General features: G+C 63.3%; 43 protein-coding genes, 1 tRNA gene and 1 pseudogene. 22 read left to right on the top strand and 23 right to left on the bottom strand.

The window, feature by feature from the left end; all coding sequences use genetic code 11:
- Nucleotides 1–1,112, top strand: a pseudogene (locus OIU19_RS02495) (hypothetical protein); the annotation flags it as partial.
- 479 nt (nt 1,113–1,591) lie between these two features.
- Here the strand turns inward: OIU19_RS02495 and OIU19_RS02490 are convergent.
- Nucleotides 1,592–3,265: an AMP-binding protein gene (locus OIU19_RS02490; RefSeq protein ID WP_264233111.1), complete on the bottom strand. Its 1,674-nt coding sequence runs from the start codon at nt 3,263–3,265 to the stop codon at nt 1,592–1,594.
- A 283-nt stretch (nt 3,266–3,548) separates the two neighbouring features.
- On the opposite strand from OIU19_RS02490, the gene OIU19_RS02485 reads away from it, so the two are divergent.
- The 4 genes from OIU19_RS02485 to OIU19_RS02470 are packed head-to-tail and all read left to right on the top strand — an operon-like array spanning nt 3,549 to nt 9,104.
- Nucleotides 3,549–4,712 carry an isovaleryl-CoA dehydrogenase gene (locus OIU19_RS02485; RefSeq protein WP_264233110.1) on the top strand — a complete coding sequence of 388 codons (1,164 nt, stop codon included), beginning with the start codon at nt 3,549–3,551 and terminating at the stop codon, nt 4,710–4,712.
- Nucleotides 4,713–4,731: 19 nt separating this feature from the next.
- Nucleotides 4,732–6,339, top strand: coding sequence for a carboxyl transferase domain-containing protein (locus tag OIU19_RS02480; protein ID WP_186554842.1), 1,608 nt, complete (start codon nt 4,732–4,734; stop codon nt 6,337–6,339).
- Between the two features lie 3 nt (nt 6,340–6,342).
- Nucleotides 6,343–7,155 carry a gamma-carboxygeranoyl-CoA hydratase gene (locus tag OIU19_RS02475; RefSeq protein WP_264233109.1) on the top strand — a complete coding sequence of 271 codons (813 nt, stop codon included), beginning with the start codon at nt 6,343–6,345 and terminating at the stop codon, nt 7,153–7,155.
- On the top strand, nt 7,152–9,104 hold the full coding sequence (locus tag OIU19_RS02470; RefSeq protein WP_264233108.1) for an acetyl/propionyl/methylcrotonyl-CoA carboxylase subunit alpha: 1,953 nt from the start codon (nt 7,152–7,154) through the stop codon (nt 9,102–9,104). Before OIU19_RS02475 ends, OIU19_RS02470 begins: the two co-directional genes overlap by 4 nt.
- A gap of 156 nt (nt 9,105–9,260) precedes the next feature.
- On the opposite strand, the gene OIU19_RS02465 is transcribed toward OIU19_RS02470, so the two are convergent.
- Nucleotides 9,261–9,914 (bottom strand): LexA family transcriptional regulator, encoded by a 654-nt coding sequence (locus OIU19_RS02465; RefSeq protein ID WP_264233107.1) that lies wholly within the window; start codon nt 9,912–9,914, stop codon nt 9,261–9,263.
- A 128-nt stretch (nt 9,915–10,042) separates the two neighbouring features.
- Between OIU19_RS02465 and OIU19_RS02460 the strand changes: the two genes are divergently transcribed.
- The 3 genes from OIU19_RS02460 (at nt 10,043) to OIU19_RS02450 (ending at nt 12,660) form a co-directional block, all read left to right on the top strand.
- Nucleotides 10,043–10,357, top strand: coding sequence for a DUF6124 family protein (locus OIU19_RS02460; RefSeq protein ID WP_264233106.1), 315 nt, complete (start codon nt 10,043–10,045; stop codon nt 10,355–10,357).
- 434 nt (nt 10,358–10,791) lie between these two features.
- The gene (locus OIU19_RS02455; protein WP_264233105.1) at nt 10,792–11,307 is read left to right on the top strand and encodes a DUF4880 domain-containing protein; all 516 of its coding nucleotides are present in this window, start codon (nt 10,792–10,794) and stop codon (nt 11,305–11,307) included.
- A gap of 204 nt (nt 11,308–11,511) precedes the next feature.
- The gene (locus OIU19_RS02450) at nt 11,512–12,660 is read left to right on the top strand and encodes a M14-type cytosolic carboxypeptidase (RefSeq protein WP_264233104.1); all 1,149 of its coding nucleotides are present in this window, start codon (nt 11,512–11,514) and stop codon (nt 12,658–12,660) included.
- An 86-nt stretch (nt 12,661–12,746) separates the two neighbouring features.
- Here the strand turns inward: OIU19_RS02450 and OIU19_RS02445 are convergent, their stop codons facing one another.
- The 7 genes from OIU19_RS02445 to OIU19_RS02415 all read right to left on the bottom strand — a co-directional run bounded on the left by OIU19_RS02445 (nt 12,747) and on the right by OIU19_RS02415 (nt 19,082).
- Nucleotides 12,747–13,718 (bottom strand): spore coat U domain-containing protein, encoded by a 972-nt coding sequence (locus tag OIU19_RS02445; RefSeq protein WP_264233103.1) that lies wholly within the window; start codon nt 13,716–13,718, stop codon nt 12,747–12,749.
- On the bottom strand, nt 13,715–16,006 hold the full coding sequence (locus tag OIU19_RS02440) for a fimbria/pilus outer membrane usher protein (RefSeq protein ID WP_264233113.1): 2,292 nt from the start codon (nt 16,004–16,006) through the stop codon (nt 13,715–13,717). Before OIU19_RS02440 ends, OIU19_RS02445 begins: the two co-directional genes overlap by 4 nt.
- A gap of 110 nt (nt 16,007–16,116) precedes the next feature.
- Nucleotides 16,117–16,893 (bottom strand): molecular chaperone, encoded by a 777-nt coding sequence (locus tag OIU19_RS02435; RefSeq protein WP_264233102.1) that lies wholly within the window; start codon nt 16,891–16,893, stop codon nt 16,117–16,119.
- 36 nt (nt 16,894–16,929) lie between these two features.
- Nucleotides 16,930–17,433 (bottom strand): spore coat U domain-containing protein, encoded by a 504-nt coding sequence (locus OIU19_RS02430; RefSeq protein ID WP_264233101.1) that lies wholly within the window; start codon nt 17,431–17,433, stop codon nt 16,930–16,932.
- A 3-nt stretch (nt 17,434–17,436) separates the two neighbouring features.
- A complete protein-coding gene (locus OIU19_RS02425; protein ID WP_264233100.1) occupies nt 17,437–17,970 on the bottom strand; it encodes a spore coat U domain-containing protein in 534 nt (177 codons plus the stop codon).
- Between the two features lie 17 nt (nt 17,971–17,987).
- Nucleotides 17,988–18,524, bottom strand: coding sequence for a spore coat U domain-containing protein (locus tag OIU19_RS02420; RefSeq protein WP_264233099.1), 537 nt, complete (start codon nt 18,522–18,524; stop codon nt 17,988–17,990).
- A 30-nt stretch (nt 18,525–18,554) separates the two neighbouring features.
- On the bottom strand, nt 18,555–19,082 hold the full coding sequence (locus tag OIU19_RS02415) for a spore coat U domain-containing protein (protein ID WP_264233098.1): 528 nt from the start codon (nt 19,080–19,082) through the stop codon (nt 18,555–18,557).
- A 333-nt stretch (nt 19,083–19,415) separates the two neighbouring features.
- On the opposite strand from OIU19_RS02415, the gene OIU19_RS02410 reads away from it, so the two are divergent.
- From OIU19_RS02410 to OIU19_RS02400, 3 genes are read left to right on the top strand one after another with little or no spacing between them, the layout of a single operon-like run.
- Nucleotides 19,416–21,659, top strand: coding sequence for an ATP-binding protein (locus tag OIU19_RS02410; protein WP_264233097.1), 2,244 nt, complete (start codon nt 19,416–19,418; stop codon nt 21,657–21,659).
- A gap of 15 nt (nt 21,660–21,674) precedes the next feature.
- A complete protein-coding gene (locus OIU19_RS02405; RefSeq protein WP_085674579.1) occupies nt 21,675–22,136 on the top strand; it encodes a response regulator in 462 nt (153 codons plus the stop codon).
- Between the two features lie 11 nt (nt 22,137–22,147).
- A complete protein-coding gene (locus tag OIU19_RS02400) occupies nt 22,148–24,532 on the top strand; it encodes a hybrid sensor histidine kinase/response regulator (protein WP_186554856.1) in 2,385 nt (794 codons plus the stop codon).
- 69 nt (nt 24,533–24,601) lie between these two features.
- On the opposite strand, the gene OIU19_RS02395 is transcribed toward OIU19_RS02400, so the two are convergent.
- A tRNA-Gln gene (locus OIU19_RS02395) sits at nt 24,602–24,676 on the bottom strand.
- 328 nt (nt 24,677–25,004) lie between these two features.
- Between OIU19_RS02395 and OIU19_RS02390 the strand changes: the two genes are divergently transcribed.
- Together OIU19_RS02390 and zapE are read left to right on the top strand one after the other, a co-directional pair.
- The gene (locus OIU19_RS02390) at nt 25,005–25,247 is read left to right on the top strand and encodes a DUF465 domain-containing protein (RefSeq protein ID WP_264233096.1); all 243 of its coding nucleotides are present in this window, start codon (nt 25,005–25,007) and stop codon (nt 25,245–25,247) included.
- 203 nt (nt 25,248–25,450) lie between these two features.
- Nucleotides 25,451–26,536, top strand: coding sequence for a cell division protein ZapE (gene zapE / locus OIU19_RS02385; RefSeq protein ID WP_264233095.1), 1,086 nt, complete (start codon nt 25,451–25,453; stop codon nt 26,534–26,536).
- Nucleotides 26,537–26,669: 133 nt separating this feature from the next.
- Here zapE and OIU19_RS02380 read toward each other — a convergent pair whose 3' ends face one another.
- Entirely contained in the window at nt 26,670–28,559 is a 1,890-nt protein-coding gene (locus OIU19_RS02380; RefSeq protein ID WP_264233094.1) for a propionyl-CoA synthetase, read from the bottom strand.
- Between the two features lie 184 nt (nt 28,560–28,743).
- Between OIU19_RS02380 and OIU19_RS02375 the strand changes: the two genes are divergently transcribed.
- Together OIU19_RS02375 and OIU19_RS02370 are read left to right on the top strand one after the other, a co-directional pair.
- Nucleotides 28,744–30,033 carry a leucine-rich repeat-containing protein kinase family protein gene (locus tag OIU19_RS02375; protein WP_264233093.1) on the top strand — a complete coding sequence of 430 codons (1,290 nt, stop codon included), beginning with the start codon at nt 28,744–28,746 and terminating at the stop codon, nt 30,031–30,033.
- Between the two features lie 66 nt (nt 30,034–30,099).
- Nucleotides 30,100–30,966 carry a LysR family transcriptional regulator gene (locus tag OIU19_RS02370; RefSeq protein ID WP_186554861.1) on the top strand — a complete coding sequence of 289 codons (867 nt, stop codon included), beginning with the start codon at nt 30,100–30,102 and terminating at the stop codon, nt 30,964–30,966.
- Here OIU19_RS02370 and OIU19_RS02365 read toward each other — a convergent pair.
- The 5 genes from OIU19_RS02365 to OIU19_RS02345 all read right to left on the bottom strand — a co-directional run bounded on the left by OIU19_RS02365 (nt 30,940) and on the right by OIU19_RS02345 (nt 35,048).
- Nucleotides 30,940–32,097: an HPP family protein gene (locus OIU19_RS02365; RefSeq protein ID WP_264233092.1), complete on the bottom strand. Its 1,158-nt coding sequence runs from the start codon at nt 32,095–32,097 to the stop codon at nt 30,940–30,942. The two genes, OIU19_RS02370 and OIU19_RS02365, sit on opposite strands and share 27 nt — an antisense overlap.
- Nucleotides 32,098–32,440: 343 nt before the next feature.
- Nucleotides 32,441–33,760: a sensor histidine kinase gene (locus OIU19_RS02360; RefSeq protein WP_264233091.1), complete on the bottom strand. Its 1,320-nt coding sequence runs from the start codon at nt 33,758–33,760 to the stop codon at nt 32,441–32,443.
- Nucleotides 33,757–34,425 (bottom strand): response regulator transcription factor, encoded by a 669-nt coding sequence (locus OIU19_RS02355; RefSeq protein WP_264233090.1) that lies wholly within the window; start codon nt 34,423–34,425, stop codon nt 33,757–33,759. The genes OIU19_RS02360 and OIU19_RS02355 overlap by 4 nt, the downstream gene beginning before the upstream one ends.
- Nucleotides 34,426–34,740 carry a PepSY domain-containing protein gene (locus tag OIU19_RS02350; RefSeq protein ID WP_186554865.1) on the bottom strand — a complete coding sequence of 105 codons (315 nt, stop codon included), beginning with the start codon at nt 34,738–34,740 and terminating at the stop codon, nt 34,426–34,428.
- Nucleotides 34,740–35,048, bottom strand: a complete 309-nt coding sequence (locus tag OIU19_RS02345) for a PepSY domain-containing protein (RefSeq protein WP_186554866.1) — start codon at nt 35,046–35,048, stop codon at nt 34,740–34,742. The genes OIU19_RS02350 and OIU19_RS02345 overlap by 1 nt, the downstream gene beginning before the upstream one ends.
- A 153-nt stretch (nt 35,049–35,201) precedes the next feature.
- On the opposite strand from OIU19_RS02345, the gene OIU19_RS02340 reads away from it, so the two are divergent.
- The gene (locus OIU19_RS02340) at nt 35,202–36,281 is read left to right on the top strand and encodes a patatin-like phospholipase family protein (RefSeq protein WP_264233089.1); all 1,080 of its coding nucleotides are present in this window, start codon (nt 35,202–35,204) and stop codon (nt 36,279–36,281) included.
- 52 nt (nt 36,282–36,333) lie between these two features.
- The gene (queD, locus tag OIU19_RS02335) at nt 36,334–36,690 is read left to right on the top strand and encodes a 6-carboxytetrahydropterin synthase QueD (protein ID WP_186554973.1); all 357 of its coding nucleotides are present in this window, start codon (nt 36,334–36,336) and stop codon (nt 36,688–36,690) included.
- A gap of 1 nt (nt 36,691) precedes the next feature.
- On the opposite strand, the gene OIU19_RS02330 is transcribed toward queD, so the two are convergent.
- A complete protein-coding gene (locus tag OIU19_RS02330; protein WP_186554974.1) occupies nt 36,692–37,177 on the bottom strand; it encodes a DUF1289 domain-containing protein in 486 nt (161 codons plus the stop codon).
- A gap of 407 nt (nt 37,178–37,584) precedes the next feature.
- On the opposite strand from OIU19_RS02330, the gene acnB reads away from it, so the two are divergent.
- Nucleotides 37,585–40,194, top strand: a complete 2,610-nt coding sequence (gene acnB, locus OIU19_RS02325) for a bifunctional aconitate hydratase 2/2-methylisocitrate dehydratase (protein ID WP_264233112.1) — start codon at nt 37,585–37,587, stop codon at nt 40,192–40,194.
- 191 nt (nt 40,195–40,385) lie between these two features.
- On the opposite strand, the gene prpD is transcribed toward acnB, so the two are convergent.
- The 6 genes from prpD to OIU19_RS02295 all read right to left on the bottom strand — a co-directional run bounded on the left by prpD (nt 40,386) and on the right by OIU19_RS02295 (nt 48,870).
- Complete coding sequence (prpD, locus tag OIU19_RS02320) at nt 40,386–41,870, bottom strand: 2-methylcitrate dehydratase (protein WP_264233088.1); 1,485 nt, start codon at nt 41,868–41,870, stop codon at nt 40,386–40,388.
- A gap of 69 nt (nt 41,871–41,939) precedes the next feature.
- Nucleotides 41,940–43,130, bottom strand: coding sequence for a 2-methylaconitate cis-trans isomerase PrpF (gene prpF, locus OIU19_RS02315; RefSeq protein WP_264233087.1), 1,191 nt, complete (start codon nt 43,128–43,130; stop codon nt 41,940–41,942).
- A gap of 122 nt (nt 43,131–43,252) precedes the next feature.
- Nucleotides 43,253–45,841, bottom strand: a complete 2,589-nt coding sequence (acnD, locus tag OIU19_RS02310) for a Fe/S-dependent 2-methylisocitrate dehydratase AcnD (RefSeq protein WP_264233086.1) — start codon at nt 45,839–45,841, stop codon at nt 43,253–43,255.
- A 158-nt stretch (nt 45,842–45,999) separates the two neighbouring features.
- On the bottom strand, nt 46,000–47,127 hold the full coding sequence (gene prpC / locus OIU19_RS02305) for a 2-methylcitrate synthase (RefSeq protein WP_264233085.1): 1,128 nt from the start codon (nt 47,125–47,127) through the stop codon (nt 46,000–46,002).
- 139 nt (nt 47,128–47,266) lie between these two features.
- Nucleotides 47,267–48,157, bottom strand: a complete 891-nt coding sequence (gene prpB, locus OIU19_RS02300) for a methylisocitrate lyase (protein ID WP_264233084.1) — start codon at nt 48,155–48,157, stop codon at nt 47,267–47,269.
- Complete coding sequence (locus OIU19_RS02295; RefSeq protein ID WP_186554979.1) at nt 48,154–48,870, bottom strand: GntR family transcriptional regulator; 717 nt, start codon at nt 48,868–48,870, stop codon at nt 48,154–48,156. Before OIU19_RS02295 ends, prpB begins: the two co-directional genes overlap by 4 nt.
- 286 nt (nt 48,871–49,156) lie before the next feature.
- Between OIU19_RS02295 and OIU19_RS02290 the strand changes: the two genes are divergently transcribed.
- The 4 genes from OIU19_RS02290 (at nt 49,157) to pabB (ending at nt 53,754) form a co-directional block, all read left to right on the top strand.
- Entirely contained in the window at nt 49,157–49,693 is a 537-nt protein-coding gene (locus tag OIU19_RS02290) for an ATP-dependent zinc protease (RefSeq protein WP_186554980.1), read from the top strand.
- Nucleotides 49,694–49,698: 5 nt separating this feature from the next.
- Complete coding sequence (locus OIU19_RS02285) at nt 49,699–51,234, top strand: inactive transglutaminase family protein (protein ID WP_186554981.1); 1,536 nt, start codon at nt 49,699–49,701, stop codon at nt 51,232–51,234.
- Nucleotides 51,234–52,214: an alpha-L-glutamate ligase-like protein gene (locus OIU19_RS02280; protein WP_264233083.1), complete on the top strand. Its 981-nt coding sequence runs from the start codon at nt 51,234–51,236 to the stop codon at nt 52,212–52,214. Before OIU19_RS02285 ends, OIU19_RS02280 begins: the two co-directional genes overlap by 1 nt.
- A 196-nt stretch (nt 52,215–52,410) precedes the next feature.
- Nucleotides 52,411–53,754 carry an aminodeoxychorismate synthase component I gene (pabB, locus tag OIU19_RS02275; RefSeq protein WP_264233082.1) on the top strand — a complete coding sequence of 448 codons (1,344 nt, stop codon included), beginning with the start codon at nt 52,411–52,413 and terminating at the stop codon, nt 53,752–53,754.
- Nucleotides 53,755–53,863: the final 109 nt, after the last annotated feature.

Raw genomic sequence — 53,863 nt, 5'->3', positions numbered from 1 at the left:
CCAAAGCGTCGAGCGCACAGGCACAAAGCGACGCCAGCGCCGACGTGTTCAAAGCCCCCGAAGCCGCCGCCGAGTTGAGCAAAGCCACTGCGGCACTCACCGAAGCCCAGACCGCAGCCGAAAAAGCCAAGGCCGCCGGGGAAAAAGCCGAACGGGCTGCAACGGTGGAGGATATGGATAACGCTGTCGACGAGGCTGAACGTGCCGCTCAGGAGGCTAAAGACGCCGCGGATAAAGCGGCAGCAGCCCGCAAGGCTGCCGAGGATTTGGCCACACAACACCGCACCCATGCCCTGGCCAAGGCCCGAAAATACGAGCAAGACGCCAACGCGTCGAGCGCAGAGGCACAAAGCGACGCCAGCGCCGACGTGCTCAAAGCCCCCGAAGCCGCCGCCGAGCTGAGCAAAGCCACTGCGGCACTCACCGAAGCCCAGACCGCATCCAAAAAAGCCAAAGCCGCCAGGGAAAAAGCCGAACAGGCTACAACGGTGGAGGATATAGATAACGCTGTGGCCGAGGCTGAGCGTGCGGCTCAGGAGGCTAAAGACGCCGCGGATAAAGCGGCAGCAGCCCGCAAGGCTGCCGAGGATTTGGCCACACAACGCCGCACCCATGCCCTGGCCAAGGCCCGAAAATACGAGCAAGACGCCAACGCGTCGAGCGCAGAGGCACAAAGCGACGCCAGCGCCGACGTGCTCAAAGCCCCCGAAGCCGCCGCCGAGCTGAGCAAAGCCACTGCGGCGGCCACTGAAGCCCAGACCGCAGCCGAAAAAGCCAAGGCCGCCAGGGAAAAAGCCGAACAGGCTACAACGGTGGAGGATATGGATAACGCTGCGGACGAGGCTGAACGTGCGGCTCAAGAGGCTAAAGACGCGGCGAATAAAGCGGCAGCAGCCCGGATCGCCGCTGAGGACATCACCACGACAAAGAAAGTTCTGGCCGATGCGCTAGCGCACCGGGACAAGTCCAATACCAGGATTTATTTCAGAGACGGTGGCTGGACAACCGGCCATATCAATAGCGTGAGCGAAACCAGTATAACTTTCTATGACTACGGAAATAACAAGGACAAAACAGTAGAACTAAAGGACATCAAGAAAATTGGCGCTTGATCACAGCCAGCCCAACAATATACATCAAGGCGAAAACACGCACGCCGCAGACGCCTCATGTGATTGCACCACGCCGAGGGCGCGAGCAAGCTCTGTATGTTTACCCACAACGAGGAAGCCACAATGAGTCATTCACCAAACATCACACTTGAGCAATTAATCGAACTGATACATAAACACATAACAAATCTCAGCGACATCAGCGAGACAACAAAGATCGAGGAGCTCACGGTAGATACAAATCACTTTGCCCGCACCCTTAACTCAGAATTCGACGTTACTCTAACCGCGGACGACTTCCGGCCCCTTGAGACCGTTGATGATTTGTTAAAAATGCTAAATCGCAATTGATACCCCGTGCACTAGTCGGCCTTCGCGCTGAGCGGTTTACACAGCTCGAAGCCGACAGTGCACGAGGCTTGGCGACCGTCGGACCAACTCGTAGTCGGCGCTCTAGGTAACAAAGGTGCTTCAAGTCGTCAAGTATTGCCGATTTCTGCAAGGCTGATTTCGCGCATGCGAAACTTCTGCACCTTGCCCGTCACCGTCATCGGAAACTCATCCACCAAGCGGTAATACCTGGGCACCTTGAAATGCGCCATGCGCGCCTTGCACCAGCTGTGTAGCTCCTCAACCGTCGCCGTGTGCCCCGGATGCAGCTTGATCCAGGCCACCACCTCTTCCCCATACTTGCTGCACGGAATGCCGATCACCTGGGCATCGGCCACCGCCGGGTGGGTGTAGAAGAACTCTTCCAGCTCGCGCGGATAAATGTTCTCCCCTCCCCTGATGATCATGTCCTTGTTGCGCCCAACAATGCGTACATAGCCCTGCTCGTCCATCACCGCCAGGTCGCCGCTGTGCATCCAGCGCGCCGGGTCGATGGCATCGGCGCTGGCTTGGGGGTTGTCCCAGTAGCCGAGCATCACGCTGTAGCCGCGGGTACACAGCTCGCCGATCTGGCCACGGGGGACGATGCAGCCGTGCTCATCGATCAGCTTGGTTTCCAGCTGTGGCTGGGTGCGGCCGACAGTGGCCACGCGCAGTTCCAGTTCGTCGTCCGGGCCGGTTTGCAGCGACACCGGGCTGGTCTCGGTCATGCCGTAGGCGATTTGCACCTGGGCCATGTGCATCTGCTCGATCACCCGGCGCATCACCTCGATCGGGCAGGTGGCGCCGGCCATGATGCCGCTGCGCAAGCTTGAGAGGTCCAGTTGCTGGCGTGACGGGTGGTCGAGCATGGCGATGAACATGGTCGGCACGCCATAGAGAATGCTGGCGCGTTCTTCGGCCACCGCGCGCAGGGTCAGCTCGGGGTCGAAGGCGTCGTTGGGGTAGATCATGGTGCTGCCATGGGTGATGCAACCCAGGTTGGCCATGACCATGCCGAAGCAGTGGTACAGCGGCACCGGGATCACCATGCGGTCGTGCTCGGTCAGGGCGAGGCTTTCGCCGACCATCCAGCCATTGTTGAGGATGTTGTAGTGGCTGAGTGTCGCCCCTTTAGGCGCACCGGTGGTGCCGGAGGTGTACTGGATGTTTACCGGCTGGTCGAACTGCAAGCTCTGCTGGCGGGCCGTGTAGGCCTCGAGCGACGTCTGCCCTGCCCGCTCGGCAAGCGCCTGCCAGGGCAGGAAACCTTGCGGCGGCTGGGCGGCCAGGCTGATCACTCCGCGCAGCTGGGGCAGGCTTTCGCTGGCCAGTTCGCCCACGGCTGCCGTGGCCAGCTCGGGTACCAGCGCTTGCACCATGGCATGGTAATCGGAGGTCTTGAAGGCATCGGCGCAGACCAGCCAGCGGCAGCCGGACTGGCGCAGCACATAGTCCAACTCAGCAACGCGATAAGCCGGGTTGATGTTGACCAGAATCGCGCCGACCTTGGCGCTGGCCAGCTGCAGGACGCACCACTGGGCGCAGTTGGGCGCCCAGATGCCGACCCGATCGCCTGTGTTCACGCCCAGCGCCATCAAGGCGCGGGCTTGCACATCGACCTGTTCGGCCAACTGCTGCCAGGTGTAACGCACGTTCTGGTGGCGCACCACCAGCGCTTCGCGGCCGGCATGACGGGCCACGGTGGCTGCGAAGGCCTGGCCGATGGTCTGCTCGAGCAAGGGCCGGTCCTGGCGGCCGCGGGTGTAGCTGGGTTGATTCATGACTGTCCCTTCTTGTGGTTGTTCTGGGCATGACTGAAGCAAGCGACGAATACTCTGGCGCAGATTTACGTTAACGTAAAGGTCACGAGCAGATTGACAGTGAAGTGAGCCATGTTTACGTTAACGTAAAGGTTACAAGCAACGTGGAAGCGGGCTTGACCCGCGACAGCGATCCAATGGCATCCAGGGCCATACTGATCCTGATAAACGCCATCGCGGGGTTAAGCCCGCTCCCACGCTCAAAGCTCACTCAGGCCTAGCCAAGAACAAGAAGGTGCCCCACATGCATTACCCCTCCCTGAACTTCGCCCTGGGCGAAACCGTCGACATGCTGCGCGAACAGGTGCAGGCCTTCGTCGCGGCCGAACTGGCTCCACGCGCAGCGCAGATCGACCAGGACAACCTGTTCCCCGCCGATATGTGGCGCAAATTCGGCGACATGGGCCTGCTCGGCGTCACCGTGCCGGAAGAATACGGCGGTGCCGGCCTGGGCTACCTGGCCCACGTGGTGGCCATGGAAGAGATCAGCCGCGGTTCGGCCTCGGTGGCGCTGTCGTACGGCGCGCACTCCAACCTGTGCGTCAACCAGATCAACCGCAACGGCAGCCACGAGCAGAAGCAAAAATACCTGCCCAAGCTGATCAGCGGCGAGCACATCGGCGCCTTGGCCATGAGCGAACCCAACGCAGGCTCCGACGTGGTATCGATGAAGCTGCGCGCCGAAAAGCGCGGCGATCACTACCTGCTCAACGGCAGCAAGACCTGGATCACCAACGGCCCCGACGCCAACACCTACGTGATCTACGCCAAGACCGACCTGGACAAGGGCGCCCACGGCATCAGCGCATTCATCGTCGAGCGCGACTGGAAAGGTTTTACCCGCAGCAACAAGTTCGACAAGCTCGGCATGCGCGGCTCGAACACCTGCGAGCTGTTCTTCGATGACGTCCAGGTGCCCGAAGAAAATATCCTCGGCCAGCTCAACGGCGGCGTGCGCGTGCTAATGAGCGGGCTGGACTACGAGCGCGTGGTGCTCTCCGGTGGCCCGACCGGGATCATGCAAGCGTGCATGGACCTGGTGGTGCCATACATCCACGACCGCAAGCAGTTCGGCCAGAGCATCGGCGAGTTCCAGCTGATCCAGGGCAAGATCGCCGACATGTACACCCAGCTCAATGCCAGCCGCGCCTACCTGTATGCCGTGGCCCAGGCCTGCGACCGTGGCGAGACCACCCGCAAGGACGCCGCTGGGGTCATCCTCTACACCGCCGAGCGCGCCACGCAAATGGCCCTGGAGGCGATTCAGATTCTGGGGGGCAACGGCTACATCAACGAGTTCCCGGCGGGGCGTCTGCTGCGCGATGCCAAGCTGTACGAAATCGGCGCCGGCACCAGCGAGATTCGCCGGATGCTGATCGGCCGCGAACTGTTCAACGAAACCCGCTGAGCATAAGGAACTGGCGCCCATGGCTATCCTGCATACCCAGATCAACCCGCGCTCGGCAGAGTTCGCCGCCAATGGCGCGGCCATGCTCGAACAGGTCCAGGCCCTGCGCGGCCTGCTCGCCCACATCGCGCAGGGCGGCGGGCCCAAGGCCCAGGAGCGGCACACCTCGCGCGGCAAATTGCTGCCACGTGAGCGTATCGACCGCTTGCTGGATGCCGGCTCGGCGTTTCTTGAGGTCGGCCAATTGGCCGCCCATGAGGTGTACGGCGAAGACGTCCCCGCTGCCGGGGTGATCGCCGGCATCGGCCGGGTCGAAGGTGTCGAGTGCATGATCGTGGCCAACGACGCCACGGTCAAAGGCGGCTCGTACTACCCGCTGACGGTGAAAAAACACCTGCGCGCACAGACCATCGCCCTGCAGAACCGCCTGCCGTGCATCTACCTGGTGGATTCGGGCGGGGCCAACCTGCCGCGCCAGGATGAAGTATTCCCAGACCGTGAGCATTTCGGGCGGATCTTCTTCAATCAGGCCAACATGAGCGCCCTGGGCATTCCGCAAATCGCCGTGGTGATGGGCTCGTGCACCGCTGGCGGCGCTTATGTGCCGGCGATGGCCGACGAGGCGATCATGGTCCGCCAGCAGGCGACCATCTTCCTCGCCGGCCCGCCCTTGGTGAAGGCCGCTACGGGTGAAGTGGTCAGCGCTGAAGACCTGGGCGGCGCCGACGTGCACTGCCGCACCAGCGGCGTGGCCGACCACTATGCCGACAACGATGAGCACGCCCTGGCCCTGGCCCGGCGCAGCGTGGCCAACCTCAACTGGCACAAGCTGGGCAAGCTGCAGCGCCAGGCGCCAGTGGCGCCGCTGTATGCTGCCGATGAGCTGTACGGCGTGGTGCCAGCCGATGCCAAGCAGCCGTTCGATGTGCGTGAGGTGATTGCGCGGCTGGTCGACGGCTCGGTGTTCGATGAGTTCAAGGCGCTGTTCGGCACCACCCTGGTGTGCGGTTTTGCCCACCTGCACGGCTACCCGGTGGCGATCCTGGCCAACAACGGCATCCTGTTTGCCGAAGCTGCGCAAAAAGGCGCGCACTTCATCGAGCTGGCCTGCCAGCGCGGCATCCCCCTGCTGTTCCTGCAGAACATCACCGGCTTCATGGTCGGCAAGAAATACGAAGAAGGCGGCATCGCCAAGCACGGCGCCAAGCTGGTCACCGCGGTGGCCTGCGCCCAGGTGCCGAAGTTCACCGTGATCATCGGCGGCAGCTTTGGCGCGGGTAACTACGGCATGTGCGGGCGGGCCTACGACCCACGCTTCTTGTGGATGTGGCCCAATGCGCGGATTGGCGTGATGGGCGCCGAACAGGCCGCTGGGGTGCTGGCGCAGGTCAAGCGTGAGCAGAGCGAGCGCAGTGGCCAGGCCTTCAGCGCCGACGATGAGGCCAAGCTCAAGCAGCCGATCCTCGATCAGTACGAGCGCCAGGGCCACCCCTACTACTCCAGCGCCCGGCTGTGGGACGACGGCGTCATCGACCCGGCGCAAACCCGCGACGTGCTCGGCCTGGCGTTGTCTGCCGCGCTGAACGCGCCCATCGAACAGAGCCGCTTCGGCATATTCCGGATGTGACCCATGAGCGATTTCAGCACCCTTGAACTGATCAAGGACCCGCGCGGCTTCGCCACCCTGTGGCTGAACCGCGCCGACAAGAACAACGCCTTCAACGCGCAGATGATCCGCGAGCTGATCGTCGCCATCGACCAGCTCGGCGCCGACGCCAGCCTGCGTTTCGTGCTGCTGCGCGGCCGTGGCCGGCACTTCAGTGCCGGCGCGGATCTGGCCTGGATGCAGCAATCGGCGCAGCTGGACTTCAACACCAACCTGGACGACGCCCATGAACTGGGCGAGCTGATGTACAACCTGCACAACCTCAAGCTGCCGACTTTGGCGGTGGTGCAAGGCGCGGCCTTCGGCGGCGCACTGGGGCTGATCAGCTGCTGCGACATGGCCATTGGTGCCGAGGATACCCAGTTTTGCCTGTCCGAGGTGCGCATCGGCCTGGCGCCAGCGGTGATCAGCCCGTTCGTGGTCAAGGCCATCGGCGAGCGCGCCGCACGCCGCTACGCGCTCACCGCCGAACGCTTCAGCGGCCTGCGCGCCCGCGAGCTGGGCCTGCTGGCCGAGGCCTACCCTGGCGCCGAGCTTGAGCAGCAGGTCGAGGCCTGGGTCGACAACCTGTTGCTCAACAGCCCCCAGGCCCTGCGCGTTAGCAAGGAGTTGCTGCGTGAAGTCGGTCATGGCGAGCTGACCCCGGCCGTGCGCCGCTACTGTGAAAACAGCATCGCCCGTATCCGCGTCAGCCCCGAAGGCCAGGAGGGCCTACGCGCCTTTTTGGAAAAACGCCGCCCTGCCTGGCAAGACTTTGATAAGGAACCACGCCCATGAGCCAACCCACGCTGACCACCCTGCTGGTCGCCAACCGCGGTGAGATCGCCTGCCGGGTGATGCGCACGGCCAAGGCCATGGGCCTGACCACGGTCGCCGTGCACAGCGCCATCGACCGCGAAGCCCGGCATGCGCGTGAAGCCGATATTCGTATCGACCTGGGCGGCGCCAAGGCTGCCGAGAGCTATCTGGACATCGACAAGTTGCTGGCCGCCGCCAAGGCCAGTGGCGCCCAGGCGATTCACCCAGGGTACGGTTTCTTGTCGGAAAACGCAGGTTTCGCCCGCGCCATTGAACAGGCCGGGCTGATCTTCCTCGGCCCACCGGCCAGCGCCATCGACGCGATGGGCAGCAAGTCGGCGGCCAAGGCACTGATGGAAAACGCAGGCGTACCGCTGGTGCCGGGTTATCACGGTGAAGCGCAAGACCTGGAAACCTTCCGCGCCGCCGCCGAACGTATCGGCTATCCGGTACTGCTCAAGGCCAGCGCTGGCGGCGGTGGCAAGGGCATGAAAGTGGTCGAGGAAGAAAGCCAGTTGGCTGACGCCCTGGCCTCGGCCCAGCGTGAGGCGCAGTCGTCGTTTGGCGATTCACGGATGCTGGTGGAAAAGTACGTGCTCAAGCCCCGCCACGTGGAGATCCAGGTATTCGCCGACCAGCATGGCAACTGCCTGTACCTCAATGAGCGCGACTGTTCGATTCAGCGTCGCCACCAGAAAGTGGTCGAGGAAGCGCCAGCCCCAGGGCTCTCGCCCGAGTTGCGCCAGGCCATGGGCGAGGCCGCAGTGCGTGCCGCCCAGGCGATTGGTTACGTCGGCGCAGGCACCGTGGAGTTTTTGCTCGATGCCCGCGGCGAGTTCTTCTTCATGGAAATGAACACGCGCTTGCAGGTCGAGCACCCGGTGACCGAGGCGATTACCGGCCTGGACCTGGTCGCCTGGCAGATTCGTGTGGCGCGTGGCGAGGCGCTGCCGATCAGCCAGGCGCAGGTGCCGCTGATCGGTCATGCGATCGAGGTGCGTCTGTATGCTGAAGACCCGGCCAATGAGTTCCTGCCGGCCACGGGTACCCTCAGCCTGTACCGCGAATCGGCGCCTGGTGAAGGCCGGCGAGTCGATAGCGGCGTCAGCGAGGGCGACAGTGTGTCGCCGTTCTACGACCCCATGCTGGGCAAGCTGATTGCCTGGGGTGAAGATCGCGAACAGGCGCGGCTGCGCTTGCTGGCGATGCTCGATGAGTTCGCCATTGGCGGGGTGAAAACCAACATTGCTTTCTTGCGCAGAATCCTCGCGCATCCGGCGTTTGCCGCGGCAGAGCTGGATACGGGTTTCATTGCGCGTCATCAAGAGGTGTTGCTGCCGACTGCCAGCGAGCTGCCCGCCGCGTTCTGGCAGGCTGCTGCCGAGGCCTGGTTGCAGAGCACGCCTGCGCGGCTGCGCGCTGATGATCCAGGCTCGCCGTGGGCTGGACGGGAGGGTTTGCGGTTAGGCTTGCCAGCGCGTAGCAGTGTGCACCTGGTCAGTGCTGGGCAAGATCAAGCCGTGGCGCTGGAGCGCAGTGCGCCGTCCACTTTGCATCTTGAAGGCGAGCAGCTGTGCGAGGACCGCGATGGCCAGCGCCGCCGGCATCTGGCCATTCGCCGGTCAGGCACGCTGTATCTGCGCTGGGAGGGCGACATGCATGCCATTACCGCGTTCGACCCGATTGCCGAAGCTGAAGCCAGCCACAGTCACCAGGGCGGGCTCAGTGCGCCAATGAACGGCAGCATCGTGCGGGTGCTGGTCGAGCCTGGGCAGCTGGTCGAGGCCGGCACCGCGCTGGTGGTGCTGGAGGCGATGAAGATGGAGCACAGCATTCGCGCGCCCCAGGGCGGGACGGTGCAAGCGCTGTTCTGTCAGGAGGGGGATATGGTCAGTGAAGGGGCGGTGTTGGTCGAGTTGGCTGACTGATCGGAGATTTTGGGGCCGCGCTGCGGCCCTTCGCGGCGGTTCGGCGCCCCGACAAGCCCGCTCCCACAGAGAGCGCGCTGCACTTAGTTTCAACACAGTACCTGTGGGAGCGGGCTTGCCCGCGAAGGGCTGCGAAGCAGCCCCAAAATCCCAAACCTAAAAAATCCCGTGAACCCGCACCACCACGCCTAGAAACTCACACCCAGGTTCGCACAACACCGTCGGATAGCGCGTATTCAGCGGCCTGAGCAAGCGTTCCCCGCCCTCCTCGATCAACTGGCGCAGCACTGCTGATTTGCCCGGCTGGCGCGCGATCACCAGCTTGCCCGGCTGCGCCTCAAGCCCGGTATCCACCAGTATCAGCATGCCCTCGGGTACGCTCTTGCCGCTGGCGGCGTTCATCGAGTCGTTTTCCACCGGCAGCCAGTAGGCATTCCCCGCAGGCATGTAATCGGTCTGCTCTTGCAGCTCGCTTGCCGTCGGCAGCCCATCCTGCAGATCCGCCCAACTCAACACCGGAAAGCGAAAACTGGCATAGCGCAGCGCTTGCGCCGACAGCGGCTGCTCGGCAGCGTAACTGCCCTGCGCCTCGCGCACCAGATCACGCTCGACCACCATCGCCTGCGCCTCCAGGTACACCAGGCCCAGCACTTCAAGTTTCTCGTTGATGGTCTGCAAGGTCGGCCGGCGGGAACCGCGCAGCCAATGACCAACGCCGCCTTGGGTCATCTGCAGGCGCTCGGCCAGTTTGATCTGGCTGAGGTTGTGTTCGCGCTTGTAGCGCGTGAGAAAATCGATCCAGTTTTCCATGACCGGAACAATACGGGCTGTATTAATCTCATCAATACACATTGTGAATTATCTTCAAGGAGCTAATTAGTACAAATTGACCTATGCTCGGCATTCACTGTCCTTGAAAGGAAATCGAAGGTATCCAAATGAATCCGCAGAAAAACCAAGATACAGATCTCGACAGCGAAGCCGCACGCCGCGCCCTCGACTATTACCTCAACCCCACGCCACCGCGGCCGAACCTGGACAACAAGCTGTGGGCCCTGCAGCCAGGGGTTTCCAGCACCGAAGCCCACGACCACGCGCTGGCCCTGCTGCGCTGCGCCGCAGCCACCGCCCACGAAACCGCCATTCACCAAGACGGCATGACCCGTGAGATCACGCTGGCGTTGATGCACATGGTGAACATGGCCAGGGCCCTGCTGGAGCACAAACAGGCGGTTCAATCAGAAGGGAAATAAGGGAGAAACGTGACAGCCGGTTAACGGCAATGGCCCCGATTGCCGGGACCGAGGGAGTACATCGGTAAAATATTTTGCCGAATTAAACAAATATCATTTGACTGGCAAATGATAACGATTATTATTGCACTCAGCAGGTCGCGAGACCCGCTGGATAACCTGGAGCCCTTAGGTCGGACTCTCAGATTATCTCCTCATCAGGCTAATCACGGTTTTTGACCCGGCTTTTTGCCGGGTCTTTTTTTTGGCTCTTCAGGCTAATGAAGAAGGGTTACCGCTTGAATGGCCGCGATGATAGCAAAGGTGTATCAATTGGTGAATGGTTGTTACAGCGTTTTGCGCAAACAGCACTTGAGAATCAATCTCGTTAAGATTAAGCTGGCTGCGCATCAAGGAAGATGCCCCCACCCCTACCCTTGAGCAAGGAGCAATCCATGACCCGCCTGCTGCTGCCCCTTGAACACGCCCCGCATACTGCTGCAGCACTTGATGATGACGCCCTGCTGCATGCCCTCAAACGCCTGCCGCGCCGGGTGCAGCAAGTGTTTCTGCTCAACCGCCTCGATCAACTGGATTTTGCCGCTATCGCTGCCCGGCTCGATTTGCCCTTGCTCAGTATCGAGCGGCATATGAACCAAGTGTTGCAGGCCGCTCGCCCGCACGGCGATGGCTTGGCCGGTGTCGCCGGGCAATGGTATGTGCGCTTGCAAAGCCCGCAGGTGACCGCGTGCGAGCGGATTGATTTTCGCCGCTGGCTAGATGCAGCGCCCGAGCATCTTGAGGCGTTTCACCAGACCGAGCTGCGCTGGCGCAGCCTGCTCGGCCCAGCGCGGCAGTTAGGCCACGATGGCGGGTACCGGCAAGGCCGGGCGGCGTTGTCGTTGGGAGGCTGTTCGATTGCCATTGGGCTGGGCGTCGCAGCCCTGTTCGCCTTGGGTTTCTGGGCCTGATTTGTGTATCGATGAGACCGCTATCGCTGGGCAAGCCCGCTCCCACGTGCTGTTTCATTGAACACTGACAGCGTGGGAGCGGGCTTGCCCCGCGATAGCGACCTCACAGACACCACGCAACACTTTACCCGCACAACATTCGAACCAAGCGCCCCACCGAGGGGTGTACAGTAGCGTCACAACAAAAGCCACAGGAGTCTGGCAATGACCGTGACGCTGTCCCCCCTGCAGATCGACTGCGATTTCGATTCCGGCAACATTCAGGTGAAGGACGCCAGCGACCCCAGTCGGGTACACCTGGCCATCCGCCCTGACAGTCACAGCGACCACTTCCAGTGGTTCCACTTCAAGGTCGACGGCTTGACCCCGGGCCACACCCACCTCTTCAGCCTCGACAACGCCAGCCAGTCTTCCTACAAGAATGCCTGGGATGGCTATCAGGCAGTCGCCTCCTATGATCAGAAAAGCTGGTTCCGCGTGGCCAGCCAGTTCGATGGCCAGGCCCTGCTATTCGAATTGCAGGCTGAGCAGCCGCAGGCCTGGTTCGCCTACTTCGAACCTTATCCGCGCGCCCGCCACAATCAACTGATCGAACGTGCTCGCCAGCTCCCTGGCGTCGAGCTGTTGGCCAGCGGACGCAGCGTGCAGGGCCGCGATATCCCGCTGCTGCGCGCAGGCGATGGCGCGGCGGGCAAACGCAAGCTGTGGCTGATCGCCCAGCAGCACCCCGGCGAGCACATGGCCGAGTGGTTCATGGAGGGCGTGATCGATCGCCTTGAAGCCAACGATTCGAGCATCCAGGCGTTGCTCGCTGAGGCCGACCTGTACCTGATCCCTAACATGAACCCTGACGGCGCTTTCCTCGGCCACCTGCGTACCAACTTCAAGGGCAAGGATCTGAACCGCGCCTGGCAGGACGCCAGTGTCGAGCTCAGCCCCGAGGTGTTCTTCGCCCAATCGCAGATGAAGCTGTATGGCGTCGATGCCTTCATCGATGTACATGGCGATGAAGAAATCCCCCATGTGTTTACCGCAGCCTGTGAAGGTAACCCTGGGTACACGGCGCGGATCGAGAAGCTCGAGGAGCAGTTCCGCAGCACCCTGTGCAGCGTCACCAAGGATTTTCAGACCAAGCATGGCTACACCCGCGACCAGCCGGGTCAGGCCAATATGACCTTGGCCTGTAACGCGGTAGGCCAGATGTATGACTGCCTGTCGCTAACCCTGGAAATGCCGTTCAAGGACCATGACGATGCGCCCAATGCGCGTACCGGGTGGTCGGGTGAGCGTTCCAAGGCGTTGGCTGCGGCGGTGCTGCAAACCCTGGGGAAAATGGTCAGGGATTTGCGCTGACTGTACCGTCCTCATCGCGGGACAAGCCCGCTCCCAGGCATCTTTGCATGCGAAATGCACGTGGGAGCGGAGCACGCCCAGCCACCTCAGAACTGCACATCAAGGATCACACTGTCGGTGTAACTGGCCGCTGGCGGGGTTGCCTGGTCGGTGTACACCTTGGCGTTGTAGTTGAACACCTGGCTCCCCGTGCCAGTCCCCGCGCCGGGGTTCACATCCGCATCGCTACTGGCCCGCCGCGCACTGCTCAAGCTCCCCCAGCGGACACTGCCGGCACTCTTGAAGATGTCATAAGCCAGATAGTTGTTGGCCGCCGACTTCATCCGCCGCCGTCCATTGAGCACATTCTGCCCATCATCGAGCCCAACGGAGTAGTTGCTGCCTTTGGTGCAGGCAATATTGATGCTCTGGTTGACCGTACCAAACCCTGCCACCACCGGCGCGCTGGCAAAGCTGATATTAGGCGTGGTGATCTGGCAATCGTTGCTCACCGTCAGGCTGACGGTCAGCGTCTGCACGCCACTGCCGATGTCGCGCCCCAGGCAGATAGCGCCAATGCCAATGCCTGAGCAGTAGTTCCAGCTCCAGGCGATGTTCAGGGTTTCCTGATACAGCCCGGCGGCCACGTTGGCGCCAACCACCGTTCGAAAATACAGCGGCACCGACTTGGGCGTGGTGCCACTGAGCAGCCCCAACGCATCGATGATGCCCGCCGGGGCGAAATCGAACTGGGTACCGCGGGCGATTGGAAACGAGGTGGTGTTGTTGGCATAGATGGTATACGGGATCACATCGCCAGTAGGGCCCACCAGGCCGCTGCGACTGGAGGTAATGGTGGCGTAGAAGTGGTCGTTGCTGGTCAGCAGCGACAACAGCGAGCCGGTGCATTGCAGGCCGGCGTTGGTGCTGCTGGCCGTCTGCACCGTGCTGCGCACCAGGGTGGAATTGATGGTGCCAAAGGCGGCCGGCGCGGTCGCCACCGACGAGCACAAGGCCCAGGCCGGAGCGGCTGGCAGCAGCACGGCGCACAGCAGCGCGCTACGGCTGAAGGGGATCATTGGCACACCAGCGGGCCGATCAATGGAATGGGGCCCTGCCCTTCGGGCAGAGCGAATTCAACCTGGCACTGGCCGCCCTCCGCCACGTCGACCTGCAAGCGGTTGTGCGCCGAGAGGTTCTCCAGGTAGACCAAGCCATCCCAGCCCACCACCGCCTGGGCGCCGCTGTGTGCGTCGGTCACGCGGCTGCCAAGCTTGAGCACCTGCTGCTTGGCGTCGACCAGCACGATGCTCGCCGCCAGCACCTGCTTGAGCGGGAACTCCAGCAGATAGCCGCTGCCACGCCGCACCGCCACGCGCTGCTCGACCTGTGGCGCGAGGATGTCGGCGGGCAGCTCCATAGGGTCGATCTCGTACTTGCCGCGGTAATAACCGCTGCTGTACGGCACCAGCAAATGGCCTTTGCTATCGGTGCGTCCAATCACCTGGTTTTCATAGCGCACCGGCACGTCGGCATAACCGCTGGTGCTGACCACGACGAAGGCATCGTCGATGCGATTGGCGGCAAACACCCCGGCATCCATCCACACCAGCGAGCCACTGGCGTCGGCCCAGCGGGTCATCGAACCACTGCTGCCATAGGCCCCGGCCTGCAGTTGTACCGACTGCAAACGCCAGGTGACGTCGGCCTGGCGATAGGCCTCGCGGTCACCGTCGGCATAGCCCAGGTTAAAACCAACACCGCCTTCTACTGGCACGGCGCGGCTGTAGTTGACCCGCTGCAAGCGTTCGCCGTCCGTGCTGCGCTCCATGCTCAGGGCCAGGGTGCCGCGCAGGTCGAACGGAATCACCCACTGCGCCTGCACTGCCCACTGGCTGTCACCGACTTCGCGGTTGGCCGACAGGTACAGGCTGCTGTTGCCCCACAGCGGCTTGCTCCAACTGAGGTTGATCAGGCGGGTGCGTGAGCCGTCGCCGGCGCGCACGTCGAAGTAGCCCGCACCAAGGCTGCCATAGCTGTCCAGGTTCAGGCTCAGGGTGACCTGCTCGCTACGTTGCGACAGGCGCATGTAGGGGGTGTCGACCCGCGACAGGTCGGCATACTCGCCATGGCGTTGCAGGCGCTGGTAATTGAAGCCCAGCCGCTGGCTGTTGTACTGATAGCCCAGAGCGACCTGCTGGCCCTGCTCGCCTTCGAAACGGCTTTGCGCCACCGCGGCATTGAGCACGCCAAAGGTGCCCAGGCGCATGTTGCCGCCCAGGCCACCGAGCATCAGCGACTCGGCGCTTTCAAGGTGGCTTTCGAAGGTGAAATTATCGCTCAGGCCATGGCGCAGGCTGGCCGAGGCGACGCCTGGGCCGTAGCTGAAATCGCGCAGCGCATAGTCGCGACGCAGGCTACCGGCGGCCAGGGAGAAATCGCTCAAGCCCTTGGCCAGCAAACTGCTGGTGACGTAGAACGGCAAGGTGGTCGAAACCTGTCGGCCCAAGGCATCGGTGGTGACCACCACTGCCTCGCCGGCACCATTGATGAAGGGCACATTGGTCAGGGTGTACGGCCCAGGCTGCAGCTCGGTGGTGCTGGTCTTGTAGCCGTTGATGAACAGGTCCAGCGAGGTCGGCACCGCCGCTTCACCGGCAAAGGCCGGCAAGGGATAGGTGACCAGGTCGGGACGCGCGCCAAAGTCGCGCGACAGCTGCACACCGCCGACCCGCACCGAGCTGGTCCAGGGCAAGGCGCCGGTGATCACATCCCCGGCTTCGAATGTCAGCAGGCGCTGTTCATCGGTGTAGCGCCAGGTAGTGTCATAGCGCAAAAAGCCCTGGCGGCTATCGTCCTCAGGCGCCCCATTGAATGACTGACGCCACTGCCCGGTCGTGGCGAAGGTGCCCCAGCTGTCGAACAGGCGCAGCTCGTTCCAGGCCGCCAGGTAGGTGCCGCCTTCATCGGTGTCGTTCAGGTACAGGTCGTAGTTGAACAGTGCGCCGAAGCTGCTGCGCGCATCGCTGGCCGGGTACAGGTTGCGAGCGCCGACCTGCTGCCCTGGCAACCAGGCGGCGGGTACCTGCAGCAACAGCCGTTGGTTCTGGCTGTCGTAGTCGCTGTGCAGCGCCGCAACGCTATCCAGCGCGATTTCGCCCTGCGGTGTACCCGGCAGGCTGATGCCCGCGGCACTGAGCGCCGCACTGTCGATGAACAAACGCCCGGCACGCTGTTGCACGGGCACCAACTCAGCCTTGGGCATCTGGTTCACCAACAGGTCGAGGTACAGCGTGGCGTCGGCAATGGCGGCGGTTTCGCTGGGCGGCGGCGGCAGCTCGTTGGCCACGCCAAGGCCAGACCCCATCAGCAACAGGCCTAAGCACACGCGGCATGTCGCCTGCGACACGCATTTCACACACGGCTTCCAGCCATTGTCGGGTCCTCCATGGCCCCTGACGTCGTTTCACGATTGCTTCAACGGCCCTGGCTGATCGCCTGGGCCGCATCCTGTCCATTGACCCGGCCCTTGAGCACACTGGCGGCACTCGGCGCGCTCGGTGCCGGCCAGCGCATGCTGGCGCCGGGCAACACATAGCCGAGCAGGCCTTCGACCACAGGTGTATCCCGGCCGCCCTGCTGCAATACCACATCAGTCAGGCGCGCATGCACCGGGCCTGTGTTGCGCAGCTCAAGGTAGGGCTTGCCTTGCACGCTGACCGGGCGCCAGCTCAGTTGCGGCTTGCCGACGCCCTCGGCGCTGCGCTTGCCTTCAGGGTCGGGCTTGCCCCACAAGCCTTCGCCGTAGACGAACAGCGGCACCGAATAGCGCATTTGCAGGCGGATCGCCGCCAGGGTGCCTTCGCTAGGCGCATCGGCCGGCAGCGGCGAGGGGATTTCATCGATGATGATCCGGTAGGCCTGCTCCTGGCCGGCCGGTGAAGTGCCGGTACGGGTCAGGCGGATCAGCTGTTTTTGCCCTGGCGCGATATTGGCCACCGGCGGGCTGCCGATGATCTCGCGCTGGGCCTGGAACTGCTCCTGGTACTCGCCCTGGCGCCAGGCGAAGACCCGCACCTGCAAGCTGGCCGGCGCCGTGCCGCGGTTTTCCAGCCACAGTGCGCCGGCCTTCTGGTCAGCTTCGAGCACCGGGTCGATCGGCCAGATCAGCACCGAGGTGGCGGCCCCTGCTGGCACACTGGCCAGCAGCAGCAAACCGATCAATGTTCGCGCCCATTTTGCGCCTGCCCCCATGCTGCTCTCCTTCGCTGGTTGTGATTGATCCGGGCCTCACCAGGTCACCGTCACCTGCAACACATCGGTGTAGGTCCCGGCGGGCAGCGTGCCGCTCAACTGGGTGCGCCCGTACACCGGCAGCTTGATTGCCGTCGGGTCGCTGTAGCTCACGCTCACGCTTTGGCCAATCGCCAGGGCCTGGCTCAGGGCAGCGTCGCGATAGAGCTGGTAGGCGAGCAACTGGCTGCCGCCATTGCGTTTGAGGTTGCGGCTGCCGCTGGCGCTGTTCTGGCCGCCATCCAGGCTCATGCTCAGGGCCACCCCCGGGGTGCACTGGAAGGTCACAGTGGTGCCACCCAACGAGGTGCTCAGGGTGGCCGTGGACAGCGCCGATTGGCTGCCGAAATTCAGCACGCCATAGTTGCTCACCCCGCCCACCACCAGGCAGCCGGCGACAATCTGCGCGCTGACCTGGAAGGTGCTGCTGGTCACCGCCCCCAGCGGCAAGGCCAACAGCAGGCCGAGGGCGCCGACGCCACTGCGCAGCCAGGCGCTCATGGCTCAGAACGTCAGCTCGACTGCCACCGTGTCGGTATAGGTGCCTGCCGGCAGCCCGGCCTTGCCACGCGCCTGGCCATACAGGTTGACGGTCTGCGCCACGCCCGTGCTGGTCGGCAAGGTGATGGTGCCGTCGATGGCCAGCACCTGGGTGTGGCCGGCATCGGTGTAGAAGTCGTAGGGCACGAAGTTGCCGCTGCCATCGGCCAGGGCGCGAGTGCCACCGGTCGACTGGCCGTCATGAGCGCCAGCGCGCACGCGGATCGAAGGCACCGTGCCATTGGAGCAGAGAATGCTCATGGCGCCACCGCCCGGGCCGAGAACCTGGGCATTGGCAGTACCGAACAAGGCGTCCTGGGTACCGAAGTTGAGGCTACCGAAGTTCAGCCCCGAGGTGCCGGCGCTGCCGTTGACCTGGCAGGCGGCGGTCAGGGTCAGGGTCGAGTTGATCGTGCCGGTGACAGTCGCGGCCTGGGCCTGGGACGCCAAGGCCAGACCGAGGCCAGCGAGGATGAAGCAAGTGACATGAGTACGCATCGGAATCTCCTTGGGTGTTACCAGTCCAGGGTCACGCTGAGGGTGTCGCGGTACAGGCCTGCGGGCAGTGCGCGCGGTTGCGCGACCACCACGCCGTAGATCGGGATGGGGATCTGTCGGGTGCTGCTGATGGTGAAGGTGCGCGCCTGGCCGACCCCATAACGGTTATTGCCATTGGGGTCGACGGCCAGTTGATAGGGGATCAGTTCGCGACCATTACTCAAGCGGCGCACGCCATCGCCGCCATTCTGGCCGCCATTGATACGCACGCTGAAAGCGCGCACCGACGGCGTGCAACTGATCTGCAACCCGCCCTCACCGCCCGCCTCGTCGACCCGGCCTTGCAGGGGCTGGTCCCAGCTTGGCCCGCGGGCGCCGAAATCCATCACACCGGGGTTACCCAAGGTGGCCGGTTGCTGCGGGTCGCTGCTGATCTGGCAGGCCGCACTGATCACCAGGCGCGCCTCGATAAACCCGGTGGTGGTGCCGTGCACCACTGCGCTGGGCAGCAGCAGCGGGCCGAGGGTCAGCAGCAAGAACGAGGTGCGGTTCATCGGGCGGCGTCCTTGTCCATGGCCAGATCCCTACCAGGTGAGCGTGACTTTGAGCAGGTCGGCGTACAGGCCTGGGCGTGGTACCCAGGCCAGTCGGTCGATCCGCGCGTAGAGCGGAAGTTGCGCCGAACCGCTGTCCGGCACCCGCGCCGCGTGCGCCACACCGACGCTCAGCGGTTGGCGCCAGGCGGCATCGCGGTAAAGGCGGTAAGGAATGGGCTTGGCCTGGCGGTCGTCGCTGGCCAGGAAACGCAGCTCGCCAACGCCGCCATGCTGGCCGCCGTCGACGCGGATCTGATAAGGCGTATCAGGGTTGCACTCCAGCCGCGGTGGGCGCTGGCTGAGCAGCACGCCGGACAATGGCGCGCCCGGCCCGTCCAGCCGCGCAACCGCGCCCAGGTCGATGCGACCCAGCGCTTGGGCGCCAGCTTCGCGCTGCTGGTTGACCAGCATGCAGCCGCGCTGCACCTGGACCCGCACTTCGAGCAAAAAGTCCGCCGCCAGGGTGCTCGCGCTTAACAGCAGGCCCGACAACACGGCCAGAAAGCGTCTCGTCACCTCGATATTCCTGTCTGTAGGTACTGAGCTTGAGGGTAGCAGCCAGGGGAGATAGCGCCGGGCTTGGCGACCCCTTCCTTGGCATTAATAACAAGGGCTTAGCGCAGGTTTGGACGGGGCTGGCGGCCTCATCGCGGGCGAGGCTACGCATACCGGGGCGCGATCTATCATTGTGAAAGAATTTTCTGACACAGCGGCAGAACCCCTGAACTTATCAGCCCTCAAATGGCCATATGCCGGCAAAGCAGACGACATTCTGATACCGTGCATGTGAAACATCCTGTGTCATGCGCATTCCGCCATGCGCGGACGGAACCGACAGGAGAACCTCTTTTGACTACTGCCCAGAACGCGCTCGACCAAGCGGTCGAACGCTGTGCCCAGGAACCGATCCAGGTCCCCGGCAGCATTCAGCCGCAGGGCTTTCTGCTGGTGCTGGACGAGCACGACCTGCGCATCCTCCAGGCCAGCGAAAACGCCGAGCGCTGGCTAGGCTTGCCAGCCCGCGAGTTGATCGGCTGCGCCTTCCCCGACCTGATCAATGAAGGCTTCGACCTGCGCGCGCACCTTCAGTACCTGCCTGATGACGAAGTGTTTCCCTTCCATATTGGCGACGTGCAACTGCGCCAAGGTCCCGGCGGCGAGCGCCTGCGGGTGCTGGTGCATCGCCATGACCAGGTGCTGATCAGCGAATTCGAACCGATTCGCTCAAGCCCCGGGCCGACCGGCCATGGCGACTATTACCCGCTGGTGCGTGCGTTCGTCAGTAGCGTGCACCAGGCAGGCTCGATCGAAGAGCTGCTGCAGCAGTCGGTGGTGCAGCTCAAGCGCATCACCGGTTTCGGCCGAGTCAAAGCCTACCGCTTCGATGCCGAAGGTAATGGCCAGGTGCTGGCCGAGGTGGCGGACCCTGGCTACCCAAGCTACCTGGGCTTGTGCTTCCCAGCCTCCGACATTCCGCGCCAGGCCCGCGAGCTGTACCGGGTCAATCGCATCCGGGTGATCGAAGACGCCAATTACCAGGCCTCGGTGCTTGTCCCAAGCAACAACCCGCGCACCGGCAAACCACTGGACATGAGTTTTGCCGCGCTGCGCAGCGTCTCTCCGGTGCACCTGCAATACATGCGCAACATGGGCACCCTGGCCTCGATGTCGCTGTCGATCGTGGTCGATGGCCAGCTGTGGGGCTTGGTCTCGTGCCACCATGAACAGCCGCACCGGGTCGACTTGCCGACCCGTACCGCCTGTGAGTTGCTCGGCAGCGTGCTGTCGCTGCAGATCGAGTCACGCGAGGCGCATACCAGCACCAGGACCCTGCTCGACATGCGCCAGCGCATCGTGCGCATGCTCGCCTCGATGGCCGACCATGACAACGTCAGCCAAGGCCTGCGTGCGCTGCCCGATGTGCTGCTGGACTTCGCTGGCGCCAGCGGCGCCGCGATCATCTCCGCCGAACGCTGCGACCTGATCGGCATCACGCCGCCAGAGGCCCAGGTCAACGCCCTGGTGCACTGGCTGGGCGGGCGTGGCGAGGTGTTCCACACCGACAACATTCGCCGCGATATCGACGAGCTGCCGGAACTGGCCGAACACGCTGGCGGCCTGCTGGCGGTGTCAATCTCGCAGATCCACTCCAATTACCTGGTGTGGTTCCGCCCCGAGCAGATCCGCACCGTGACCTGGGCCGGGCGCCCGGAAAAACACATCAGCGCGCAAGGCTCGCTCGACCCGCGCAACAGCTTCGAGCGCTGGCAAGAGCAGCTCAGCGGTTTCTGCCAGGCCTGGGATCCACTGGTCATCGAAGGCGCTCAGGAACTGCGCGGCGCGGTGTTCGGCATCGTCCTGCGCAAGGCTGAGGAGCTGGCGCAATTGGCCGGCGAGCTGAAGCGTTCGAACAAGGAGCTTGAAGCCTTCTCCTATAGCGTGTCACACGACCTGCGGGCGCCGCTGCGGCATATCGCCGGCTACACCGAGCTGCTCGGCGAGATCGAAGGCGCCGGGCTGAGCGAACGCGGCCGGCGTTTTTTGCAGCACATCGAGGAAGCCGCGCACTTTGCCGGCACCCTGGTCGACAACCTGCTCAACTTCTCGCAGATGGGCCGCTCGGCGCTGCGCCTGTCGGACGTCGACCTCAATACCCTGGTGGAGGCGATCCGCAGCGAAATGGCCCCCGACTATGCCGGTCGCGAGATCGTCTGGGAGGTCGAGCAATTACCCAGGGTGATCGGCGACCCAGCTTTCATCAACATGGCCCTGCACAACCTGATCGCCAACGCCATCAAGTACACCCGGGGCCGCCAGCCTGCGCGGATCAGCATCGGCGCCCGGCAACTGGAAAACGAAACCGAGATTTTCATCCGCGACAACGGCGTGGGCTTTGACATGGCCTATGCCGGCAAGCTGTTCGGCGTGTTCCAGCGCCTGCACCGCATGGAAGATTTCGAAGGCACCGGGATTGGCCTGGCCAGTGTCCGGCGGATCATCGAACGGCACGATGGCCGAGTTTGGGCCGATGGCCAGATCGACCAGGGCGCCAGCTTCCATTTCACGCTCCCGCGTAATTCAATCAATACCTGAGGCAACCGTACGATCATGCTCAAGCCCATCCTTTTGGTCGAAGACAACCCTAGGGACCTGGAGTTGACCCTCCTTGCGCTGGAGCGCAGCCAACTGGCCAACGAAGTCATCGTCTTGCGCGATGGCGCCGATGCCCTTGATTACCTGTTACGCCGTAACGCCTACGCCGATCGCGACGATGGCAACCCGGCGGTGTTGTTGCTGGACCTGAAACTGCCCAAGGTCGATGGCCTGGAAGTGCTCAAGGAAGTACGCGCGACCGCCGAGCTGCGCAGTATCCCGACGGTGATGCTGACCTCCTCACGCGAGGAGCCAGACCTGCTACGCGCCTACGAACTGGGGGTAAACGCCTACGTGGTCAAGCCGGTCGAATTCAAGGAGTTCGTCGCCGCCATCTCTGATCTTGGGGTGTTCTGGGCGGTGCTCAACGAGCCGCCACCTGGCTCGTTGCGCCTGAACCGGCGCGGCAGCAATTGAGCCTGGCGCCGATGCTGCCCAGCCCGCTGAAACTGCTGATGGTAGAAGACAGCTCGATGGACGCCGAGCTGAGCTTGCTGCGTCTGGAGCGCAGCGGCCTGCAGATTCAGTCGCAGTTGGTGTTTGACCATGTCGGCGTCGAGCACGCGCTGCGTGAAGCCAGCTTCGACCTGATCCTGTGTGACTGCGTGCTGCCCGGCTCCTCCGGCACCGAGGTGCTGGCGATTGCCCAGCGCCTGGCACCGGATGTGCCGTTCATCTTCCTGTCGGGCATTTACGGCGAAGAGCACGCGGTGGAGATGATCCGCCTCGGCGCCACCGACTACGTTCTGAAAAAGAACCTGCCGCTGCTGCCCAAAGCTGTGCGCCGGGCACTCACCGAAGTGCAAGAGCGCCAGCGTCGGCGCCGCGCCGAAGAGGCCTTGGCCGATGTCGAGGCGCGCGCACGGATTGCCATCGATGCCGCCGGCATGGGCACCTGGGACTTTCGCCCCGAAGACGGCCTGCTGCTGTGGGACGACCGCTGCAAGACCCTGTTTGGCCTGCCCACCGATACCGAGATGAGCCTGGATGTGTTCTACGCGGGCATCTATCCCGATGACCGGGAAATGGTTCGCAACGCGGTCGAGCAAGCCATGCTGCCCACCAGCGATGGCCGCTACCGGGTTGAGTTTCGTATCGCCCAGGCCAACGGCCTGGAGCCACGCTGGTTGCTCAGCAGCGGCCAGTGTCAGTTTGTCGAAGAGCGCTGCGTGCGGTTCTCCGGCGTGCTGCAGGACATCCAGCAACAGCGCCAGGCCACCCAGGCGCTGAAACAGCTCAACGAGATGCTCGGTGAGCGCGTCGAGCGACGCACCCGCGAACGCGACCGCGCCTGGGAGTTGTCCCAGGATTTGCTCGCGGTGCTGAACAAAGACCTCACCCCCGTGGCGCTCAACCCTGCCTGGGAAGCCAGCCTGGGCATCTCGCGCGAGCGCCTGAGCCAGACCTCGCTGCTGCACCTGTTGCCCGAGCAGGATCAGGAGTCGTTTCTTGCCGAACTGGCGGCCCTGGCCCATGGCCGCACCAGTGCGCGCTTCGTGGGCCGCATCCAGCATGCCAGTGGTCAGCAGCGTTGGTTGTCGTGGGTAGTGGTGCCGGAAGACACCCTGCTCTACGTAGTGGCGCGCGACATTACCAGCGAGCGTGAATCGTCCCTGGGCCTGGCCGAGGCCAACGCCCGCCTGCGTGAGCAGATCGATGAGCGCGAACGAATCGAAGCGGCGCTGCAACAGATGCAGCGCCTGGAAGCGGTTGGCCAGCTCACCGCAGGCGTGGCGCACGATTTCAATAACCTGCTGACGGTGATCCTCACCGGCGCCAGCTTCCTTGAACGCGACCTGGACAAGGCAAACTACGAGAAGGCCCGCAGCCGTCTGCAACACATCCGCGAAGCGGGCGAGCGCGGCGCCAAGCTGACCTCGCAATTGCTGGCGTTCTCCCGCCGCCAGCGCCTGGAGCCGGTGCCGCTGAACCTCAACCAGACCTTGGCCGGCCTTGAGGAGCTGCTGCGCCGCACCCTGGGTGGCAACATTTCGGTGCGCCTGGACCTGGACGACAGCCTCTGGCAAGCGCTGACCGATCCGACCCAAACCGAAATGATCATCCTCAACCTGGCGATCAACGCCCGCGACGCCATGCCCGACGGCGGCCAATTGACCCTGACCACGCGCAACACCCAGGTGCTGGCCCGCCCGCAGCGACCGGAGGACCCCGAGCCTGGCGAGTACGTTTCGCTGTCGATCCGCGACACCGGCTGTGGCATGAGCGAGGACGTGGTGGGCAAGGTATTCGAACCGTTCTTCACCACCAAGGACATCGGCAAGGGTTCAGGGCTGGGCCTGGCCCAGGTGTTCGGCTTTGCCAAACAATCCGGTGGCGGTGTGCGCATCGATACCGCACCGGGGCATGGCACGCTGGTGTCGGTCTACCTGCCGGCGGTCAAGCAGCCGTACGTGCTTGAAGCGGCAGTGGTCAATCAAGCGCAGCCGCTGGCGGCCGAGGGGCGCGATCGCACCGTGTTGCTGGTCGACGATGATCACCTGGTACGCGACATGATTGGCGATGTGTTGCGCCTGCACGGCTATCAGGTGCGCCAGGCGCATAGCGGCGAGCAGGCCTTGGTGCTGCTCGATGAGCACATCGACCTGCTGCTGACCGACTTCGCCATGCCCGAATTCAATGGCGCGCAGTTGGCCTTGGCAGCGCGCACGCGTTTTCCCAAGCTGCCGGTGGTGATCCTGACCGGCTATGCCGAGCTGCAGGGCCTGGAGTTGGCCGATAGCCTGGTGATCCAGAAACCGGTGCAGGCGCAAGTACTGGCGCAGGCATTGAACGATCTGTTGGGAGCGGTCTGAGCAGGAAGCTCGGCCGTTTTTCAAACGAAGAAAGCGGGAGAGTGTTGGAGGGTAAAGCGAGTAGGAAAATGGCAGGGGCGGCTGGATTCGAACCAACGCATGGCAGGATCAAAACCTGCTGCCTTACCGCTTGGCGACGCCCCTGTATCGGATGCGACGAGTGCTGGGCACTGTCGTTCTGACAACTCCCCTTGGATGACAACATGGGTTGCTGTCGGGGAATGCGCGGCACTTTAACAACAAACGTTCGATGTGGGAAGTTTTTTTTAAAAAAAATTGCCGGAAAACAGCAGGTTAGTCATTGGCGAGCTGTGTGAGCCTCATCCGAGGCAAGCGCGCTCCCACGGGTAGCGCGGTGATCGTGCAGGCACCTCTCGACCATCCGTCGTAATTTCCCAACGCTGCCTCAACACAATCGCCTCGCCCCCTTCCAATCAGATAAGCCATATCAGCGCATCACAAGGAGGGCGCCATGCCAGTTTCCCATGACCTGTACCAGGACCTGCATTACCCGCGCGAGATCGTCCAGCAACGCCGCCAGCAAGACCCGAAGCTCGATCGCCTGCTCGACGAGTACATCGACATCGACAATCAGGTGCTGGCCGCAGAAGCGATCTCGGCGGGCATCGCCAACGATGACGATCTGCATCGCCTCAAGGAGCGCCGCCTGGCGGTCAAGTACATGATCGAACGGCAACTCGAACGCAAAAGCTGAGTCGCGAGACGGCTCGAGCATCGCCGGCGTGCGCGCATTCACAAAGCACCAAGCAAAGTGAGCTGACCAGCGACGTTGACCGGTATCCGCCCAGTATCGGAGCTATCGCATAAGGTGATCGTTGCCTGCCTGTTTATCTATTGGTCAAAATAGCCGCCCTCGCGCATGCTGCGCCCTGCCCTGTTCTTCGAGGAGCTTTCGCTTTGTCCGCCTGGATCCCTACGCCGCTGCGCCACCTGCACCAGCGCCTGCGCAGCGATGCGCGCGCCGACGGCGCGCTGCTGGCCAGCTTCGAGGATAAAGCCCGCGAACGTGGCTACACCCTGAGCGCCGGCCAGCGCCGGGTGATTGCCTGCATGGCCGAGCAGTTGGCATTGCTGGAGCAAGGCCAGGCACGCAGCCTGTACCTGTATGGCGCGGTTGGGCGGGGCAAAAGCTGGCTGCTCGATGGTTTTTTCCAGGCGCTTGCAGTAGAGGCCAAGCGTCGCCTGCATTTTCATGACTTCTTCGCTCGCCTGCACCAGGGCATGCATCGCCACCGGGCGCTGGACGATGCCTTGGGCGCGACCCTCGATGAGTTGATCGGCGAGTGTCGCGTGCTGTGCTTCGATGAGTTCCATGTGCATGACATTGGCGATGCCATGTTGCTGACCCGGCTGTTCACGGCGCTGTTCGAGCGGGGGATTTTTGTCCTCCTGACGTCCAACTATGCCCCTGAGGGGCTGCTGCCCAATCCGTTGTATCACGAGCGTTTTCTGCCGGTGATCCGCTTGATCAACGGCCGCATGCACGTGCTCGAAGTGGGCGGCGATACCGATTTTCGGAGCCTGCCCGCCAACCGCGCGCACCAGCGCTTTACCCAAGGCCACTACGTGTGGCCGGGTGATGCGCAGCAGTTGCAGGGGCTGCGGGTGCCCGCTACCGAACCGATCATGCTGGAGGTGAACCAGCGTCCGCTGCGCGCACTGGCCAGCGATGAGCGACAAGTGATGTTTGGCTTTGCCGATTTGTGCGAGCAGGCGACGGCGGTGATCGATTATCTGCACCTGGCTGGGCGTTATGAACGCTGGGTGATCGCAGGTCTGGATGACCTGGCCGAGTGCTCGCTGGCGGCGCAGCAGCGCTTCGTCAACCTGGTGGATGTGTTGTATGACCAGGACTGCGAGCTGGTGGTGATTGCGCGGCGGCCGCTGGCGGAAAGTCTGGGTGGGGCGATTGCTGATCTGATGCGTACGCGCAGTCGCTTGGGGCAGTTGCATCAGGTTGGGCCGGTAATGCGCTTGGACTGAACCGACGCTATCGCGGGGCAAGCCCGCTCCCACGATAGCCGCGATAGCATCAGTTCGCTTCTACGCCACCTGTGAACGCTGCACTATCGTGGGAGCGGGCTTGCCCCGCGATAGCGATATCAGCGCTGCCGCATCATCCAGCCCTGGGCAAATCCGCCAGCACCCCTTCAATCTCGCCAAGCACCGCCGGATCATCCAAGGTCGAAGGCGGCACATAATCCTGGCCATCGGCAATCTTGCGCAACACGGCCCGCAGGATCTTGCCCGAGCGAGTCTTGGGCAAACGCTTGACCAAGCGCACCTGGCTAAAACAGGCCAACGCGCCGATATGTTCGCGCACGCTGGCCACCAGGTCCTTCTGCAACTGCTGCTCGCCAATCCCTTCGCCATCCTTGAGCACCACCAGTGCCAACGGCACCTGCCCTTTGATCTCGTCATGCACGCCGATCACCGCGCATTCGGCCACTGCTCGATGGCGTGCCACCAAGTCCTCCATTTCGCCAGTCGACAGCCTGTGCCCGGAGACGTTAATCACATCGTCAGTGCGGCCCATGATGTAGACGAAGCCATCGTCATCCAGATACCCGCCGTCGCCGGTGTGGTAGTAGCCCGGATAGGTGTGCAGATAAGCCTGCAGATAGCGCTCATGATCACCCCACAGGGTCTGGCTGCAACCGGGTGGCAGCGGTAATGCAATCACGATCGCGCCTTGCTGGTTGGCCCCCAGCAATTGGCCGTCGTCATCCAGCACCTGCACGTGATAACCGGGCACGGCGCGATTACTCGACCCGGGCCGGGCGGCGCTGCCCTCAAGGCCGACACAAGGCGCGGTGACCGGCCAGCCGGTTTCGGTCTGCCACCAGTGATCGTGCACCGGCTTGCCGCTGACCCGCTCCAACCATTGATGTGTGCTGGAGTCGAGCTTCTCCCCTGCCAGGAACAACTGGCGCAACGAGCTCAAGTCATGCCGGGCGATCAGTTCGCCATCGGGGTCTTCCTTGCGAATCGCACGCATGGCAGTGGGCGCGCAGAACAGCGCATTGACCTGGTACTGCTCGACTACCCGCCAATACGCCGAGGCATCGGGGGTACGGATCGGCTTGCCTTCGTAGAACACCGTGGTGCAGCCGTTCATCAATGGCCCATAGACGATCAGCGAGTGGCCGACCACCCAGCCCACGTCGGAGATCCCCCACCAGACATCGCCGGCCTGCATGCCGTAGATATGGCGCATGGCAAAGCTCAGGGCCACCGCGTTGCCGCCGTTCTCGCGCACGATGCCCTTGGGTTTGCCGGTGGTACCGGAGGTGTACATGATGTACAGCGGATCGCCCGCATCCAGCTCGACCGGTGGCACGGGCTGGGCGTTGGCCAGCGCTTGATTCCAGTCGAGGTCTCGCCCGACTTGCAGTTCAGCACGTGCCTGCGGTCGCTGCAGCACCAGCACCTGCTTGGGCTGATGCGCGGCCAGCTGCAGCGCGCGGTCGACCAGCGGTTTGTATTCGATCACCCGCTCGAACTCCAGCCCGCATGAGGCGGTGAGCAGCAGCGCCGGCCGGGCATCGTCGATGCGCAGCGCCAGCTCGTTGGCGGCAAAGCCACCGAACACCACCGAATGCACCGCGCCAATCCGCGCACAGGCCAGCATGGCCATCGCCGCCTGGGGCACCATGGGCATGTAGATGATCACCCCATCGCCCTTGCGCACGCCCAACTCGCGCAACAGCCCGGCCAGGCGCGCCACTTCATCGCATAGCTGCTGGTAGCTGAAGCGCTGCTGCACGCCGGTCACTGGCGAGTCGTAGATCAGCGCGGTCTGCTCGCCGCGGCCCTGCTCGATCTGATGATCGAGCGCCAGGTAGCAGCTATTGAGGCGGCCATCGGCGAACCAGCGGTGGGTACCGTCGGGGTTGTCTTGCAGGGTCTGCAAAGGCTTGCGATACCAGGCCAAATGCTCGGCCTGCTCGGCCCAGAAGGCCACGGGATCGGCAATGGAACGGGCGTAGCTGTGCTGGTAAGTCATGTCGGTCGCAACCTAAATACTTGTTGTTATTGAAGGGCGAGCTTTCAGTATGGACCGCCAGCACGCGCCTGCCATGGGACGAAAGTCCATAACCGACCTGCAAATTCGCAGACCCGGCGCCACGCCCAGGGTGAATTTGCCGGTATCATGCCGGGCCCTGCCCCAGCACCCGTGCCACTGCCCCATGCATAGCCTCGACGACCTCAAAGCCGGCCGCCTGCGCGGCATCACCCGCCTCAACCTCAAGCAAGGCCTCGAGCACTTCCCCGAGGAAATCTTCGCGCTGGCCGAGAGCCTGGAAATACTCGATCTGAGCGGCAATGCCCTGAGCACGCTGCCCGAGGATCTGCATCGGCTGACCCGGCTCAAGGTGCTGTTCTGCTCCAACAACCGCTTCACCCACCTGCCCGTGGCACTGGGACGCTGCGCGAAGCTTGAGACCATTGGCTTTAGGAGCAATCAGCTCAGCGAGGTAAGCGGCGCCGCGCTGCCGCCCAGCGTGCGTGCGCTGATCCTCACGGACAACGCGCTTGAACGCTTGCCAGATAGCCTGGGCCAATGCCATCAGCTGCAAAAGCTGATGCTGACCGGCAATCGCCTGAGCGCCCTGCCGGCAAGCCTGGCTGATTGCCAACGGCTGGAGCTGTTGCGTATCGCCAGCAATCGTCTCACCAGCCTGCCCGACTGGCTGCTGCACATGCCGCGCCTGGCCTGGTTGGCCTATGCCGGTAACCCACTGCCGGAGGGCTTTGTCGCGCCCCCTGTGGATGCCCCGTGCCCGAGCATTGCCTGGCAAGACATCGAGCTTGGGGCTGAGCTCGGTCGCGGCGCTTCCGGCTTGATCCACCTGGCGCACTGGCGTGGCCAGGACGCGCCACTGGCGGTCAAACTGTACAAAGGGGCGATTACCAGCGACGGCTCGCCCCTGGCGGAAATGAGCGCCTGCATCGCTGCCGGTGATCACCCGCAACTGGTGCGCCTGGCCGGACGCATCGACGACCATCCGCAGCGGTTACCGGCCCTGGCAATGCAGTTGATCCCCGCCCATTGGCACAACCTCGCCGGGCCGCCGAGCCTGTCCAGCTGCACCCGCGACCAGTATCCGGACGCACGCCGTTTATCGCCCACGGCGCTGCGCCGCCTGGCCTCGGGCATCGCCTCGGTCTGCGCGCACCTGCACGCCCGTGGCCTGAGCCATGGCGACCTGTATGCCCACAACATCCTCTGCGATGACCACGGCCAGTGCCTGCTCGGCGACTTCGGCGCGGCCTCTTTCCACCCAACAGCCGAGGAGCCTGCCGCCGTCCTTTTGCAGCGTTTGGAAGTACGCGCCTTCGGCATTCTTCTGAGCGAACTGCTGGCGCACTGCGCGCAGCCCGATGAGCAGCTGCAGGCATTGGCCGAGCACTGCCAGCAGGCCGACGTCGCCCAGCGCCCAAGCTTCAGCGAACTGCTGGCGCTACTGGCGCATTGAGCGGCACTGCCCCAACCCGGTGCAAAGCCTCTAGAATACCCGCCACCTACCTCAACGAGCGCAGCCATGGACATCGATCAGGCCCGTACCTTCCTGGAAATCGTCCGTTGCGGCAGCCTGGTCGCTGCCGCCGAGCGCCTGTTCGTCTCGCAAACGGCGATCACCGCGCGGGTCCAGCGCCTGGAGCAGCAACTGGGCTGCCAACTGTTCGTGCGCAGCCGCAGCGGCGCCAGCTTGACCAGCGACGGCGAAGCGTTCGTCACCTACGCCAACCAGCTGGTCGAGACGTGGGAGGCGGCGCGCCGCGACCTGCCGCTGCCGCAGGGCTGCCAGCAAGTGCTGCATCTCGGTGGTGAGGTGAGCCTGGGTAATCCGATGCTGCTCGACTGGGTCAGCGCCCTGCACCGCGAGCTGCCGAGTCACGCGATTCGCAGCGAGGTCAGCGACGGCGAGTCGCTGTTGCGCAAAGTGGAGATGGGCCTGCTGGACGCTGCATTGGTCTATCAGCCGACCTACGGGCCGGGCTTGCAGGTCGAGCAGTTGATGGAAGAAAAGCTGATCCGCATCCGCCGCGTCGATCTGCCTGAGCCTTACATCTATATCGACTGGGGCGAAGCCTTTCGCCGCCAGCACGACGCCGCCCTGCCCGACTGTGCCCGCGCGGCACTGAGCTTCAACCTCGGCCCACTGGCCTTACAGTTCATTCTCGACCAGGGCGGCAGCGGCTATTTCCGCACCCGCGTGGTCCAGGCGTACCTGGACAGCGGCGTGTTCGAGCGGGTGCCGCAAGCGCCGGAGTTCACCTACCCGACCTTCCTCGTGTATGCCCGTAAACGAGACAGCGAGGCCTTGCAGCAGGCCTTCAGCGTGCTGCGCCGGCAAGTCGCCGCCGGCGCCAGCGATTGGTCACAGCGCTGGGACCCGATCATCTGATTTCAGCGCAGCGGCGTTGAGCAAGTGCCGCTTGAGTCCGGCGATCAGGTCGCTCTGGGTGATGACCCCGACCAGGCTGTCGCCATCGAGCACCGGCAGGCAGTGCAGGCCCTGCTCGCTGAGCAGCGGCAACAGCCGCTCCAGCGGGTGCTGGCTGCTGACGCTGACCACCCGCCGACTCATCACCTGTTCCATCAGCACCGGCTTGCGCCGCAGCACGCCGCGCCAGCTGAAACGCCCCCGAGCCATGGCCGGGCCTACCAGGTCGCTAAGGCTGACGATGCCCACCAGGCGGCCTTGATCAAGCACTGGCAGGGTCTTGAGGTGATGGCTGGCGAGCATCTTCCAGGCTTGCTCCAAGGTGGTGTGCTTGCTGGCGAATTGGATATCCCGCGACATCACCGAGGCGGCGGTGATCCCGCCCAGGCTGCGCTGCAAGGCATGTTGCTCGGTGGCGAGGATGATCCGCTCCAGCTCGTCGCGGGTGACGTCGACGAATTCGCCGATCTCTTCCAGGGCCTGGTCGAGGTCGGCGCTGTTGATACCGACGCGCTCGCTGGGCAATGGATCGTGGGTGTGATGCAGGTCTTTGCGCGGCAACGGGCCTTTGGGGTAGCGCACGCCGGTCAGGCGGTTGTAGAGCACCGCAACCGTGATCAGGATCAGCGCGTTGAGCATGATCGGCTCGAGCAGGTGATCGCCCAGCGCGACTAACCCTGAGTCGGCCAACACCGCACTGACCGCCACGCCACCACCGGGTGGATGCAGACAGCGCAGCAGGCACATCATCAGGATCGAGATGCCCAGGGCGGCGCCAGCGACCCACAGCTCGCTACCAAAACCATGGCGCATCGCCAGGCCCACTGCACCGGCCAGGGCGTAGCTGCCCAGCACCGGCCAGGGTTGCGCCAACGGTCCGGAGTGCACGGCGAACACCAGCACCGCAGTGGCGGCCAGGGGGCCGAGCAGGTGTAACGCGATGGAGGGGCCGTAGGCCAGGCTGCACAACCAACCGGCCAGGAACAGGCCAAGCAGTGCGCCGAGGCCGGCACGCAGCCATTCTTTGCGGGGGATATTCAGAGGCGCCGGCAACAGGCGCTGCAATCGACTTTCAGGACGCGAGGCAGACATCGGGCAGTTGATCGTGTTCCAGGGGTTGATGGGTTATGTCTTTTTTAAAAAGAAAGCCCAGCCGCAATTGGCCTGGGCCCTGTATTGCAGATGCAATCGCTAAGAGGCTCCGTCCGTGGAGATGGAAACTGGTAAGTTTCGTGGCAGAGATTGTGCCGGGCGCACCGTTTTGGGGCCAATTCAAAAAAATGCGCTTGAACTGCAATATTTTTGCAGGGTGGGACGTGGGCTGGCAGGGCCGGCCTCATCGCGGGGCAAGCCCGCTCCCACGAATGTGCGGATTGCTCGACGATGGCGTGGGCGCGGGCTTGGCCCGCGATGAGGCCCCAGCGAACGACGAAATTCAGCGCCCCTTGCGCGGCAGCTCGATGCTTACCCGCAACCCGCCCAGGGGGCTTTGCAGCAAGGCGATGCGCCCGCCCCAGGCCTCGACGATATCGCGCACGATGCCAAGGCCCAGGCCATGCCCATCGACCTGCTCGTCGAGCCGCGATCCGCGTTCAAGCACCTGCATGCGGTTCGCTTCGGGAATCCCCGGGCCGTCATCGTCGACCCACAGCTGATAGCCATCGCCCGTCTGGGCAATGCCAAGGCGCACTTCGCTGTCGGCCCATTTGCAGGCGTTGTCCAACAGATTACCGAGCAGCTCCAGCAAATCTTCGCGATCCCACGGTAGCAGTAACCCCGGTGCGACATCGCGCTCAAGCAACAGCCCCTCGCCATGGATCATGCCCAAGGTTGCCAGCAGCGCCGGCAGTTCTGCATCACAGTCGAACTGCGCGCCCGGCAGCGCATCGCCGGCCAGCCGGGCGCGGTTCAGTTCGCGGGTCAGGCGTTGCTGGATCTGTTCCAGCTGCTCACGCATCTGCGCCTGCACCTCGGGCAGCTCCTTGAGCCGTTCACTGGAGGCCAGGCTGATCAATACCGCCAGCGGCGTTTTCAGTGCGTGGCCGAGGTTGCCCAGGGCGTTGCGCGAGCGTCGCAGGCTGTCTTCAGTGTGCGCCAGCAAATGGTTGACCTGATCCACCAGCGGTTGCAACTCACTGGGCACCTCGGCATCGAGCTGTGAGCGCTGGCCTTGCTGCAACTGGGCGATCTGCTGGCGGGCGCGCTCCAGTGGGCGCAGCGAGCGGGTCACGGTGATGCGCTGCAACACCAGCACCAGCACCAGCGCCACTAGGCCCATGCCTAGACCAATCTGTTGCATCCGGCGAAAGCCATCGCGCACGGGTGAATAGTCTTGGGCGACGCTGATCGAGATGTCCTGACCCAGGCGCCGGTAATCGGCGCGAAATGCCAGCAGCTGCTGGCCTTCGGGCCCTAGCTCATGGCTGTCTTCCAGGCCGGGCTTGGACGGCTTGGGCATGTCCAGGTCCCACAGCGAACGTGAGCGCCAGGTGCCCTTGTCGAAGTCGATGCGAAAGTAGTAACCAGAGAAGGGCCGCTGGTAGGCGGCAGACACCCGCCGCTCGTCCAGCTGCAGGCCATTGGGGCCGCGCACCATGGCTACCAGCAGGTTCTCGCTTTCCTTGCGCAGGCCGGTTTCCAGGTAGCGTTGCAGGCCCACCTCGAACAGCCACAAAGTCAACTGGGCCAAGGCCAGGCCGACCACCACCAGCACCGCTATCAGGCCCAGGCTCAGGCGCGCCTGAATCGACTTCACTGGCTGCTTCCCGCGTAGACGTAGCCCTGGCCGCGACGGGTCTCGATCACGCTGCGCCCGAGTTTGCGCCGCAGGTGATTGACGTGCACTTCGAGCACGTTGGAATCGCGCTCGGTCTCGCCGTCATACAAGTGCTCGGCCAGGTGGCTCTTGGACAACACCTGCCCCGGATGCAGCATGAAGTAACGCAGCAGGCGAAACTCGGCGGCGGTCAGCTGGATGTCGACGCCTTCGCGGCTGACGCATTGCCGCCCCTCATCCAGATGCAGCCCGGCAGCTTCCAGTTTCGGCTGGTTGGCCAGGCCACGCGCACGGCGCAGCAAAGCCTGGATGCGCAGTTGCAGCTCTTCGGGGTGGAACGGTTTGCTCAAGTAATCGTCGGCCCCGGCTTTGAGCCCTTCGATGCGTTCGGCCCAGGAGCCGCGCGCGGTGAGGATCAATACCGGGGTGGCCAGGCCTGCCGCGCGCCATTGGGCCAACACCTGCAACCCCGGAAGCCCAGGCAAGCCCAGGTCGAGGATGATCAGGTCATAGGGTTCGCTTTGGCCCTGGTACACCGCATCACGGCCATCGGCCAGCCAGTCCACGGCATAGCCCTGGCGTTGCAGGCCCACCGTCAGTTCGTCCGCCAGGGGGACATTGTCCTCGACAAGCAGCAGGCGCATTCAGTCGTCTTCCTCGTCTTTGAGCAGCACGCCACTGCGGGCGTCCAGCTTGATCTCGCGCACTACGCCGGCAGGGGTCAGCAACTCGACTTCATACTCGTAACGGTTGTGCTTTTCTTCCAGCTCCGCTTCCAACAGCCGCGCCCCGGGGTAACGGCCCAGGGCGGACTCGAGCAGTTGCTCCAGCGGCAGGATGATGCCCTTTTGCCGCAGCTCAAGGGCTTCATCCTGGTCAAGGTCACGGGCCACGGCCAGCGAACAGACGGTCATCAGCGCAAGGGCGAGGTAGCGCGCCGTTCGCGGTACAGGGTTCATCAGTTATCCCGAGCGTCCTTGAGTACTTCACCGGTCTTGGCGTCCAGGTCCACGTCCCACTCGACGTTCTGCGCATCACGCAGCTCGACCTTATAGATGTAGCGGCCGTATTCGTCTTCGAGTTCCGAATCGGTGACGGTGGCGCCTGGGTGCTTGGCGACCGCCTTGGCCTTCAATTCGTCCAGCGACATGATGGTCTTGGCGTTGACCAGCTTGACCACTTCGTCAGGCTGGACGTCTTTGGCCAGGGCGACGTTGGCACCAAAGGCCAGGGCAGCGGCAGTGAACAGGGCAGTCAAAGTTTTCATGAGGGTCTCTCCGTCGAGATGTGTAATTTGTCTACGGGGTTAAGATTAACCACCGGTTCTTAACTCAACCTGAAAACAGCTGGCGCCATGATAGCGCAGCGCGTTAGCCGCCGGTTCCCTATAATGCCCCGCTTGTTAGCCGCGAGGTCGTGCATGAGCGCCATCCATATCAAGTTCCCTGCCCTGACCTTCAAAGCGGGCAAGCGTGCCTTGCAACAGATCCGCGAGCGGGGCCTGCGCGCCGCCGATGTGGGCGTGGTGCCTGGCGCTGCGGGCGGGCCAAAGCCGCTGGGGATCCAGGGGCTGGACCTGGCGTTGTTCGGTGAGTGGCTGCCTTCGGCGCCGCGCCAGCGGGCATTGATTGGCGCTTCGATCGGCTCCTGGCGCTTTGCAAGTGCCTGCCTCGATGACCCGGTTGCCGGCCTGCGCCGCCTGGGCGAGCTGTACACCGAGCAAGACTTCGCCAAGGGCGTGACGCCCGCCGAGATCAGCCGCAGTTGCCAGCGCATGCTCGATGACCTGTTGCAGGGCAACGATGGGCAGATCCTGGCCAATGCGCACTACCGGCTGAACATCATGGTGGTGAAAAGCCACGGCCTGCTGGCCGACGACCATCGCGCTCGGCTAGGGGTGGGCTTGTCTTCGGTGATTGCCAGCAACCTGCTTGGGCGCGCCCGCCTGGGCCGGCATTTCGAACGGATCATCCTGCATGACAGGCGTTCGCCACCGCCGCTGGATGAGCTGACCGACTTCCCCTCGCGCTACCTGCCGCTGGACCTGGCCAACCTGCGCCACGCCCTGCTCGCCTCGGGTTCGATCCCCATGGTCATGCAAGGGGTGCGTGATATTCCAGGCGCTGGCAGCGGCACCTACCGTGACGGCGGCTTGCTCGACTATCACCTGGACCTGCCCTACCGCGGCGATGACCTGGTGATCTACCCGCACTTCACCGACAAGGTGGTGCCTGGCTGGTTCGACAAGGCCCTGCCCTGGCGCAAGGGTGACGCCACGCGGCTGCAGAATGTGTTGCTGATGACCCCCTCGGCGCACTACCTGGCGGCCCTGCCCTACGGCAAGCTACCTGACCGCAACGACTTCAAGCGGTTCATGGGCGATGCGCCAAGCCGCAAGCGCTATTGGTACAAGGCGATTGCCGAGAGCCAGCGATTGGGCGATGAGTTCCTCGAGTTGATCGCCACCGGGCGGCTGCACGAACGGCTGCAACCGTTATAGCGGGCATGCTGGTAGAATCGCCGTCAGCATTTTTTACAAGAGTCTCTACAGCGTGGAAATCTTCAAGGAATTCACATTCGAATCGGCCCACCGCCTGCCCAACGTCGCGCCAGGCCACAAGTGCGGTCGTCTGCATGGCCACTCGTTCAAGGTCGCCCTGCACCTGACCGGCCCGCTTGACCCACACACGGGCTGGATCCGCGATTTCTCCGAGATCAAGGCGATCTTCAAGCCGATCTACGAGCAGCTGGACCACAACTACCTCAACGACATTCCTGGCCTGGAAAACCCGACCAGCGAAGTCATCGCCAAGTGGATCTGGGAACAGGTCAAGCCGCTGCTGCCTGAGCTGTCGAAAGTACGTATCCACGAAACCTGCACCAGCGGTTGCGAATACACCGGCGACTGAGTCAGGCCTGCCCGGCGCCCAATTCCAGGGCGTCGCGCAAAAAGCGCGGGGCGATGTAGCGCTCGTAGTGCGCCTCGGACAGCAAGAAGAATTCGCGGTCGATGGCATCGCGCAGCTGCGGCAGCTCCCAGTCGCGAAACTCCGGCATCAAGGCCATGCCGTAGGCTTCCAGGTCGCGAATCATCCGCGCGCCGCGGGCGATCAACTGATACGCCCAGCAGTATTCGGATTGATGGGCGACGAAGCGAATCGAACGCTGCTCCAATTGCTGGCGCAGGCAGTCTTTGTCGAACACCTCAAGCTTGGCCATCATCACCTGCACCAGCAATTGCTCCAGGCGCAGCCAGACCGCGCGCTTTTGCTCGTCGCTGTAGCCGTTCCAGTGGATCACCTCGTGGTGAAAACGCTTGCAGCCGCGGCACACCAAGTCGCCGTAGACGGTAGAGCACAAGCCCACGCAAGGGGTTTTGATGGATTGATTGGACATGAAAAAACAACGGCTTGGCGGTGGAACACGCCCCCATGTTAGCCCTTTGTCTAACCAGGGTCACCCGTTAAAGTCATAAGTGCCGCCTTACTTTCGTTCGCTTTTTGCCGTAGAATCACTCCGCCTTTTCAAGGCAACAATGTCCGTTGGAAGCTGTTTTCAAAGCGTCACGAGCACAGTTGATCCGGTAGAACGGCGTTGGCCCGGCTCATGCACCCTCGCATGGTCCGCGCCAACCCCTCATCAGCCTCCGTTCTACAGGCGTAAAACTTTGAAAGCAGCTTCTGTAAGGATTCTCTGCGACCCTGGCTGGGCGGCCCAAGAAGCCGTCATTGCGCATGGGTGCATGAGAATGCTGGATGAGCGTCCCGGACTCCCTTTAGGGACCACTGATGAGGGTAATTACTGTGCTTGAAGCCTACCGCAAACACATCGAAGAGCGTGCCGCTCTGGGTATCGTGCCCCAGCCGCTGAACGCCGAACAAACCGCAGGCCTGGTCGAGCTGCTGAAAAACCCGCCGGCCGGCGAAGAAGCCTTCCTCGTAGAACTGATCACCGACCGCGTACCGCCAGGCGTCGACGAAGCCGCCTACGTCAAAGCCGGTTTCCTCTCCGCCATCGCCAAGGGCGAAGCCAAGTCGCCGCTGATCGACCGCAAGCATGCCACCGAGCTGCTGGGCACCATGCAGGGCGGCTACAACATCGAAACGCTGGTCGCGCTGCTGGACGACGCCGAACTGGGCGCCGTCGCGGCCGAACAGCTCAAGCACACCCTGCTGATGTTCGATGCCTTCCATGACGTCGCCGAGAAAGCCAAGGCTGGCAATGTCCACGCCAAGGCCGTGCTCGAGTCGTGGGCTGCTGGCGAGTGGTTCACCAACCGTCCAGCGATCGCCGACAAATACACCCTGACCGTGTTCAAGGTGCCTGGCGAAACCAACACCGACGACCTTTCCCCTGCCCCGGACGCCTGGTCGCGCCCAGACATCCCGCTGCACGCCCTGGCCATGCTGAAGATGGCCCGTGACGGCATCGAGCCTGAGCAACCGGGTTCGGTTGGCCCGCTCAAGCAGATCGAAGCGATGCGCGCCAAAGGCTTCCCGGTCGCCTACGTCGGCGACGTGGTCGGTACTGGCTCGTCGCGTAAATCGGCGACTAACTCGGTGCTGTGGTTCTTCGGTGACGACATCCCTAACGTGCCGAACAAGCGCGCTGGCGGTTTCTGCTTCGGCACCAAGATCGCCCCGATCTTCTACAACACCATGGAAGACGCCGGCGCCCTGCCGATCGAATTCGACTGCAGCAACCTGGCCATGGGCGACGTCATCGACGTCTACCCGTACAAAGGTGAAGTGCGCCGTCACGAAAGCGACGAGCTGGTCACCACCTTCGCCCTGAAAACCGAAGTGCTGCTCGATGAAGTCCGCGCTGGCGGCCGTATCCCGCTGATCGTCGGCCGTGGCCTGACCGAAAAAGCCCGCGCCGAACTGGGTCTGGGTGCATCGGACTTGTTCAAGAAGCCCGAGCAGCCAGCCGACACCGGCAAAGGCTTCACCCTGGCACAGAAAATGGTCGGCCGCGCCTGCGGTCTGCCAGAAGGCCAAGGCGTACGTCCGGGCGCCTACTGCGAGCCGAAGATGACCACCGTCGGTTCTCAGGACACCACCGGTCCTATGACCCGTGATGAACTCAAAGACCTGGCGTGCCTGGGCTTCTCCGCTGACCTGGTGATGCAGTCGTTCTGCCACACCGCGGCTTATCCGAAGCCGATCGACGTCACCACCCACCACACCCTGCCAGACTTCATCCGCACCCGTGGCGGCGTGTCGCTGCGTCCAGGCGACGGCATCATCCACAGCTGGCTGAACCGCATGCTGCTGCCTGACACCGTCGGCACCGGCGGCGACTCGCACACCCGCTTCCCAATCGGCATCTCGTTCCCGGCCGGTTCCGGCCTGGTGGCGTTCGCCGCAGCCACTGGCGTCATGCCACTGGATATGCCTGAGTCGGTCCTGGTGCGTTTCAAGGGCAAACTGCAACCGGGCATCACCCTGCGTGACCTGGTACATGCCATCCCTTACTACGCCATCCAGCAAGGCCTGCTGACCGTCGAGAAGAAAGGCAAGAAAAACGCCTTCTCCGGTCGCATCCTGGAAATCGAAGGCCTGGACGAGCTGACTGTCGAGCAAGCCTTCGAGCTGTCCGACGCCTCGGCCGAGCGTTCCGCTGCTGGCTGCACCATCAAGCTGCCGGAAAAAGCCGTTGCCGAGTACCTGCAGTCGAACATCACCCTGCTGCGCTGGATGATCAGCGAAGGCTACGGTGACGCGCGTACCATGGAGCGCCGTGCGCAAGCCATGGAAGCCTGGCTGGCCAACCCGCAACTGCTGTCGGCCGACGCCGATGCCGAGTACGCCGAGATCATCGAGATCGACCTGGCCGACGTCAAAGAGCCTGTGCTCTGCGCGCCGAACGACCCGGACGATGCACGCCTGCTGTCTTCGGTACAGGGCGAGAAAATCGACGAAGTGTTCATCGGTTCGTGCATGACCAACATCGGTCACTTCCGCGCTGCCGGTAAGCTGCTGGACAAGGTCAAGGGCGGTATTCCGACCCGTCTGTGGCTGGCTCCGCCAACCAAGATGGACGCCCACCAGCTGACCGAAGAAGGCTACTACGGCATCTATGGTAAGGCCGGTGCGCGCATGGAAATGCCAGGCTGCTCGCTGTGCATGGGTAACCAGGCACGTGTGCAGACCGGTTCTACCGTGGTCTCCACTTCGACCCGTAACTTCCCGAACCGTCTGGGCGACGCCACTAACGTCTACCTGGCCTCGGCCGAGCTGGCTGCAGTCGCTTCGATCATCGGCAAACTGCCGACTGTCGAAGAGTACATGCAGTACGCCAAGGACATCGACAGCATGGCTGCCGACGTCTACCGCTACCTGAGCTTCGACCAGATCGCCGAGTTCCGTGAAGCGGCCGAAAGCGCCAAGATCCCGGTTGTTCAGGCGTAACAGCAGCTACGAGCGTTAAGCTTCAAGCTGTAGAAGAAGCCCCGGCAAGAATGCCGGGGCTTTTTTTTGCGGTACCTGTACCGACCTCATCGCGGGGCAAGCCCGCTCCCACGCAGTTCGCTACATGGGCTCTGGATTGCGTGGGAGCGGGCTTGTCCTGCGATGAGGCTCGCATGGACACTACAAAATCATCAGATCACGAATAGATCGACAAACCGATGCACCGGCGTCGCCTCCAGCTGCGCCTGCGCCTTGCACAAGGCAAAGATCTGCGCACAACGCTGCCCGGCAAAGCGGGTGGCCAGGTTGGCCTTGAACTTCTCCTCAAGCAACGGGATACCCTCGGCCCGCCGCCGCCGATGACCGATCGGATACTCCACCGTCACCTGCTCGGTACTTGAGCCATCGTTGAAGAACACCTGCAGCGCATTGGCGATCGAGCGCTTGTCAGCCTCAAGATATTCATGGCTGAATCGCGGCTCCTCGACCACCTCCATCTTCTCGCGCAGGCGGTCGATGGTCGGGTGCGCGGCATGGAAGCTGTCTTCGTAGTGCTCAGCCACCAGGTTGCCAAAAATCAGCGGCACGGCGGTCATGTATTGCAGGCAATGGTCACGGTCAGCGGCATTGGCCAGCGGCCCCACCTTGGAAATGATGCGGATCGCTGATTCATGGGTCGTGATGACGATGCGTTCGATTTCATGCAGTCGGTTACGCACCTTTGGATGCAACACCAGCGCCGCCTCACAGGCGGTCTGGGCGTGAAACTCTGCCGGGAAGCTGATCTTGAACAGGACGTTTTCCATCACGTAGCTGCCAAACGCCTGAGGCAGTCGCAGCTGACGCTGGTCGACCGGCTTGAGCGCCAGATCCTTGTTGGTATGACTGAACAAGACGTCGTAGAAGCCCCACTGCTGTGCACTGAGCACACCCGGAATGCCCATCTCCCCGCGCAGGGCGATATCGGCCAGGCGCACACCACGGCTTGACGCATCGCCTGCCGCCCACGACTTGCGTGAACCGGCATTAGGCGCATGGCGGTAGGTGCGCAACGCCTGGCCATCGACGAAGGCATGCGACAGCGCCGACAACAGCTGCTCGCGGTTGGCCCCCATCAACTTGGCGCATACCGCCGTGGAAGCGACCTTGACCAGCAGCACATGGTCCAGGCCGACGCGGTTGAAGGAATTCTCCAGCGCCAGCACTCCCTGGATTTCGTGCGCCATGACCATGGCTTCGAGCACCTGGCGCATGTTCAACGGCTGCTCGCCCGCTGCCACGCGCTTTTGCGAGAGGTGATCGGCCACCGCCAGGATGCCACCGAGGTTATCGGACGGATGCCCCCACTCAGCCGCCAGCCACGTGTCGTTGTAGTCCAGCCAGCGGACGATGCAGCCGATGTCCCAGGCTGCCTTGACCGGGTCAAGCCGGTACGAGGTGCCGGGCACCCGCGCGCCGTTGGGCACGATCGTGCCCTCGACGAGCGGCCCCAAGTGCTTGCTGCACTCGGGGAAGCGCAACGCCAACAGGCCGCAGCCCAAGGTGTCCATCAGGCAGTTGCGCGCGGTATCCAGCGCCTCGGCCGAGCCAACTTGATAGTCGAGCACGTAGTCGGCGATGGTTTGCAGCACCCGGTCGTAGTCCGGGCGGTCGTTGAGGTCAACGTTGGCGCTCATCTCGGTTGCTTCCTGTTGCAGAGGGTTGAACAAAGAAGCCGAGCGCCGCTCACGTGTCAGGGGGTGCGCCTAGAAGGCATCACCAGGTACCCGTACCCAGCCCTCCATCAACACGCGAGCGCTTCGGCTCATGATTGCTTTGGTGACTGTCCACTGGCCATCCACCTGACGCGCCTCGGCGCCGACCCGCAAAGTGCCCGAGGGATGGCCGAAACGTACCGCGCTACGCGGGTTGCCGCCCGCTGCCAGGTTGACCAGCGTGCCTGGAATGGCGGCGGCGGTACCGATCGCCACGGCGGCGGTGCCCATCATGGCGTGGTGCAACTTGCCCATCGACAGCGCACGAACCAACAGGTCGATGTCACTTGGCGCAACCGCCTTGCCACTGGATGAGGTATAGGCCACTGGCGGCGCGACGAAGGCGATCTTGGGAGTGTGCTGACGCGTGGCCGCCTGATCGAGGTGCTCGATCAAGCCCATGCGCAGCGCACCATAGGCGCGGATGGTTTCAAAACGTGCCAGCGCCGCCGGATCGCCGTTGATCGCGTCTTGCAGTTCGCGCCCGCTGTAGCCGATGTCGGCGGCATTGACGAAGATGGTCGGGATACCCGCGTTGATCAGGGTCGCCTTGAAGGTGCCGATACCTGGCACTTCGAGATCGTCGACCAGGTTGCCGGTGGGGAACATCGCCCCGCCGTCGCCGTCTTCGTCGGCGGCCGGGTCGAGGAATTCCAGCTGCACTTCGGCAGCGGGGAAGGTCACGCCGTCCAGTTCGAAATCACCGGTTTCCTGCACTTCGCCTTCGCTGATTGGCACATGGGCGATGATGCTCTTGCCGATGTTGGCCTGCCAGATGCGCACGGTGGCGATGCCGTTATGCGGGATGCGCGCGGGGTCGACCAGGCCGCTGCTGATGGCGAACGAGCCGACCGCTGCCGAGAGGTTGCCGCAGTTGCCGCTCCAATCGACGAAGGCCTTGTCGATCGAGACCTGGCCGAACAGGTAGTCGACGTCGTGCTCAGCGTTGCTGCTGGCCGAGAGGATCACGCACTTGCTGGTGCTGGAGGTGGCGCCGCCCATGCCGTCGATCTGCTTGCCGTAAGGATCGGGGCTGCCGATCACCCGCAACAACAGGGCATCGCGGGCCGGGCCTGGTTGCTGGGCGCGCTCGGGGAGGTCTTGCAGGCGGAAGAACACGCCTTTGCTGGTGCCGCCACGGATGTAGGTGGCGGGGATCTTGATCTGCGGTGCGTATGCCATGGTTCGGTCCTGATCATTCAGTTGTACGGCTGGGGCCGCTACGCGCCCCTTCGCGGGCAAGCCCGCTCCCACAGGTCCGGCAGGAGCGGGCTTGCCCGCGAAGCGGGCGTAGCGGCCCCCCTTTACGCGGTGCCTTCCAGGAAGTCCTGGGCAAAGCGCTGCAGCACCCCACCCGCCTCGTAGATCGACACTTCTTCAGCGGTATCCAACCGGCACGTCACCGGCACCTCGAGCCGCTCGCCATTACGGCGGGTGACCACCAAGGTCAAGGTCGCCCGCGGCGTACGCTCGCCCAACACGTCGTAGCGCTCGCTGCCATCAAGCTGCAAGGTCTTGCGGTCGGTACCCGGCTTGAACTCCAGCGGCAATACGCCCATGCCCACCAGGTTGGTGCGGTGAATGCGCTCGAAGCCTTCGGCGACAATCGCTTCAACCCCTGCCAGACGCACACCCTTGGCCGCCCAATCGCGCGACGAGCCTTGGCCGTAGTCGGCACCGGCAACGATGATCAGCGGTTGTTTACGCTGCATGTAGGTCTCGATCGCCTCCCACATACGGGTCACCTTGCCTTCTGGCTCGATCCGCGCCAGCGAACCTTGCTGCACGCTGCCGTCTTCCTTGCGCACCATCTCGTTGAACAGCTTGGGGTTGGCGAAGGTGGCGCGCTGGGCCGTCAGGTGATCGCCGCGGTGGGTGGCATAGGAGTTGAAGTCCTCCTCAGGCAGCCCCATCTTCGCCAGGTACTCACCCGCCGCGCTGTCGAGCATGATCGCATTGGACGGCGACAGGTGGTCTGTAGTGATGTTGTCCGGCAATACCGCCAGCGGGCGCATGCCGCGCAGGGTACGCTCGCCAGCGAGGGCGCCCTCCCAATACGGCGGGCGACGGATATAGGTGCTCATCTCGCGCCACTCATACAGCGGCGCGACTTTCGGCCCCTTGTCCTCTTCAATGGCGAACATCGGGATATACACCTTGCGAAACTGCTCCGGCTTGACCGCAGCACGCACCACCGCATCGATCTCTTCGTCGCTCGGCCAGATGTCCTTGAGGCGAATCTGTTTGCCGTCGACCACGCCCAGCACATCCTTCTCGATGTCGAAGCGGATGGTGCCGGCGATGGCATAGGCCACTACCAGGGGTGGCGAGGCGAGAAACGCCTGCTTGGCGTACGGGTGAATCCGCCCGTCGAAGTTGCGGTTGCCCGACAGCACCGCGGTGGCGTACAGGTCGCGGTCGATGATTTCTTGCTGGATCTTGGGGTCCAGCGCGCCAGACATGCCGTTGCAGGTGGTGCACGCGAAGGCGACGATGCCAAAGCCCAGTTGCTCCAGCTCCTGCTCCAGGCCGGCTTCTTCCAAGTACAACTTGACCGCCTTGGAGCCTGGCGCCAGCGAGGACTTCACCCACGGTTTGCGGGTCAGGCCGAGCTTGTTGGCATTGCGCGCCAGCAGGCCTGCAGCAATCACGTTGCGCGGGTTACTGGTGTTGGTGCAACTGGTGATGGCGGCGATGATCACCGCGCCATCAGGCATCTGCCCCGGCAGCTCTTGCCAGGCGCCAGCGATGCCCTTGGCCGCCAGCTCGCTGGTCGCGACACGGGCATGCGGGTTGGATGGGCCGGCCATGTTGCGCACCACACTCGACAGGTCGAAGCTGAGCACCCGCTCGTATTCGGCGTTAACCAGGCTGTCGGCCCACAGGCCTGCAACCTTGGCGTAGGTTTCGACCAGCTGGACCTGCTGCTCATCACGGCCGGTCAGGCGCAGGTAGTCGAGGGTCTGCTGGTCGATGGCGAACATCGCCGCCGTGGCGCCGTACTCCGGCGCCATGTTGGAGATGGTGGCGCGATCGCCCAGGGTCAGGGCACGGGCGCCCTCACCATAGAATTCGAGGTAGGCGCCCACCACTTTTTGCTTGCGCAGGAACTCGGTCAGGGCCAATACCAGGTCGGTGGCGGTGATGTTCGGCTGCAGCTTGCCGGTCAGCTCGACGCCGACGATTTCCGGCAGGCGCATCCACGAGGCGCGACCGAGCATGACGTTCTCGGCTTCCAGGCCACCGACACCAATGGCGATCACGCCCAAGGCATCGACGTGCGGGGTGTGGCTGTCGGTGCCGACGCAGGTGTCTGGGTAGGCCACGCCGCGATCACTGTGGATCACCGGCGACATCTTCTCCAGGTTGATCTGGTGCATGATGCCGTTGCCCGGTTGGATCACGTCGACGTTCTTGAAGGCCTTTTTGGTCCAGTTGATGAAGTGGAAACGGTCTTCGTTGCGACGGTCTTCAATGGCCCGGTTCTTGTCGAACGCCTGCGGGTCGAAACCGCCGCATTCGACCGCCAGCGAGTGGTCGACGATCAGTTGCACCGGCACTACCGGGTTGACCTGGGCTGGGTCGCCGCCTTTGTCGGCGATGGCATCGCGCAGACCAGCCAGGTCGACCAGCGCGGTCTGGCCGAGGATGTCGTGGCACACCACACGCGCCGGGAACCACGGGAAGTCGAGGTCGCGCTTGCGCTCGATCAGCTGGCTGAGCGAGGCATCGAGGGTGGCCGGATCGCAGCGGCGCACCAGGTTCTCGGCGAGCACGCGGGAGGTGTACGGCAGGCCGTCGTAGGCGCCGGGCTTGAGGGCCTCGACAGCTGCGCGGGCGTCGAAGTAGTCCAGGGGGGTGCCTGGCAGGGCTTTGCGGTATGCAGTGTTCATCATTCAGGCTCGGTCACAGGATTCGGAAAGCTCCACCGTCACTGTGGGAGCGGGCTTGCCCGCGAATACGTCAGCAGGTGCACATCAGTTGCCCAGTCGGACGCATTCGCGGGCAAGCCCGCTCCCACAGGGGAAACGGGTTGCCTCTCTATTTCTATTCAGCGCTGTGCGATGGGCACGAACTGGCGCTGTTCAACGCCGACGTACTCGGCGCTCGGACGGATGATGCGGTTGTTGGCACGCTGCTCGAAGACATGCGCCGCCCAGCCGGTCAGGCGCGAGCAGACGAAGATCGGGGTGAACAGCTTGGTCGGGATACCCATGAAGTGATACGCCGAGGCATGGTAGAAGTCGGCGTTGGGGAACAGGCGTTTTTGCTCCCACATGGTCTTGTCGATCGCTTCGGAGACGGGGTACAGCACGCTGTCGCCAGCTTCATCGGCAAGCTGCTTGGCCCAGCCCTTGATCACCTCGTTGCGCGGGTCGGACTCTTTGTAGATCGCATGGCCAAAGCCCATGATCTTGTCTTTGCGCTCGAGCATCTTGAGCAACTCGGCAGTGGCCTGCTGCGGGCTCTGGAAGCGTTCGATCAACTCCATCGCCGCTTCGTTGGCGCCGCCGTGCAGCGGGCCGCGCAGCGAGCCGATGGCGGCGGTGACGCAGGAGTACAGGTCCGACAGGGTCGAGGCGCACACCCGGGCGGTGAAGGTCGAGGCGTTGAATTCGTGCTCGGCGTAGAGAATCAGCGACACGTTCATCACTTTGACATGCAGCGCGCTCGGCTTCTTGCCGTGCAGCAGGTGCAGGAAGTGCCCGCCCAGGGTGGCTTCATCGCTGGTGCAGTCGATGCGCACGCCGTGATGCGTGAAGCGGTACCAGTAGCACATGATCGCTGGGAATACCGCTAGCAGGCGGTCAGTCTTGTCGCGCTGGGTGTCGAAGGTCAGCTCAGGTTCCAGGGTGCCGAGTACCGAGCAGCCGGTGCGCATCACGTCCATTGGATGGGCAGTGGCGGGGATGCGCTCAAGCACTTCCTTGAGTGCCTGGGGCAGATCACGTTGCCCCTTGAGCTTGGTCTTGTATTCGTCCAGTTCGGCTTGGCTGGGCAGCTCGCCATACAGCAGCAGGTAGGCCACTTCCTCGAATTCGGCATCTTTGGCCAGGTCACGGACGTCATAACCGCGGTAGGTCAGGCCGGCACCGGCCTGGCCTACGGTCGACAGGGCGGTCTGGCCGGCCACCTGGCCACGCAGGCCTGCGCCGCTGAGTACTTTTGCTTCGGCCATGGTGTTTCTCCTTTATTGAACTTGTTATGGAATTTCTGGCTAATCAAGGGTGCCTGTGCTAGCCCATCAGAGCGTGGGAGCGGGCTTGCCCCGCGATAGCGCCGGCACAGGCGAATCATTGAGTTCGTTGCAACTCGGCTCAGCCCTTCTTCTGGGCAAACAACGCATCGAGGCGCTGCTCGAAGGCGTGGTAACCGATGGCATCGTAGAGCTCCATGCGAGTCTGCATGGTGTCGATGACGTTTTTCTGCGTGCCATCGCGGCGCAGCGCGGTGTAGACGTTTTCCGCCGCCTTGTTCATCGCGCGGAACGCCGACAGCGGGTACAGCACCAGCGAGACGTCGACCGAGGCCAACTCGTCGGTGCTGTACAGCGGGGTGGCGCCGAACTCGGTGATGTTGGCCAGGATCGGTGCTTTGACCCGATCGGCGAAGGTCTTGTACATCTGCAATTCAGTGATCGCCTCAGGGAAGATCATGTCGGCGCCGGCCTCGACACACGCCGCTGCGCGGTCCAGGGCAGCGTTCAGGCCTTCCACGGCCAAGGCATCGGTGCGCGCCATGATCACGAAGCTGTCATCCAGGCGAGCGTCTACCGCCGCCTTGATGCGATCGACCATTTCCTGCTGGGAGACGATTTCCTTGTTTGGCCGGTGGCCACAACGCTTGGCGCCAACCTGGTCTTCAATATGAATCGCCGCAGCGCCGAACTTGTTCATCGAGCGCACGGTCCGCGCCACGTTGAAGGCCGAGGCGCCAAAGCCGGTGTCGACATCGACCAGCAGCGGCACGTCGCACACATCGGTGATGCGCCGCACGTCGGTGAGCACGTCATCCAACCCGCTGATGCCCAGGTCCGGCAGGCCCAGGGAACCGGCAGCGACGCCACCACCAGAGAGGTAGATGGCCTTGAAGCCGGCGCGCTTGGCCAGCAAGGCGTGGTTGGCGTTGATCGCGCCAACCACCTGCAACGGATGTTCGGCAGCCACCGCGTCGCGGAAACGTTGGCCGGGCGTGCTCTTCACAGTCATGACTCACCTCGTGGGCTATTGTTGTCAGCGCCTTGATAGTGGCGCGCGATATTGCGTTTGGATGCGCCGATGTGGCGGCGCATCAGCAGTTCGGCCAGCTCGCCGTCTCGGTCGGCGATGGCATCGAGAATGCGGTGGTGCTCGGCGAATGCCTGGTGCGGGCGGTTCGGCGTGGCGGAAAACTGGATGCGGTACATGCGCACCAACTGATACAGCTCGCCGCAGAGCATCTTGACCAGGGTCTGGTTGCCGCTGCCCTGGATGATCCGGTAATGGAAGTCGAAGTCGCCTTCCTGCTGGTAATAGCCAACCCCGGCCTGGAACGCAGCATCGCGCTCATGGGTGTCGAGCACCCGGCGCAACTCATCGATCTCGGCTACGCTCATACGCTCGGCAGCCAGGCGGCACGCCATGCCTTCGAGGGATTCGCGGATTTCGTACAACTCGATCAGCTCGGCGTGGCTAAGCGACACCACCCGCGCGCCGACGTGCGGCACTCGCACCAGCAGGCGCTGGCCTTCCAGGCGGTGGATGGCTTCGCGCAGTGGGCCGCGGCTGATGCCGTAGGTGCGCGCCAGCTCAGGCTCGGAGATCTTGCTGCCTGGGGCGATGTCGCCTTTGACGATGGCCGCCTGGATGCGCCGGAAAACGTTCTCGGAAAGGGTTTCCGTTTCTTCTGCCAGCGTGGCGGGCGCCTGAGTTACGTCCAGCATATTGTCGACACCTTGGGTTTATCTATGGCTAAAACTAGCGAAACAGAACGTCGCAGTCAAAGACAAAATCAACATTGTCGACAATCGTCTAAGAACGAACTTACCCAGCTGATTCGCTGTCAGATCGCGGCGCGCTGGCGTCAAGACGTCGGCGTGATAGAATGCCGCGCTTCCCGAGGGAGAATGAGTAGTCTGTCTGTACGGCAATTCATATTGTTGACAGATTAACGAGGATGCTTGGCCAGTCGCCTTGCCCTGAACCCAGCACAGCACCGCGCCAGGATTTATGAGACTTACACCCGTTTTAATGTTGCTCTGCCTTGCCCTGCTGCCGGCCCTTGGCCAAGCGGCTCAAAAGTCCGTGTACGGGCTCAACGAATATGCGCGCTTGAACGACCTGGACCTTGAGGTCGCGGCCAAGCTCGATACCGGTGCCAAGACCGCCTCGCTCAGCGCCCGCGACATCAAGCGCTTCAAGCGCAACGGCGAGAGCTGGGTACGTTTCTACCTGGCCATCGACGCCGCGCATTCGCACCCGATCGAACGGCCATTGGCCCGGGTCAGCAAGATCAAGCGCCGCGCTGGCGACTATGACGCTGAAGAAGGCAAGGCCTACACCGCCCGCCCGGTGATCGAACTGAACATTTGCATGGGCCAGACCCTGCGCACCATCGAAGTCAACCTCACCGACCGCAGCGCCTTCCAGTTCCCGCTGCTGATCGGCTCGGAGGCCTTGAAAGACTTCGATGCGCTGGTCGACCCAAGCCTCAAATACGCGGCCGGCAAACCTGCCTGTGCCACCGACGCTCCTAAAGCAGAGTAATCCCGATGCGCTCTCTTACCCTTCACCTGAAAGTCCTCATCACCGTGCTGGTGCTGCTGGGCGTGGCGGTTACGGCCTATCAGATCTTCTTCCTCGGCATCCCGGTGACCGAGGATGAGACCGACGACTTGTGGAACATCGACGCCAAGGTCGAGTTCGTCGCCAGTGCCAAGGATCCGGTCAAGGTACAGATGTTCGTGCCGCCCTTGAGCCGTGACTACGTCAGCCTCAACGAGAGCTTCATCTCCAACAACTATGGGGTGAGCGTCAACCGCGCCGACGGCAACCGCAAGGTAACCTGGTCGGCCCGCCGCGCCAGCGGCAACCAGACGCTTTATTACCGCCTGGTGCTGACCAAGCGCTACAGCAACGAAAAAACCACCATCAAAGGCCCGACTTTCCGCGACAGCCTGGCCGTGGAAGGCCCCGAGAAGATTGCCGCCGAAGCCCTGATGGCGCCGATCCGCCAGCACTCGGCCGACGTCGAGACCTTTGTCAGCGAGACCATCAAGCGGGTCAACAACCTTAACGATGACAACGTCAAGCTGCTGCTGGCCGGTGATACTTCGGCGCTGAACAAGGCCAAGGTCATCGACCTGCTGCTGTCGATCGCCCACGTGCCGATGGAAAAAGTCCACACCATCCGCCTGGTCGCCGACACCCCGCAGACCCCGGAACTGTGGCTGCGCAGCTTCAACGGCAATGACTGGCTGTACTTCAACCCGGATACCGGCGAGCAGGGCCTGCCCAGCGATCGCCTGCTGTGGTGGACCGGTGATGACAACCTGATCACCGTCGATGGCGGCAAGAAAGCCAACGTCACCTTCAGCATGAACAACAGCGAGATGAACGCCATCCGCCTGGCCAAGCTGACCGACGAGAACACCGACGCCGATTTTCTCGAATACTCGCTGTACGGCCTGCCGCTGCAAACCCAGCAGACCTTCATGATCATGGTGATGATCCCGATCGGCGTGCTGGTGATCCTGGTGCTGCGCAACCTGATCGGCATCCAGACCCTGGGGACCTTCACCCCGGTGCTGATCGCCCTGGCCTTCCGCGAGACCCAGCTGGGCTTTGGCATCATGCTGTTTACCGTGATCACCGCGCTGGGCCTGTCGCTACGCTCCTACCTTGAGCACCTGAAGCTGCAGATGCTGCCGCGCCTGTCGGTGGTGTTGACCTTCGTCGTGGTGCTGATCGCCGCGATCAGCCTGTTCAGCCACAAGCTGGGCCTGGAGCGCGGCCTGTCGGTTGCGCTGTTCCCGATGGTGATTCTGACCATGACCATCGAACGCCTGTCGATCACCTGGGAAGAACGCGGTGGTGGCCATGCCATGAAAGTGGCGATCGGCACCCTGTTCGCAGCCTCCCTGGCGCACCTGCTGATGATGGTGCCGGAGCTGGTGTACTTCGTCTTCACCTTCCCGGCGGTACTGCTGATCCTGGTGGGCTTCATGCTGGCGATGGGTCGCTACCGCGGCTACCGCCTGACCGAGCTCGTTCGCTTCAAGGCTTTCGTAAAAAAGGCTGACGCCTGATGTTCGGACTGATCAAGACGTGGAAAGCCCTGGAGGCCCGGGGCATCATGGGTATCAACCGGCGCAACGCGGACTACGTCCTGAAGTACAACAAGCGCCATTTGTACCCGATCGTCGACGACAAGATCATCACCAAGGAGCGTGCGATCAAGGCCGGCATCCATGTGCCGGAGATGTACGGCATCATCGAGACCGAAAAGCAGATCGACAAGCTGCACGAGATCATCGGCGGGCGTAGCGATTTCGTCATCAAGCCGGCGCAAGGCGCTGGCGGTGACGGCATCCTGGTGATCGCCGACCGTTTCGAGGATCGCTACCGGACGGTGTCGGGCAAGATCATCAGCCACGAGGAGATCGAGCACCAGGTCTCGAGCATCCTCACTGGCCTGTACTCGTTGGGCGGCCACCGGGACCGGGCGCTGATCGAATACCGGGTGACCCCGGACCAGATCTTCAAGAGCATCAGCTACGAAGGCGTGCCGGATATCCGCATCATCGTGCTGATGGGCTATCCGGTCATGGCCATGCTGCGCCTGCCGACCCGCCAGTCGGGCGGCAAGGCCAACCTGCACCAGGGCGCCATTGGTGTCGGTGTCGACCTGGCGACGGGCGTGACCCTGCGCGGCACCTGGCTGAACAACATCATCAGCAAGCACCCGGACACCACCAACGCGGTGGACGGCGTGCAGCTGCCGAACTGGGACGGCTTCATGAAGCTGGCCGCTGGTTGCTATGAATTGTGCGGCCTGGGCTATATCGGTGTAGACATGGTGCTGGACCAGGACAAAGGGCCGTTGATCCTTGAACTGAATGCGCGTCCGGGCCTGAACATTCAGATTGCCAACGATTGCGGCTTGACCCAGCGCACCCACGCCATCGAGGCGCATCTGGAAGCGCTGGCCAAAGATGGCATTAGCGAAGACGCCGACCAGCGTGTACGCGTGGCCCAAGGGCTGTTTGGGCACGTACCTTCACGCTAATGGCTTAGCCCGTTGGAGCCCGCTCCCACAGGAACCGCGCATATTTTCAGATCAGCGCTATCCCTGTGGGAGCGGGCTCGCCCGCGAAGGGCCGCGAAGCGGACCCAAACACAAGCTTGAATGTCGCGCCCAGTGCTAGGCCCTTTTCCTACAGACCATTACAATCCCCTCCTCGCCTCCATCGCCGCCCATTCGCATGCCGACCTGTACGCTCCACCCCCTGCCCTACCAGCCCGACCCTGCCACCTATTTCGCCCGACTGCGCCAGGCGCCCGGTGCGATCCTGCTCGACAGCGCCCGCCCTGGAGCCGAGCGTGGCCGCTTCGACCTGCTCAGCGCCTGGCCGGTGGCCCATTTGCAGGCAGAGCCTGACGAAGATGGCCGGGCTTACTTGCAGCGCCTGCGCGATGGCTTGACCCAGCTGGGGCACGCCGATCTACCCGATAACCTTGAGCTGCCCTTTGCCGGTGGCCTGATCGGCTACCTGAGCTACGACTTCGGTCGGCGCCTGGAACAGCTGCCCAGCATGGCCGCGGACGATCTGGGCCTGGCGGATGCGCAGCTGGGCCTGTATGCCTGGGCACTGGTCAGCGACCACCTGCTGGGCACCACGCAACTGGTATTTCACCCCAGTTTGCCAGCGAGCGAGCAGCTGCGGCTGATCAGCCTGTTCGATGCGCCGGCCGTTGATCAATGCGGTGACTTCCAGCTGCTTGCGCCCATGCGCGGCGACCTTGAACCCGCCCAATATCGCCAGGCTTTCGATCAGGTCCAGCACTACATCCAGGCCGGCGACTGCTACCAGATCAACCTCACCCAGCGTTTCCGCGCACCGTGCCAGGGCGATCCGTGGCGCGCCTATCAGGCCCTGCGCAAGGCGTGCCCGACGCCGTTCTCCGGCTACCAGCAGTTGGCCGACGGCAGCGCGCTGCTGAGCTTTTCCCCTGAGCGCTTTGTTCGCGTTAGCCAGGGCCAGGTAGAAACCCGACCGATCAAAGGCACCCGGCCGCGCTCCAGCGACCCGCAGCAAGATGCGCGCAACGCTGCCGAACTGCGCGCCAGCGCCAAGGACCGCTCGGAAAACCTGATGATCGTCGACCTGCTGCGCAACGATCTGGGGCGCACCTGCGAGATCGGCACAGTCAAGGTTCCCGAGCTATTCAGCCTGGAGAGCTACCCCAATGTCCATCACCTGGTCAGCAGCATCACCGGGCGCCTGGCCAGCGGCAAAGACGCCCTGGACCTGATCGGCGACAGTTTCCCCGGTGGTTCGATCACCGGCGCACCGAAGATCCGTGCCATGCAGATCATCGACGAGCTGGAGCCGACGCGCCGGGCGTTGTACTGCGGCTCGCTGTTGTACATCGATGTGCGCGGCGAAATGGACAGCTCCATCGCCATTCGCAGCCTGCTGATCAAGGACGGTCAGGCCTGCTGCTGGGGCGGTGGCGCAGTGGTGGCGGATTCGCAGTGGGAGGCGGAGTATGAAGAGTCGATCGCCAAGGTGCGGGTCTTGATGCAGACGCTGCAAAGCCTCTGATCCGTGTCGCCCTTTTCGCGGGCAAGCCCGCTCCCACAGGAACCGCGCATATTTTCAGATCAGCGCTATCCCTGTGGGAGCGGGCTTGCCCGCGAAAAGGACAACACCG

It is taken from the genome of Pseudomonas sp. BT-42-2 (assembly GCF_025847435.2).
GTDB lineage: Bacteria > Pseudomonadota > Gammaproteobacteria > Pseudomonadales > Pseudomonadaceae > Aquipseudomonas > Aquipseudomonas urmiensis.
This window is presented reverse-complemented; position numbering and strand designations above follow the sequence as displayed.

Coding starts and splice junctions, on each gene's coding strand:
- OIU19_RS02290 (WP_186554980.1), top strand. CDS start 49,157: ATGAGACTTACACCCGTTTTAATGTTGCTCTGCCTTGCCCTGCTGCCG.
- prpF (WP_264233087.1), bottom strand. CDS start 43,130: ATGGCATACGCACCGCAGATCAAGATCCCCGCCACCTACATCCGTGGC.
- OIU19_RS02480 (WP_186554842.1), top strand. CDS start 4,732: ATGGCTATCCTGCATACCCAGATCAACCCGCGCTCGGCAGAGTTCGCC.
- OIU19_RS02295 (WP_186554979.1), bottom strand. CDS start 48,870: ATGCTGGACGTAACTCAGGCGCCCGCCACGCTGGCAGAAGAAACGGAA.
- OIU19_RS02400 (WP_186554856.1), top strand. CDS start 22,148: ATGCTGCCCAGCCCGCTGAAACTGCTGATGGTAGAAGACAGCTCGATG.
- pabB (WP_264233082.1), top strand. CDS start 52,411: ATGCCGACCTGTACGCTCCACCCCCTGCCCTACCAGCCCGACCCTGCC.
- prpD (WP_264233088.1), bottom strand. CDS start 41,870: ATGAGCGCCAACGTTGACCTCAACGACCGCCCGGACTACGACCGGGTG.
- OIU19_RS02345 (WP_186554866.1), bottom strand. CDS start 35,048: ATGAAAACTTTGACTGCCCTGTTCACTGCCGCTGCCCTGGCCTTTGGT.
- OIU19_RS02475 (WP_264233109.1), top strand. CDS start 6,343: ATGAGCGATTTCAGCACCCTTGAACTGATCAAGGACCCGCGCGGCTTC.
- OIU19_RS02280 (WP_264233083.1), top strand. CDS start 51,234: ATGTTCGGACTGATCAAGACGTGGAAAGCCCTGGAGGCCCGGGGCATC.
- OIU19_RS02470 (WP_264233108.1), top strand. CDS start 7,152: ATGAGCCAACCCACGCTGACCACCCTGCTGGTCGCCAACCGCGGTGAG.
- OIU19_RS02390 (WP_264233096.1), top strand. CDS start 25,005: ATGCCAGTTTCCCATGACCTGTACCAGGACCTGCATTACCCGCGCGAG.
- OIU19_RS02330 (WP_186554974.1), bottom strand. CDS start 37,177: ATGTCCAATCAATCCATCAAAACCCCTTGCGTGGGCTTGTGCTCTACC.
- OIU19_RS02405 (WP_085674579.1), top strand. CDS start 21,675: ATGCTCAAGCCCATCCTTTTGGTCGAAGACAACCCTAGGGACCTGGAG.
- OIU19_RS02380 (WP_264233094.1), bottom strand. CDS start 28,559: ATGACTTACCAGCACAGCTACGCCCGTTCCATTGCCGATCCCGTGGCC.
- OIU19_RS02435 (WP_264233102.1), bottom strand. CDS start 16,893: ATGGGGGCAGGCGCAAAATGGGCGCGAACATTGATCGGTTTGCTGCTG.
- OIU19_RS02365 (WP_264233092.1), bottom strand. CDS start 32,097: ATGTCTGCCTCGCGTCCTGAAAGTCGATTGCAGCGCCTGTTGCCGGCG.
- OIU19_RS02370 (WP_186554861.1), top strand. CDS start 30,100: ATGGACATCGATCAGGCCCGTACCTTCCTGGAAATCGTCCGTTGCGGC.
- OIU19_RS02485 (WP_264233110.1), top strand. CDS start 3,549: ATGCATTACCCCTCCCTGAACTTCGCCCTGGGCGAAACCGTCGACATG.
- OIU19_RS02455 (WP_264233105.1), top strand. CDS start 10,792: ATGACCCGCCTGCTGCTGCCCCTTGAACACGCCCCGCATACTGCTGCA.
- OIU19_RS02490 (WP_264233111.1), bottom strand. CDS start 3,265: ATGAATCAACCCAGCTACACCCGCGGCCGCCAGGACCGGCCCTTGCTC.
- OIU19_RS02355 (WP_264233090.1), bottom strand. CDS start 34,425: ATGCGCCTGCTGCTTGTCGAGGACAATGTCCCCCTGGCGGACGAACTG.
- OIU19_RS02430 (WP_264233101.1), bottom strand. CDS start 17,433: ATGAGCGCCTGGCTGCGCAGTGGCGTCGGCGCCCTCGGCCTGCTGTTG.
- prpB (WP_264233084.1), bottom strand. CDS start 48,157: ATGACTGTGAAGAGCACGCCCGGCCAACGTTTCCGCGACGCGGTGGCT.
- prpC (WP_264233085.1), bottom strand. CDS start 47,127: ATGGCCGAAGCAAAAGTACTCAGCGGCGCAGGCCTGCGTGGCCAGGTG.
- OIU19_RS02340 (WP_264233089.1), top strand. CDS start 35,202: ATGAGCGCCATCCATATCAAGTTCCCTGCCCTGACCTTCAAAGCGGGC.
- OIU19_RS02450 (WP_264233104.1), top strand. CDS start 11,512: ATGACCGTGACGCTGTCCCCCCTGCAGATCGACTGCGATTTCGATTCC.
- OIU19_RS02465 (WP_264233107.1), bottom strand. CDS start 9,914: ATGGAAAACTGGATCGATTTTCTCACGCGCTACAAGCGCGAACACAAC.
- OIU19_RS02460 (WP_264233106.1), top strand. CDS start 10,043: ATGAATCCGCAGAAAAACCAAGATACAGATCTCGACAGCGAAGCCGCA.
- OIU19_RS02445 (WP_264233103.1), bottom strand. CDS start 13,718: ATGATCCCCTTCAGCCGTAGCGCGCTGCTGTGCGCCGTGCTGCTGCCA.
- OIU19_RS02420 (WP_264233099.1), bottom strand. CDS start 18,524: ATGAACCGCACCTCGTTCTTGCTGCTGACCCTCGGCCCGCTGCTGCTG.
- OIU19_RS02285 (WP_186554981.1), top strand. CDS start 49,699: ATGCGCTCTCTTACCCTTCACCTGAAAGTCCTCATCACCGTGCTGGTG.
- OIU19_RS02425 (WP_264233100.1), bottom strand. CDS start 17,970: ATGCGTACTCATGTCACTTGCTTCATCCTCGCTGGCCTCGGTCTGGCC.
- acnD (WP_264233086.1), bottom strand. CDS start 45,841: ATGAACACTGCATACCGCAAAGCCCTGCCAGGCACCCCCCTGGACTAC.
- OIU19_RS02375 (WP_264233093.1), top strand. CDS start 28,744: ATGCATAGCCTCGACGACCTCAAAGCCGGCCGCCTGCGCGGCATCACC.
- OIU19_RS02440 (WP_264233113.1), bottom strand. CDS start 16,006: ATGGGGTCTGGCCTTGGCGTGGCCAACGAGCTGCCGCCGCCGCCCAGC.
- OIU19_RS02350 (WP_186554865.1), bottom strand. CDS start 34,740: ATGAACCCTGTACCGCGAACGGCGCGCTACCTCGCCCTTGCGCTGATG.